The sequence below is a fragment of the Pseudofrankia coriaricola genome (genome assembly GCF_001854805.1).
Lineage (GTDB): Bacteria > Actinomycetota > Actinomycetes > Frankiales > Frankiaceae > Pseudofrankia.
On the sequence record NZ_MBLO01000259.1, the window covers coordinates 173,015 to 230,685 of the forward strand.

The 57,671-nt window shown below is 71.0% G+C and carries 45 protein-coding genes, 2 tRNA genes and 2 pseudogenes (2 of these 49 running past the window's edge); 21 read left to right on the plus strand and 28 right to left on the minus strand.

Annotated elements, in window-relative coordinates; translation table 11 throughout:
- From BCD48_RS38835 to BCD48_RS38845, 3 genes are all read left to right on the plus strand, one after another.
- Positions 1-889, plus strand: the 3' portion of a protein-coding gene (locus BCD48_RS38835) for a ParA family protein (RefSeq protein WP_071053450.1). The gene continues 239 nt to the left of window position 1, outside the view; only the last 889 of its 1,128 coding nucleotides appear in the window; the start codon falls outside the window, past its left edge; the stop codon is at positions 887-889.
- 361 nt (positions 890-1,250) lie between these two features.
- Positions 1,251-2,807 carry a hypothetical protein gene (locus tag BCD48_RS38840; RefSeq protein ID WP_131804196.1) on the plus strand — a complete coding sequence of 519 codons (1,557 nt, stop codon included), beginning with the start codon at positions 1,251-1,253 and terminating at the stop codon, positions 2,805-2,807.
- Positions 2,808-2,942: 135 nt separating this feature from the next.
- A tRNA-Ala gene (locus BCD48_RS38845) sits at positions 2,943-3,018 on the plus strand.
- A 190-nt stretch (positions 3,019-3,208) separates the two neighbouring features.
- Here the strand turns inward: BCD48_RS38845 and BCD48_RS38850 are convergent.
- Positions 3,209-4,108, minus strand: a complete 900-nt coding sequence (locus BCD48_RS38850) for an NADPH-dependent F420 reductase (protein ID WP_491677202.1) — start codon at positions 4,106-4,108, stop codon at positions 3,209-3,211.
- Between the two features lie 41 nt (positions 4,109-4,149).
- Here BCD48_RS38850 and BCD48_RS38855 point away from each other — a divergent pair, with 41 nt between their 5' ends.
- The gene (locus BCD48_RS38855) at positions 4,150-4,980 is read left to right on the plus strand and encodes a helix-turn-helix domain-containing protein (RefSeq protein WP_071053370.1); all 831 of its coding nucleotides are present in this window, start codon (positions 4,150-4,152) and stop codon (positions 4,978-4,980) included.
- A 244-nt stretch (positions 4,981-5,224) separates the two neighbouring features.
- On the opposite strand, the gene BCD48_RS38860 is transcribed toward BCD48_RS38855, so the two are convergent.
- Positions 5,225-5,770, minus strand: a complete 546-nt coding sequence (locus tag BCD48_RS38860) for a thioredoxin family protein (RefSeq protein WP_071053371.1) — start codon at positions 5,768-5,770, stop codon at positions 5,225-5,227.
- A gap of 668 nt (positions 5,771-6,438) precedes the next feature.
- On the opposite strand from BCD48_RS38860, the pseudogene BCD48_RS54500 reads away from it, so the two are divergent.
- Positions 6,439-6,594 (plus strand): annotated as a pseudogene (locus BCD48_RS54500) (ISAzo13 family transposase); the annotation flags it as partial.
- A gap of 447 nt (positions 6,595-7,041) precedes the next feature.
- Here the strand turns inward: BCD48_RS54500 and BCD48_RS38870 are convergent.
- Both BCD48_RS38870 and BCD48_RS38875 read right to left on the minus strand, forming a co-directional pair.
- Entirely contained in the window at positions 7,042-7,455 is a 414-nt protein-coding gene (locus BCD48_RS38870) for a cupin domain-containing protein (RefSeq protein ID WP_071053373.1), read from the minus strand.
- Entirely contained in the window at positions 7,448-8,140 is a 693-nt protein-coding gene (locus BCD48_RS38875; protein WP_083419858.1) for an ArsR/SmtB family transcription factor, read from the minus strand. The genes BCD48_RS38870 and BCD48_RS38875 overlap by 8 nt, the downstream gene beginning before the upstream one ends.
- A 93-nt stretch (positions 8,141-8,233) precedes the next feature.
- On the opposite strand from BCD48_RS38875, the gene BCD48_RS47900 reads away from it, so the two are divergent.
- The 3 genes and pseudogenes from BCD48_RS47900 (at position 8,234) to BCD48_RS38880 (ending at position 10,053) form a co-directional block, all read left to right on the plus strand.
- Positions 8,234-8,494, plus strand: coding sequence for a CGNR zinc finger domain-containing protein (locus BCD48_RS47900; RefSeq protein WP_083419859.1), 261 nt, complete (start codon positions 8,234-8,236; stop codon positions 8,492-8,494).
- Positions 8,495-8,671: 177 nt separating this feature from the next.
- Positions 8,672-9,081 (plus strand): annotated as a pseudogene (locus tag BCD48_RS47905) (NAD(P)/FAD-dependent oxidoreductase); the annotation flags it as partial.
- A 135-nt stretch (positions 9,082-9,216) separates the two neighbouring features.
- Positions 9,217-10,053 (plus strand): metallophosphoesterase family protein, encoded by an 837-nt coding sequence (locus BCD48_RS38880; protein ID WP_071053375.1) that lies wholly within the window; start codon positions 9,217-9,219, stop codon positions 10,051-10,053.
- A gap of 89 nt (positions 10,054-10,142) precedes the next feature.
- Here BCD48_RS38880 and BCD48_RS38885 read toward each other — a convergent pair whose 3' ends face one another.
- Both BCD48_RS38885 and BCD48_RS38890 read right to left on the minus strand, forming a co-directional pair.
- Positions 10,143-10,811 carry a class I SAM-dependent methyltransferase family protein gene (locus BCD48_RS38885; protein ID WP_071053376.1) on the minus strand — a complete coding sequence of 223 codons (669 nt, stop codon included), beginning with the start codon at positions 10,809-10,811 and terminating at the stop codon, positions 10,143-10,145.
- A gap of 119 nt (positions 10,812-10,930) precedes the next feature.
- Positions 10,931-11,794, minus strand: a complete 864-nt coding sequence (locus BCD48_RS38890; protein WP_241842328.1) for an SDR family NAD(P)-dependent oxidoreductase — start codon at positions 11,792-11,794, stop codon at positions 10,931-10,933.
- A gap of 111 nt (positions 11,795-11,905) precedes the next feature.
- Between BCD48_RS38890 and BCD48_RS38895 the strand changes: the two genes are divergently transcribed.
- A complete protein-coding gene (locus BCD48_RS38895; RefSeq protein ID WP_071053378.1) occupies positions 11,906-12,451 on the plus strand; it encodes a PadR family transcriptional regulator in 546 nt (181 codons plus the stop codon).
- A 243-nt stretch (positions 12,452-12,694) separates the two neighbouring features.
- Positions 12,695-13,312 (plus strand): class I SAM-dependent methyltransferase, encoded by a 618-nt coding sequence (locus BCD48_RS38900; RefSeq protein WP_071053451.1) that lies wholly within the window; start codon positions 12,695-12,697, stop codon positions 13,310-13,312.
- 523 nt (positions 13,313-13,835) lie between these two features.
- Here BCD48_RS38900 and BCD48_RS38905 read toward each other — a convergent pair.
- The 11 genes from BCD48_RS38905 to dnaA form a co-directional block, all read right to left on the minus strand.
- Positions 13,836-15,203 (minus strand): prenyltransferase/squalene oxidase repeat-containing protein, encoded by a 1,368-nt coding sequence (locus BCD48_RS38905; RefSeq protein ID WP_083419860.1) that lies wholly within the window; start codon positions 15,201-15,203, stop codon positions 13,836-13,838.
- Positions 15,190-15,993: a class I SAM-dependent methyltransferase gene (locus BCD48_RS38910; protein ID WP_083419861.1), complete on the minus strand. Its 804-nt coding sequence runs from the start codon at positions 15,991-15,993 to the stop codon at positions 15,190-15,192. Before BCD48_RS38910 ends, BCD48_RS38905 begins: the two co-directional genes overlap by 14 nt.
- A 3-nt stretch (positions 15,994-15,996) precedes the next feature.
- On the minus strand, positions 15,997-17,271 hold the full coding sequence (locus tag BCD48_RS38915; protein ID WP_071053379.1) for a glycosyltransferase family 4 protein: 1,275 nt from the start codon (positions 17,269-17,271) through the stop codon (positions 15,997-15,999).
- 1,088 nt (positions 17,272-18,359) lie between these two features.
- A tRNA-Ile gene (locus tag BCD48_RS38920) sits at positions 18,360-18,433 on the minus strand.
- A 111-nt stretch (positions 18,434-18,544) separates the two neighbouring features.
- Positions 18,545-19,957: a DUF3566 domain-containing protein gene (locus BCD48_RS38925; RefSeq protein WP_071053380.1), complete on the minus strand. Its 1,413-nt coding sequence runs from the start codon at positions 19,955-19,957 to the stop codon at positions 18,545-18,547.
- 34 nt (positions 19,958-19,991) lie between these two features.
- Positions 19,992-22,541, minus strand: a complete 2,550-nt coding sequence (gyrA, locus tag BCD48_RS38930) for a DNA gyrase subunit A (protein WP_071053381.1) — start codon at positions 22,539-22,541, stop codon at positions 19,992-19,994.
- Positions 22,542-22,827: 286 nt separating this feature from the next.
- Complete coding sequence (gyrB, locus tag BCD48_RS38935) at positions 22,828-24,768, minus strand: DNA topoisomerase (ATP-hydrolyzing) subunit B (protein ID WP_071053382.1); 1,941 nt, start codon at positions 24,766-24,768, stop codon at positions 22,828-22,830.
- Positions 24,769-25,080: 312 nt separating this feature from the next.
- Entirely contained in the window at positions 25,081-25,758 is a 678-nt protein-coding gene (locus tag BCD48_RS38940) for a DciA family protein (RefSeq protein ID WP_241842329.1), read from the minus strand.
- Complete coding sequence (gene recF, locus BCD48_RS38945) at positions 25,748-26,851, minus strand: DNA replication/repair protein RecF (RefSeq protein WP_071053384.1); 1,104 nt, start codon at positions 26,849-26,851, stop codon at positions 25,748-25,750. Before recF ends, BCD48_RS38940 begins: the two co-directional genes overlap by 11 nt.
- 9 nt (positions 26,852-26,860) lie before the next feature.
- The gene (gene dnaN, locus BCD48_RS38950; RefSeq protein ID WP_071053385.1) at positions 26,861-28,027 is read right to left on the minus strand and encodes a DNA polymerase III subunit beta; all 1,167 of its coding nucleotides are present in this window, start codon (positions 28,025-28,027) and stop codon (positions 26,861-26,863) included.
- 1,121 nt (positions 28,028-29,148) lie between these two features.
- Entirely contained in the window at positions 29,149-30,693 is a 1,545-nt protein-coding gene (gene dnaA / locus BCD48_RS38955) for a chromosomal replication initiator protein DnaA (protein ID WP_071053386.1), read from the minus strand.
- 776 nt (positions 30,694-31,469) lie between these two features.
- On the opposite strand from dnaA, the gene rpmH reads away from it, so the two are divergent.
- From rpmH to BCD48_RS38995, 9 genes are all read left to right on the plus strand, one after another.
- Positions 31,470-31,607, plus strand: a complete 138-nt coding sequence (gene rpmH / locus BCD48_RS47910) for a 50S ribosomal protein L34 (RefSeq protein ID WP_083419862.1) — start codon at positions 31,470-31,472, stop codon at positions 31,605-31,607.
- A 34-nt stretch (positions 31,608-31,641) separates the two neighbouring features.
- Positions 31,642-32,175: a ribonuclease P protein component gene (gene rnpA, locus BCD48_RS38960; protein ID WP_083419863.1), complete on the plus strand. Its 534-nt coding sequence runs from the start codon at positions 31,642-31,644 to the stop codon at positions 32,173-32,175.
- Positions 32,172-32,543: a membrane protein insertion efficiency factor YidD gene (gene yidD, locus BCD48_RS38965; RefSeq protein WP_083419864.1), complete on the plus strand. Its 372-nt coding sequence runs from the start codon at positions 32,172-32,174 to the stop codon at positions 32,541-32,543. Before rnpA ends, yidD begins: the two co-directional genes overlap by 4 nt.
- A 4-nt stretch (positions 32,544-32,547) precedes the next feature.
- Positions 32,548-33,852, plus strand: a complete 1,305-nt coding sequence (gene yidC / locus BCD48_RS38970; RefSeq protein WP_071053387.1) for a membrane protein insertase YidC — start codon at positions 32,548-32,550, stop codon at positions 33,850-33,852.
- 93 nt (positions 33,853-33,945) lie between these two features.
- The gene (locus tag BCD48_RS38975; protein ID WP_071053388.1) at positions 33,946-34,482 is read left to right on the plus strand and encodes a Jag family protein; all 537 of its coding nucleotides are present in this window, start codon (positions 33,946-33,948) and stop codon (positions 34,480-34,482) included.
- A gap of 69 nt (positions 34,483-34,551) precedes the next feature.
- Entirely contained in the window at positions 34,552-36,594 is a 2,043-nt protein-coding gene (locus tag BCD48_RS38980) for a hypothetical protein (RefSeq protein WP_116271812.1), read from the plus strand.
- Positions 36,595-36,746: 152 nt separating this feature from the next.
- Entirely contained in the window at positions 36,747-37,478 is a 732-nt protein-coding gene (gene rsmG / locus BCD48_RS38985; protein ID WP_071053389.1) for a 16S rRNA (guanine(527)-N(7))-methyltransferase RsmG, read from the plus strand.
- Positions 37,479-37,566: 88 nt separating this feature from the next.
- Positions 37,567-38,394, plus strand: coding sequence for a ParA family protein (locus BCD48_RS38990; protein ID WP_071053390.1), 828 nt, complete (start codon positions 37,567-37,569; stop codon positions 38,392-38,394).
- A complete protein-coding gene (locus BCD48_RS38995) occupies positions 38,391-39,329 on the plus strand; it encodes a ParB/RepB/Spo0J family partition protein (RefSeq protein WP_071053391.1) in 939 nt (312 codons plus the stop codon). The genes BCD48_RS38990 and BCD48_RS38995 overlap by 4 nt, the downstream gene beginning before the upstream one ends.
- 825 nt (positions 39,330-40,154) lie before the next feature.
- Here BCD48_RS38995 and BCD48_RS39000 read toward each other — a convergent pair.
- The 10 genes from BCD48_RS39000 to BCD48_RS39045 all read right to left on the minus strand — a co-directional run bounded on the left by BCD48_RS39000 (position 40,155) and on the right by BCD48_RS39045 (position 53,643).
- Positions 40,155-40,808 carry a GNAT family N-acetyltransferase gene (locus BCD48_RS39000; protein WP_071053392.1) on the minus strand — a complete coding sequence of 218 codons (654 nt, stop codon included), beginning with the start codon at positions 40,806-40,808 and terminating at the stop codon, positions 40,155-40,157.
- A gap of 296 nt (positions 40,809-41,104) precedes the next feature.
- A complete protein-coding gene (locus tag BCD48_RS39005) occupies positions 41,105-42,256 on the minus strand; it encodes an N-acetylmuramoyl-L-alanine amidase (protein WP_071053393.1) in 1,152 nt (383 codons plus the stop codon).
- Positions 42,257-42,546: 290 nt separating this feature from the next.
- Positions 42,547-42,873, minus strand: coding sequence for a thioredoxin (gene trxA, locus BCD48_RS39010; protein WP_071053394.1), 327 nt, complete (start codon positions 42,871-42,873; stop codon positions 42,547-42,549).
- A gap of 41 nt (positions 42,874-42,914) precedes the next feature.
- The gene (gene trxB, locus BCD48_RS39015; protein WP_071053395.1) at positions 42,915-43,886 is read right to left on the minus strand and encodes a thioredoxin-disulfide reductase; all 972 of its coding nucleotides are present in this window, start codon (positions 43,884-43,886) and stop codon (positions 42,915-42,917) included.
- 113 nt (positions 43,887-43,999) lie between these two features.
- Positions 44,000-45,118 carry an anti-sigma factor family protein gene (locus BCD48_RS39020; RefSeq protein WP_071053396.1) on the minus strand — a complete coding sequence of 373 codons (1,119 nt, stop codon included), beginning with the start codon at positions 45,116-45,118 and terminating at the stop codon, positions 44,000-44,002.
- The gene (gene sigM, locus BCD48_RS39025; protein ID WP_241842331.1) at positions 45,108-45,818 is read right to left on the minus strand and encodes an RNA polymerase sigma factor SigM; all 711 of its coding nucleotides are present in this window, start codon (positions 45,816-45,818) and stop codon (positions 45,108-45,110) included. Before sigM ends, BCD48_RS39020 begins: the two co-directional genes overlap by 11 nt.
- A gap of 90 nt (positions 45,819-45,908) precedes the next feature.
- Positions 45,909-47,759, minus strand: a complete 1,851-nt coding sequence (locus tag BCD48_RS39030; RefSeq protein WP_071053397.1) for a protein kinase family protein — start codon at positions 47,757-47,759, stop codon at positions 45,909-45,911.
- A gap of 231 nt (positions 47,760-47,990) precedes the next feature.
- Entirely contained in the window at positions 47,991-50,552 is a 2,562-nt protein-coding gene (gene murJ / locus BCD48_RS55190) for a murein biosynthesis integral membrane protein MurJ (protein ID WP_083419870.1), read from the minus strand.
- Positions 50,549-53,176: a DUF6049 family protein gene (locus BCD48_RS39040; RefSeq protein WP_349308079.1), complete on the minus strand. Its 2,628-nt coding sequence runs from the start codon at positions 53,174-53,176 to the stop codon at positions 50,549-50,551. Before BCD48_RS39040 ends, murJ begins: the two co-directional genes overlap by 4 nt.
- Entirely contained in the window at positions 53,173-53,643 is a 471-nt protein-coding gene (locus tag BCD48_RS39045; RefSeq protein WP_071053399.1) for an NUDIX hydrolase, read from the minus strand. Before BCD48_RS39045 ends, BCD48_RS39040 begins: the two co-directional genes overlap by 4 nt.
- 304 nt (positions 53,644-53,947) lie before the next feature.
- Here BCD48_RS39045 and BCD48_RS39050 point away from each other — a divergent pair, with 304 nt between their 5' ends.
- Entirely contained in the window at positions 53,948-55,453 is a 1,506-nt protein-coding gene (locus tag BCD48_RS39050) for a CCA tRNA nucleotidyltransferase (protein ID WP_071053400.1), read from the plus strand.
- A gap of 9 nt (positions 55,454-55,462) precedes the next feature.
- On the opposite strand, the gene BCD48_RS39055 is transcribed toward BCD48_RS39050, so the two are convergent.
- Positions 55,463-56,920, minus strand: coding sequence for an MFS transporter (locus tag BCD48_RS39055; protein WP_083419872.1), 1,458 nt, complete (start codon positions 56,918-56,920; stop codon positions 55,463-55,465).
- Between the two features lie 395 nt (positions 56,921-57,315).
- Between BCD48_RS39055 and BCD48_RS39060 the strand changes: the two genes are divergently transcribed.
- Positions 57,316-57,671, plus strand: the 5' portion of a protein-coding gene (locus BCD48_RS39060; protein ID WP_071053401.1) for a substrate-binding and VWA domain-containing protein. The gene runs 1,516 nt beyond the window's last position; 356 of the gene's 1,872 nt are visible here — the first part of the coding sequence; the start codon lies at positions 57,316-57,318; the stop codon falls past the right edge of the window.

A 57,671-nucleotide genomic window follows, 5' to 3' on the forward strand; every position in this document is an offset into this window, starting at 1 on the left:
GCGGCACCTCGACATCCTCGGCGGCGGGCGACGCCCGCGGATCGCTGCCGGCACGGGGACCATCGCCACGGCGATCGCGCCGATCATGGAGGGCGTCGGGGACGTCGCGCTGTTCGACCCCGTATCCGTCGACGACAACGTCTGGCTGCTGCCCGGCGACGTCGACCTTTCTGTCTTCGAGGACAAGTTGTCGGCGGCGTGGCCGAACAGCTTCCTCGGCAAGGACGTCGCCGCGCTGCGCACGACCACCGCGCTGCATCGGGTCGTCGACCATGGCGGGCGCGCGGTCCGCGCCGAGATCGTGCTCATCGACGTCGGACCCAACCTGGGCGCGATCAACCGGGCCGCGCTGCTGTCCGCGGACACTGTGCTCATGCCGCTGGGTGCCGACCTGTTCTCGCTGCGCGGCCTGCGCAACCTCGGCCCAACGCTGCGGGACTGGCGTTCCACCTGGCAGGGCATGGTGCTGCCGAAGGTGCCCGACCGCATCGCCGCGCCGCGCGCCCTGATGATGCCGATCGGGTACGTCATCATGCAGCCGGCCTCGGGCAGGGACCGGCCGGTGCGGGCGTACGACCGCTGGCTCGACAGGATCCCCGAGGTGTTCGCGACATCGGTGCTCGGCGCTCAGCGCGCCGACCCGTTCGACAAGTCGTTCGAGATCGCGAACCTGCCGCACTACCAGGCGCTGATGCCGCTGGCGCAGGACGCCCGCAAGCCGATGTTCGAACTGCGGGCCGGCGACGGCGCCCTCGCCGCGGCGCAGACCCAGGTCCGCAAGTGTTACCAGGAGTTCCGCGACCTGGCGGTGAACGTGCGCGAGCGGCTGCGCTACCTCGACCCGACGCTGCCCCGTCTGCCCGTTTCCGCCTCCGGCAACAGACAGTAGTCGCCGGCCGCACCAGCACCAGCAGACAGGGATGCCGCGCACCATGCCCGCGCACCGCCGCTCCACTGAAGGGACCTTGATAGTCCGTTGTTGGTGGACGCCGATTCGCCCGGCTGGTCGGCGGTCATCTACCGCCATGTGGAACCGTGAGAACCGGTAGTCAGCGCCCAGGCACCGCGCTCCGCCGCCGTACGGCGCGCGGACCCGCGCGAGAAGTAGGCGACAGGGGCACGTCACGATGAGCGAAGCGGCCGCGGGGAGCTGGAACAACGGCGACGCGGGAGACGTGGGATCGGATTCGGCTCACGACGCCGTGACACTCCGCCCCGGACCGACCCGCGCCTCGTCCCAGGATGAGGCCGTGCCCCAGGACGAGGTGGCCCAGGCTGGCGCCGTCTCGCCGGCCAGTCCCGTGTCCCACATCACAATCGGCCCGGCGCAGCCCACGTCGAGGCCGTCCGCGAACACCGCCGACACCCATGGCGGCGCAGACAACGGCCACCGTGAACATCAACAGATCATCCCACTACAAGCGGCGGAGCGACTCGGAACGGACAACGAAACCCGGGTCACCTTCGCGGCGCGGCGCCGCGCCGCGGGCGTCGCGGCCTTTCTCCGGTCCCGACGGACGCTCGTTCGCCCGCCCGCTCAGCACCCATTCGGGGCATCCCTCCCCGCTTCGAACGACCTCGCCCCCGGGGCAGACCCGCACTCGCCCGAGGACGACGCCGCCGACCCAGAAGCCACGCTGAAAGGGAGCGTCCCCCTCGTCCCTCTCGCCCCCGCGGACCCGCCCGCCTCCGAGGCCTCGACGCCCAGCCCAACCGAGGGCTCTCTGACCGAGTCCAAGCCTGACAGCGGCGGCCTTGAAACCCTCTCGCCACCCGAGCGACCGACCGTCGACGAGTCAGAGGCGGCCGGTGCGACCCGGCCAGGCGACGACGGCGGTGCGAGCGAGACCGGCGGCGGCCTCACCGCGGCCGACCTCGACGAGGTCGAGGACGCCTCCGCCAGCCAGGACGCTCCAGCCGATTCCGGCGCCTCGTCCGAGACCCATGCGGACAACGCCACCCCCGGATCCCTTGACGCAAGCGACGCGGCGCCGACGAGCACGGAACCCGATCCCGACGCCTCCGCCCAGGCCGGGGACACCGCGCAGGTCGAGGACACCGCGCAGGTCGGGAACGCCGCCCCGGCGGCGGAGATCGCTCAGGCCGGGAACATCACCGCTGACCAGCCCAACACCGCTGGCACCGCGGCCGACGCGGCCGGCGGAGGACCAACGGTCCACGGCCCTTCGCCAGTCGACGACTCGGTGGAGATCGACCAACGGAAATGGCCGGACGGGGCCGCCAACGGCTCCCTGCCCCTCGATGAGGACGAGATCCCTTACGGGACCGCTCGGCTCCTGATTCCTATCGAGCCCGCCGACGAACCTCGCGACCGCGGCCTCCGGGAGCGGGTGAACATGCTGCGCACGGGCACCTTCGTCCACAGCCCGATCGGCCGAACGACGATTGCCCTCGCCGCCGCGGCCGTTGTCATGATCGTAGGCGGCGTCGCACTACTCACTGTCGGTCCCGGTAGCAGCCGAGCGCCGTCCCCAAACGCGGGATTCCCCGCGGCGGATGGCACCGACCGCGTGCCCGCGACCTCGTCGAGCACCCCGACGTCGCCCGTGTTCCCAGGCCTGCCCTCGGCGACCCCGCCGCTCGGCGCCCAGGCGTCCGCGAGCTCGACGACCCTCCCGGCCCCGCCCCGCCGGCCCGTCACGGCCGTCCCAGCACCACGGCCCACCTCTACTCCGTCACCGGCACAGGCCCCGACGCCGCCCGCCGCCCCGTCGACCCGTCCCGCCTGCTACGACCAGCTGCCGCCGCTGCTCGCGTCGTGGCTGGATCAGATGGGCCGCTGCTGATCAGCGATCGCGAGCACGAGCCCCGATGCCGTAGGTACTTCGAGGCTCCTCACCTCGCGCCTGCATGTCGTACGCTTGGAGCCGCGCGCCGCTGCGCAGCCGCCGGACCGGCGGCTCCCGCCGGCCGCACGGTACGGGGGCGTAGCTCAACTGGCAGAGCACTGCCTTTGCAAGGCAGGGGTTAGGGGTTCGAGTCCCCTCGTCTCCACCACGATCTTCACATCTGAGCAGCGTCGATGTTCACATCTGGGTGTGACAGTCTGCTGGTGATCGTTTCTGGCTTGCTGGGGTGGTGGTTTCGGTCGTCTGCTGGCGCTGCCCCCTCGGCTACACCGTCCGCTTCGATCCGATCCCGGCGGCCGCCTGACCCAGAACGCTGTCACCTCACCTTATTTTTCGGGTCAGTCGTCGCTCGGGAGCCTGGCCTCGCCTGCCGGCCGGCGAACCGCGGTCTCGACGAGCTTGCGGACTCGCGCTGCGGGAACGACGACGCCGGGTGTCCGGAGAGTCCAGCGAAGGAAGGCCTCGACGTTCATGGCTGGTGTTTCGCCGAGATAGGGCTGGACGTATACCGGTGTGTTCGGTTCACTGCGCCAGCTGGCGGCAAGTATGCCGATGTCCACCGCGTCATAACCGAGGACGTCCAACAGCCGGGTGGCCTCTGCCTTGGCCTCTGCGTCGTCGCCGGCGACGGGAAGGGCGCTGCGGTCCGGCGCACCCGCGGGCCGGGCGAGAGAGAACAGCTGGTGCGGGGTGATGTTGTTGAACGCTTTGATCACCTGGGAGCCCGTGAGGTGGCGCTGTACCAGAGCGCTGGAGGTCAGTTCGCCCGCATCCAGTTCGGCGAGGTGGCCGTCCCGTTCGGGGTAGTAGTTCGCCGTGTCCAGCACCGTCTTGCCGGCCAGAGCATCGGCGGGGAGCTGTTCGTAGGCATTCAGCGGGATTGCCGCCACCACCAGGTCTGCGGCGCGTGCTGCTTCTGCCGGTGTGGCCGCTCGGGCACGCCCGCCCAGGTCAGCGACAAGACCAGCGAGTGTCTCAGGGCCTCGCGAATTACTGAGGACGACCTCGAGGCCTGCCGCGGCGGCCAAGCGGGCAACGGAAGAACCGATCATTCCGCTGCCGATGAGTCCGAGCGTTTGGGGCACGGCTTCTCTCCGTTCGTTCGTGTGAATGCCGCAACAAGAGCCGGCGGGCGGTGAACGAGCGCGGCAAGGCCGCGCCGGTCGCGTGCGGGTGGCTCGCCAGACAGCGTGGAACCGCCGCGACCGCCCGACCAGGCCCGTGTTCTGCGTACTCACGACGTGATCACCCGCTGCACGCTCAGCCGTAGGGTTGACGCGTGGACGACCGGGCCGAGCTGAGCGAGTTCCTCAAGTCACGCCGTGCCCGCCTGCGCCCGGAGGACGTCGGGCTGTGGGACTACGGCGGAGTGCGCCGGGTCGCGGGCCTGCGGCGTGAGGAGCTGGCCGGGCTGGCGGGCGTGAGCATCGCTCACTACACGCGTCTGGAACAGGGCAAGGGCGACAGCGTCTCGGACGAGGTCTTGAACGCCGTCGGCACGGCGCTGCGCCTGGACGCGGACGAGTTGGCTTACCTGCACCGAATCGCACGGCGTCCCCTGCCGTGTGCGGGGGTCGCGGCCTCGTCGGACGTACCTCCGGGCTTGCGCAACCTGCTGGAGTCGTTCGTGATGACTCCAGCGCTGGTGGTCGGTCGGCACACCCAGCTTGTCGGCTGGAATCGGCTCGCCGTGGCGGTGTTCGGCGACTTCGCCGCGCTGCCGGAGAACCGCCGCACGCTCTCGCACCTGCTGTTCGACGAGCCCCACCTGCGCGAGCTGCACCGCACCGGTTGGGAGCGGGCGGCACGCGAGCACGTGGCGCATCTGCGCGTTCTGTTCGGGCGGTACCGCGGGGACTCCGGACTCGCGGCGCACGTCGACCACATGCGGGACCTGAGCGCGGACTTCACGCGGATGTGGGCAGAGCACCCGGTCGCGCAGGTCCGGTACCGGGTGTACGAGCTGCACCACCCGGTCGTGGGCGAACTGACGCTGCACGGCGAGCTCGTCGCGCTGCCCGACGAGCCGTCGTGCTGCGGGCTGGACCTGTTCGCCGCCGAGCCGGGCTCGGCATCTGAGCAGGCGCTGCGGATACTCGGGACCCTGTAGTTCATCCCCACACAGCGGACGGACCCCGGCATCCCGGCAACAGGCCGGGAATCGGAGACATCGCCGCATCGGGTGGCCCGGCTGCGTCGTTTCTGACCGAGCGGGTGGAAGAGCCAGCGTGGTTGCCGACCGTGAGGTGCCCGGTGCCGCGCGAAGGGGTCAGCTCGTCGGGTCGTCTCTGCCGCCCTCAATCCCGTCAGCCTGGTGAGGGCGGCCCGGTGCGCACGCGGAGGCGGCGAACCGGTCAGGACCTCCATTTGATGGAGCAGCCCATGCTGGGGGTGTGCGGCTCGGGTACCGGCTCGCCGACGAGCACGTGTACGAACGCCGCCTCCAGCAGGTCCCCGCGGACCGGTCGACGGTTGCCCGGCGTGGATTCGTCGAAGGCGCCGCGGTAAGCCAGCCTGCGGTGGACGTCGTACAAGAAGAAGTCAGGCGTGCAGGCGGCCTGGTACGCCCGGCCGACCGTCTGGTCGCCGTCGACCAGGTACGGGAAGGTCCAGCCCGCCCGCCTGGCCTGTTCGGCGAGCAGCTCGGGACGGTCGTCCGGATATGCCTGGGCGTCGTTGCTGCACACGCCCACGACCGCCAGGCTGGGGTGGCGGCCGAGCACTCGGCCCAGCTCGGCCTCGATGTGCCGCACGTAGGGGCAGTGGTTGCAGAGAAATGCGACGAGCAGCGCCGGCGCGGCGGCAAGGTCGTCGCGACGCACTGTCCGGCCAGCGGTGTCGGCGAGCGCGAAGTCCGGCGCCGCCGCGCCCAGAGGCACCATCAGGGACGAGACAGCCATGCCCGCAGGTTACGAGTCGGGCTCGACGGCTGCACGCGCACCACGATGATCCTGTCGCAGGCTTCGCCGCATGCCCTGCTTGCAGGCGGTACGCCCGCCCCTGCGGACGATCACGAAATTCCTGATGCTTCACAACCCTGCCGAGCTGTCACCGAGATCGATCTCGGGAAGGCCGACGACGCTCCGCTTGCTTACGCTCAACCAAACTGGTAACACCGCCGCAAATGAGTTCTGCCTACTGAGGCGACGCGTCCAAAAGTTTAGTCGATCAATCATCCCGACGCGCGCTCATCGGCAGAGGAGGGTGTTCGTGGAGGGTGCCGTTGGCCCTGGTCCGTCTTGTTCGACGTCTCGTGCGTCGGCTACGACCTGGCCGGGCAAGGCGCTGATCCTGGCGGCCGACTCCCGCGCTTCCGCGGCTCGTCGGAGCCGTGAGTCCGTGCCGTCACCCCGGATCCCGGCTTTCTACTTCCTGGCAGTGTCCGCACAGGCATTCGCCGTACTTGGCGTACTCGTCGCTGTGAGGAGGGTAGGGCCCCTCCGCCCACAGCTTGCGCAAGGTCTCGTCCGCCCGCGCATTTGTTCGATGAGCTCGAGCTCCTCGGGGGTGTGCTTGTACGCTTCCATGCACTCATTGTGACAACAACTCGTCGTTTGCGTCATGTGGTCTGGTTGTCCCGCGATACGACCACGGACGTCGGGCGGTTCTGGCGGCCAAGTTCAAGGTGATCTTCCCGCATCTCGACGAGCGGCAGCGGCAGCCGTTGACGGCGGCGGAGGCGCGGTCGATCGGCCACGGCGGGATCAGGCTGGTCGCCCAGGCCGGGACCCGCAGCACGGCCCGGACGCCCGACCGGTCGCGGCGATCAGCGCGGTCGCCGAGCGCGTCCGGACCGGGACTTGGCCCTGGTGGGGTCGAGCCCCGTTTCCCGGTCGGGCAGCAGGTCGATCGGCCGACGGCGGTCCAGATCGATCAGGACCGTGCCGTAGACATGTCCAGCCACCCGCGGACTTTCCAGCTGGTGTGGGTGGCCAGGTGTCGGTGACGACCCGGATCGGGCCGCGGGGATTGGCTCGGGCCAGCTGGGTCAGCAGCCCGATCCAGCCGTCGCTGTTGTGCGCCGGGGCGCAGCAGATGACCTCGGTGCCGTCACGGATGTGCGGGCCGCCGAAGACCCAGATCTTCTCGCTGCCGCGGGAGTACTCCAGGGGTGCCTTGATGCGGTGGCCGTCGGGTGACCAGTCCGGTGCTGGCGGAAAGGTGCGCGGGATCACCGGGCCGAGTTCGTCGGCGCGACGGGCTTGAACGTGGTGCCCGAGCCGTAGGTGATGTGGAGGAGCTCGGCTTGATCGTCGACCTTTGCTGTATGCCAGGTTCCGCGTGGCACGACAACCGTCTGTCCGGGGGTCAGCTCGAGGGTCCGAGCTCCGCTCGGCGTCTCGAGGACAAAGGAGCACGCGCCGGTCCGACAGTGGACGACCTCGTCACCCTTGGGATGCATCTCCCAGTTCTGCCACGACTCAGTAAGCACGTAGGACGAGACAAGCCATCCGCCGTCCGCCGGAGAGAGCGCGGCATCGTTGGACGCCATGCGCCGCCAGAACGCTTCACCGCCTTCGAACCTCGTCGCCGTGTCTCCGGCGACGACGACGTAGGTGGTAGTGAGATCGAACAGGTCAGTCATCGGTAATGCCTTTCTGGTCGGGAGGAGCTGCTGGTGTCCATTGGAGGTGGGCGAGTTGCCAGGGGTCGCGTTCTTCCATCACCGCGGTGATGAAGGTGTGACGAGGGTGATCGTCGACCGCGGTCCCGACCTCGGCGTGGAGCGTGATCACCGTGGTGGCGGTCCCTAGGAGCTGCACGGTCGGTTCGGCCAGGAGCTGGTGTCGCTGGTAAGGGGGGTGGCTGCTCACGGACTGGATGCACCCGCGCTTGTCGATCGGCTCGGCGAGGCCCGGGAAGATCAGGACGGCCTCCTCGCTGAGGTGCCGTTCGAAGAACGACACGTCGCTGTCGGTGAGTGCGTCGAGGAACCCTCCGATTCGACCGACGAGCTCACGGGTGCGGGGGTGCGACACCGCGGCCGTCAGCTCCGCGCTCCATGTCGTGGAGCGAATCCAGTCGGCCAAATGCTCCAGCGCGGCCGGCCGGAGGCGGTAGGCGCGCCCGCGGCCGTCATCGGCCACATCCAGGCGCTCGACAACGTCCCCGTCGCGTAGGAGCTGAAGATGCCGGCTCACCGCCGCTGCCGACATCGACGCCGCTGCGGCGAGCTCGGAGGTCCGCAACGGTCCGGCAGTCAGGGCGTCGAGGAGTCGGACCCGGGTCGGATCCGCCAGTAGGCGAGCAGCTGCGGCTGTATCGAGCACGAAACCGACCTTACTCACTCATTAGTGAGTAATCAAGCAGATCATGAGTAATCGAGGTCGCGGACTCGGCCTTGGGCAGTCGCCAACGGGGATGTGAGGGCCTGCATCCGGCATGGATCCAGCATTGACGGTGGGGCGTTCCCTGCCTGTCTGGCACGAAGCGCGACTGGGAGGCTCGGTGGGCCGCTGGCCGGTCGGGTACGCGAGTGCGGCCGGCCCGACTGCGCGCTGCTGTTCGTCGATGAGAGCCGTGCGGGAGTACGTCGGTGGTGCTCGATGGACGACTGCGGTGCCCGGTCGAAGATGACGGCGTACCGGGCCCGCAGAGCCACAGGTACCGGCGATGGGGTGTGAACCGCGTCGCACAGTCCCCCGTGCCGCTCGCCCGAGGCCGCCTCCCACCCACCCGACCGACCGACCTGGGAGCCATTCGTACGTATCGCCCGAGCCGTCCACCTCGTGCTCACCGTCGCCGACATCGACCGGACCGTCGGCTAATACTCCCGCGTCCTGGGAATGCGGCCAGTTACTCTCGGCGACGCGGCGGCGGTACACGACGTGACCAGGGACGGGGCACCCGCCGGGCAGACCGCGCAGCACGCCGTCCGTCAGGGGGCCGCCGCCGGGCGCAACGTCGCCGCCTCGGTCGGCTACGGCACGGCGCGGCCGTACCGCCACCGTGACCTCGGGTTCGTCGTCGACCTCGGTGGCGCCGACGCGGTCGCCAACCCGCTCGGGATCCGGATTTCGGGCGTCCCGGCCGCCGCGGTCACCGTGCCTATCACCTGCTCGCCCTCGGCGCGGGCACCAACCGGGCACACGTGGCGGCCGACTGGCTGCTGGCCACGGCGGTTCCCGAACAGGTGGTCCAGCTCGGGTTTCTGCCCCCGCCCAAGGTGACGATCACCGAGATCGAGGACAGCTACCTCTACCCCGGGTGAGGCAACCTGCTGTGCCTGGACGGCCTCAGCGCGGGGGGGCGCCAGGGCCAAGGTCGATACCGCCGCCGACATGCGGTACTGGGCCAGATCGCCTAATCCGCGACTCGGTGGGCGAGCGCGGGGGACGATCGGGTCATGGTCCGAATCGCGGCAGTTGGAGATCTCCACGTCACCACCGGCTCCGCGGCCCGGCTTCGGCCTCTGTACGAGCGCGCGGCCGACGTGGCCGACATCCTCCTTCTAGCCGGGGATCTGACCGAGGACGGCAGTATCGATTCCGCCGCGGAGGCCCGCGACCTGTTCGGTGGGCTGGACCTGCCGGTGATCGCCGTTCTCGGGAACCATGATTACAACCGCGGCGAAGAGGCGGCGTTCGCAGAGATGCTGACCGGCGCCGGCGTGACCGTGCTGGAGGGGGCGTCAACGGTCGTCGACACCGCTGGAGGACAGGTCGGGATCGCCGGCGTGAAGGGATTCGCTGGAGGTTTCACCGGCCGCGCGGCCACCGCGCACGGTGAGCAGGAAATGAAGGCGTTCGCCCGGCATGCCGCGACGACCGCGCAGGCCTTGCGAGGCGCGCTGGAGCAGCTCGACGTTGACGTGCGGGTGGCGCTCACGCACTATGCGCCGACCCGGGACACCCTCGTAGGCGAGCCGTTGGAGCTGTACCCGTTCCTGGGCAGCCACCTCCTCGGCGCGGCGATCGACGGGGAACCCCCGCCCGGCGCGACGACCAGGACAGACGACGTTCATGGGACCGGGACGTCTGACCACCGGATAGGCGACGAACACCCCCGCGACCTGGTCCCAGGCGCCCGGCGCCAGGTCACGCTGGCCCTGCACGGCCACGCGCACTACGGGACCGAGGTCGGCGTGACGCCCGCCGGCACCGCGGTACGCAACGTTGCCGCGCCGGTCATCGGCGCCCCGTTCGCCGTCTACCAGCTTCCGGAGGCGGTCCGCATCGGGTGATGCGCGACGCCCCGAGCGGGCCGGCCGAAACCGCCGCCGTCGCGAACGTGGTCCGGCCCGGATCCGGACCGGACCCGGACGCCTGCTCGCTACAGGTGGGCCCCGCCGCCGTCACCGACGAAATCGAACAGCCGGATGTCGAGCCGGTACGGCAACGTCGGTCCGACCAGCCGGTGGGTTCCCACACCGATCAGGAAGCCGTCCTCGACGTCGAACCCCACCTCCTCGAACCCGGTCGCGGCGAACCAGGAGCGCACGGTGGGAGTGAGATCAGGTGAACGGCGATGACGTGTCCAGATCACGGTCGCGGCCGGCCGGCACAGCCGGGGCAGCTGCTCGACGGTGTGCCGCACGTCGGCGTCGCTGACATTGCCGAACACTCCGCAGACCAGGGCGATGTGCGCCGGCGCAATGCCCTCGTACGCACCAAGGTCCGATGCGTCCCCGACCACGACCCGTACACCATCCAGGCCGGCGGACCTCGCCGCCCGCTCCGCGTCGGTGGCAAGATCGGGGTCGAGCTCGACGAGCCTGGCCCGGACGTCGTCACGACGCTCATGGTCGACCAGTGCGCCCAGGATGTCGCGGCCCTGGCCCGCGCACATGCTCAGCACCCGGATCTGCCCCGGTGGCTGGTCGTCCAGGGCCTGCCGGATGCGCCGCTGGACGATGGCGAGGCGACGGCTCAGCGACGACCCCGTGACGTCGTACCGCCGGTGCCAGTCGACCCAATGACGCTCCGAAGCGGGACGATTCACAAGCTCCCACCGTAGCCAGGAAAGGGATCGCGCGGCTCTGGAACAGGGATCGCGCGGCTCTGGAATCCGGAGATCGCCGAGTCCGGGGATGGCCGGACAGCCGGAGGCGCGTCCAGGCGCTATGACGCCACTGGAGCCGTCTTGCGCAGGCCGAGCATGCGGGTCAGAAGGCGGTCCTTGGTCCGAGTCGGAAGGCGGGACAGCATCGCCGCGGCGCGGGCATCGGCATTGGCGAGGTAGTAGGCCTTCGGCTTCGAGGCCTCGATCGCGCGCAGAACGGTGTCGGCGACGGTCTGGGGCTTCGAGGTCCTCATCGCCGCCTGCGCGCCGGCGACGGCTTCGAGCTGACGGCTGTACAGGGCGACCTTGCCCGGGTCCGCGTCGCGCAGCGCGGCCTGCGCGGCGGCGTCGGCCTTGGTGAAGATCGGGGTCTCGATAGCTCCGGGGACGACGGTCACGACGTGAATGCCCCAGGGCGCCAGTTCGACGCGGGCGGCGTCGGAGAACGAGTCGAGTGCCGCCTTGCTCGCCGAGATCGGTCCGGCGAAGGGGATCGCGACGCTCGCGCTCGGGGCGCTGATGTTCACCAGGCGGCCGCGGCCCGCTCGCAGCAACGGAAGAAACGCCTGCGCGACCTCGACCGCGCCGAAGACGTTGACGGCGAACTGGCGTTCCAGTTCGGCGGCGGCGACCAGCTCGACCGGGCCGTGGACAATCACTCCGGCGTTGTTCACCACCGCTCGCAGACCCCTGTCCCGCCGCGCGGCGGTGACCTGCTCGGCCGCGGCGCGAACGCTGCCTCGGTCGGTGACGTCCAAGCCCACGATGTCGACGTTCGGAAGGCCCTTCAGGTGCTCACCACCGCCGCGCACGGCCGCGTAGACGTGGAGACCACGCCTGGCGAGCGTCTCGGTGATGGCCGTACCGATGCCGCCGGCGGCGCCGGTGACGAGGACCGCTGGGCGATCTGTTGGCTGCGACACGGAAGCCTCACATGAATGAAGTGACATGTTGGTTGAGACAGGTGCGAGCATCCACGTGGTGCTGCCGACGTGTCAAGGTGTACATGTGTCTACCGACGGGAGCGGGTGAGGGTGTCCCTACGACATGGGCTGCTTGGGTTGCTGGCCGAGGGACCGGCCAGCGGCTACGACCTCACCCGCCGGTTTCAGGAGACCCTCGGGCCGATCTGGCCCGCTCAGCATCCTCAGATCTATGCCGAGCTCGGCCGTCTGGCCGATGCGGGCCTGATCGAGGTGGAGAGCCGAGGACCGAGGGGGCGAAAGGCGTACGGCATCACCGGCGCCGGTCTCGACGAGGTCCGCCGCTGGCTCACCGAAGGCGAGGTCGACCACACCTTGCGCATTGAGCCCCTGCTACGTTCCGTGTTCTTCTGGCTGATGGCGCCCGACGACCTCGACGCCCATCTCGAACGGGAAGGCCGCTACTTCGCCGAGCAGGCGAACCTCTACCGCGAGCACACCACCGCCAAGGATCGCGGCGACTACGGTGACAGCCCGCAGACCCGGTCGATCCGCATCGCGGCCGAAGCCGGCGTCCGGCTCTTCCAGGCCCTGGCCGACTGGGCCGAGTGGGCCCGCGCCATGCCGCCGGTCAGCGACCCCGACCGCACAAGCTGACCGCGTCGCCTGGCAGCTGGCAGCTGGTTCCCCCGGCGGGCCCGCTCCGCGGTGACGGAGTCGTCCTCGACGGTCCGCCTGCCCCAGTTGACAATCGGCGTCGAAAATGACCAACCGATCATCTTCGGATGGTCCGCCTACGGGCCCGTTTCCGCGCTCTTTCACGGACGGCTGGCGATCATGGCCTGTGGGGGCGAGCCGGGGCGGCGGATCGACGGGCCCGTTTCTGGTAGTACCTACCTTGTGGATAAGGGGCTGCGGCGGGCGGCGTTGGCCGCGAAGGGGTTCATGCCGGAGGACGAGGGTGACGCGCTCTATGCCGCGGCGAGAACGGTGCCGGCGGGTGGGCTGATCCTCGAGGTCGGCTCCTACTGCGGGAAGTCGACGATCTACCTTGCGGCGGCCGCTCGGGAGGCGGGGGCCCAGGTCGTGACGGTCGACCACCACCGCGGCTCGGACGAGAACCAGGCCGGCTGGGAGCACCACGACCCGACGGTGGTCGACCCGCGCACCGGCCGGATGGACACGCTGCCCTTCCTGCGCCGCAACCTCGAGGACGCGGGCGTGGAGGACGTCGTCACCCTCGTCATCGGACGCACGGAGCAGGTCGGCGGCTGGTGGACGACACCCGTCTCCCTGCTGTTCATCGACGGCGGGCACGCCGAGTACCAGGCCCAGGCGGACTACGAGGCGTGGGCGCACCACGTCGCGCCGGGCGGCACGCTGCTCATCCACGACGTGTTCCCCGACCCCGCGGACGGCGGCCAGGCCCCGTACCACATCTTCTTGCGAGCGCTGGACGACGGTTTCAAGGAGCGCTCCCGCACCGGCTCCCTGCGCGTCCTCGATCGCGTCCCCTAGCGAGCCACCCGCCCGCCAATCCCCGACTGGCCCGGCTACCTGCTTTATTGCCAGTTAACTTCCATTAACTGCCACTGAACGGATACCCAAAGTAACGAGCCCATCTGGGCCGCCAGCGACCTCGCCATACCCAGCGACAGGGAACCGGCAACGCCACCACGGCCCAGTGGCAACAAATCAGCGCTGCGCCAACGCGGCCGCCCCATGGGTTTTGAGCCAGACGGGCCCGTGTCATACGCCTACGGGCCCGGATGTCCAGCCGCGATGGCCCGCGACACCGTCCCAGCGACCAGTAAACGGATCTCAGCCACACGTGGCGACAGCGCATCGGATCTCAGCCACACGTGGCGACAGCGCATCGGCGCAATGCCCGGGGTCCCTGCCGGATCGGCGAAGCCGATCTGGGAGGTCTGCCAGCCACGTCGTCAGCCCAGTCCAAGCCCTACCACCGCCATATGCCTGGGCCCGGAACCACGCGGGGAGGGCGCCCAGCGCCCGACACGGGGCGAGCGCGTCCAGCGCCTCACCCCGACAGGCGGGTGCTCTCGCGCCCGCCCTCGGTGAGGCGCTCGGCGAGCGGGCCGCTGGCCCAGGTGGCGAGCAGCGGGGCCGGCTCGCAGTCGCAGGCCAGTTCCAGCTGTTCCCCGCTACGCGGAAGCGGCGGGATCCGGCCCACCGGCAGGGCCGCGGCCCCGGGATGGGATCTGTCCCCGGGCTGGATGGGCTCCAGGATGGTCATCGGCTCGGGCAGGTCGTCGCCGCGGAAGACCGCCTCGCTGACGCCGCCGGCGAGCACGTCGACGGCGAGGATGACGGCGGCCGCCGTGTAGGAGCTGTGTTCCACCGGCCAGTGGCAGCCGGTCTCGAACTGCCAGCCGGTCCAGTAGGCGCCGTCGTCGTGGCGCAGGTGCTGCATGTCGTCGACGAGTGTGCGCGCCGCGGCCGTCTCCCCGGCCAGGTGCATCGCGATCGCGAGTTCGCACGTCTCGGCGCCGGTGACCCATGGCTCGTCGTCGACACACCGGATACCCAGGCCGTCGACGACGAAGTCGTCCCAGCGCTCGCGTAGCCGGGCCAGGCCCTCGGCGCCCTTGAGCGCGCCGCCGATCACCGGGTAGTACCAGTCCATCGACCAGCGATCGGTCGGCAGGAAGTACTCGGGGTGGGCACGCACCGCGTGCGCGAGCGCGCCGGTGGCCAGTTCCCAGCCTGGCTGCGCCTCGCCGACGAGGTTGGCGAGGCCAAGCCCACAGCGCAGGCTGTGCAGGGTGCTGGCGCATCCGGTGACCAGGGCCGCCGGGTAGTCGCTGCCGTCGGCCGACCGGGCCCACCAGATCTGGCCGCTGGGAGCCTGCATGTCGACCACGAAGTCCAGCGCGGCCCGGACCACGGGCCACATCCGGGCAACGAACGCGCGGTCGCCGGTGCGCCGCCAGTGGTGCCAGACCGCGGTGGCGACGTAGGCGCACTGGTTGCTGTCGGCGTGGTCCTGCTTGACGACGCCGCCCACCGTGCTGCCCGCCCACGAGCCGTCGGGGCGCTGGTTGCGCACCAGCCAGTCCCAGCCCCGCTGGGCCGCGTCCTGCCGGCCGCCGATCTCGAGCGCCATCACGCATTCGAGATGGTCCCAGGCCTCGGTGTGGCCGCCGGCGAACCAGGGGATCGCGCCGTCCGGCTCCTGCATGGCGACAAGCGCGTCGGCCGTCGCGACGATCTCGGCGCGGCTCAGCAACGGCGCGGGCCACGGCGCCGGCGCGGGCCGGGCCGGGCGATCGGGCCGCCTGATCTGTTCGGGCCAACCCGGCCGCTGACCGGGCCGGTCGGGCCGGTCGGGCATCGTGAGCCCGTCCGGCCGGAGCAGGTGCGGATCGGGCTGCTCAGCCGACACCACGCCTGGTCTCCTCCAGCTTCGTGAACGTGGCGACCGCCGCCTGAGCCTCCATCAGCTCCGACGCCATCCCGGCCGCGACGGGCGGTTTGCACAGGTAGAGCACCACGCTCTTCCCGAGCACCGGGTTGAGCGCCTGCTCGGTCCACCGGGTCAGCCTGGGGCGCTTCATCATGTCCCACACCAGAAGGCGGTGGTAAAGCTTCGTGGCCGGATGGTCGTCGTCGTGGACACCGACGAGACAACGTAGCCACCAGTACGGCGAGTGCAGCGCGTGGGCCTGGTGGCCGCCGACGTACTCCAGGCCGGCGGCCGTCAGCCGGCCACGCAACTCGCCCCGGCGGTAGATACGCACATGGCCGCCCTCGACGGAGTGGTAGCCGGTGGACAGGCCCCAGCACACCCGTTCCGGCAGCCAGGCCGGCACGGTCACGGCCGCGAGCCCGCCGGGTCGCAGCACCCGGACCAACTCGGCCATCGCCTTCTCATCCGCCGGCAGGTGCTCGAGGATCTCGGCCGCGATCACCCGGTCGAACGTCGCGTCCGCGAACGGCAGGCGGAACGCGTCGCCACGCACGGCGCCCGCCCTCGCTCGCTCCGGCACCTGGCCTTCGGCGGCCATCGCGGCGAGCATGCCGCCCACGGCCACCACGTCGCCGAACGAGTAGTCGAGCGCCACGACGTCGGCGCCGCGGCGATAGGCCTCGAACGCATGCCGTCCGGCCCCGCAGCCGAGGTCGAGCACACGCTCGCCGGGGCCTACCGGGAACTGGTTGAAGTCAACTGTCAGCATTGGTTACCGAAGCGCCGCGACTCGCTCGGCGTACCAGTCGGCCGTCGCGGCGCTCGCCACCTGCCAGGAGAACCGCTCCTCGACGCGACGGCGCCCGCCGGCGCCAAGGCGAGCCCGAAGCTCCGGGTCGCCGAGCAGCCGGCTGATGGCCACGGCCAGGGCGTCCGCGTCGCCCGGCGGCACGGTGAGGGCCGCCTCGCCGTCCGGGCCCGTCACCTCCGGCAGTGCTCCGGCGGTGGTCGCGACGAGCGGCAGGCCGCAGGCCATCTCCTCGACGGCCGGCAGGCTGAAACCCTCGTAGAGGGAGGGCACGGCCGCGACCTCGGCGGACCGCAGCAGGTCGACGAGTTCGGACTGTTCGAGGTTGGACCGGAAGGTGACCGCATCGGTCAGGCCCAGCTCGCTCACCTGGCGCGCGGCGGCGCCACCGGGACGGGCCTTGCCGACGCAGACGACGTGCGCGTCCTCCCGCTCGGCTCTGATCTTCGCCAGCGCCTCCAGCAGCACCAGAAGCCCCTTGAGCGGGACGTCGGCGCTGGTGACGACCGCGATCCGACCGGGAACCTTGGGAATAGACGGGTTCGGCGAGAACGCCTCGTGGTCGGTGCCGAGCGGAACGGTGTGCATCCGGTCGGACGTGAGGCCCATGTCCGCGATGATGTCGGTGCGCGAGCTCTCCGACGGGATGACAATGCCATCCAGCCGGCGGGCGACCCGGGCCTGCATGGGCAGGAACGAATACCAGCGACGGACGCCGAAGCGGGCCTTCGCCCCCTTCGTCGCCTCCAAGTGCAGCCGGCGATCGACGGTGATCGGATGGTGCACCGTCGCGACCAGCGGAACGCCGTGCGGCGCCAGTGCCTGGCGCAGCCTCAGCATCCCGTAGCCCAGGGTCTGGTTGTCGTGCACGATGTCGAACGGCGGCGGGACGCCCTTACGGGGCCGCAGCGCCTGGTACGCACGCAGACTGAACGCGAGCGGCTCGGAGAACTGTCCCGTCCGCATCATCACGAACTCCGTCAGCGAGGCCACGTCGCGCAGTTCACGCGGCGACGGCCAGCGGAAGGGGTCCGCCTCGCCCCACAGGTCCAGGCTCGGCAGCCGCTGCAGCTCGACCCCGTCATCCACGTCCGGGTACGGAGGCCCGCTGACCACCGTCACCTGATGGCCGAGCCCGATGAGCTGACGGGACAGCTGGCGGATGTACACACCCTGGCCCCCGCAGGTCGGGAGACTGCGGTACGACAGCAACGCGATCCGCAACGGTGCCCCTCCCATGGCTCAGGCTCCCTCTCGCCTACCGGTCGAGAGCAGCGCCGCTACTTGTCACATTAGGACAGATTCGCCCGATCTTCCTGCACATCGGACCTGCTCCCCGACCTCACGGACGGCTCGTAACGGTTCGGTCCACCACTGACGAACCGACCAGCCCGATTCCCTGTCCCCTCACCGACAGCGTCAAAGCACAAATACCCATAGTAGTCGCATATCACCTAAAGTAAGCAATCGGATAGTCGCTGAGCGCAGCCCCGCCTCGACTCCCCCGCTCGGCGATCGCTCCGAGCCCGAACTCTCCGACTCAGGCACCCCCTCGCGCTGGACCGACCGGCCTCGTCCCCCGTCGAGATGACCGGCGCCAGTAAGCGCCGGCACCTCGCGAACGGGCAGCCTCGCCCCCATCACGGTGGACGCGGCGACGATCACCCCACCAGCCTCACCCGCAGCCCCGTAAAGGCCAACAAACCAGCTACAGAAAAACAAGACAAGAAGAAATCCCGTCAGACGACGAAAAACTTCCACCCGAAATCCCAGAATCCCGCCCCCAACCAGGCCGTACAACCGGGCCCAGGCAGCGAACCCCTTGGCGCCCCGCTCCGCGGCTCGGCCCCAGCGCAGCATTACCGGCACCCAGAGAGCAGCCCCAACCAAAGCAAGCCAGGCGGACCCCCAAGAGGCGAAGCCCCAGGCACGGGCCCCAGCCGAAACAGCCAGCAAACAGCCCCAACCAAAGCGAAGCCGCCAGGGGGCAAGGGGCGAAGCCCCCGGCACGAGACCCAACCCTCAGCCGAACAACCAGCAAGCAGCCCCACCAAAGCGAAGCCAGGGGGCAAGGGGCGAAGCCCCAGGCACGGGCCCCAGCCGAAACAGCCAGCAAACAGCCCCAACCAAAGCGAAGCCGCCAGGGGGCAAGGGGGCGAAGCCCCCAAACGCGGGATCAGCCTCACACAGCAGCCAGGAAGCAATCCGGCCTACGCGGGGGTCCAGGGGGCGAAGCCCCCTGGCGTGGGGTCCGGGGCTCGGCCCCGGGGCAAAATAACGGCCCTCGGCGAAGCTGACCAAGTCAGCGAGCAGGAGAGGCCGGCGCGTGGACCTAGGTGGACTTGAACCACCGGCCTCTTCCTTATCAGGGAAGCGCTCTAACCGACTGAGCTATAGGTCCAGATGCCACATCTATATAGCGAGCCTACAGGCCGGCCCCAAGGGGGTACGGCCTGCCGGTGCCAAGAGTACAGGATGGCGGCGCCGCTGTGGGCGGCGCCGCCGGCCGCCACTAGCGGTCGCTGAGGGTGACCTCGATGCCGCCGATCATGTCGGAGCAGAGGTTGTAGAGAAGTGCGCCGAGGGTCGACAGCAGTGTGATCAGGATGACGTTGATCGCGCCGATGAGCAGGCTGATCTGCATGGCGCGGCCGAACGACAGCCAGGAGCCGACGTTGCTGCTCTCGTCGGTGGTCAAGGTGCCGGCCGCCTCGACGATGCTGTCGAAGACACCGATCGAGTTCAGGACGAACCAGAGCACCGCGATGGCGACCATGACGACGAGGAAGACGCAGAGCGAGAACGCGAACGCCAGCCTGGTCACGGTCAGCGGGCTGACCCGGGTGAGCCTTAGCTTGGCCCGCCGACCAGCCCGGCTGAGGTCGTCCTCGCCGCCCAGGTAGTCGTCCTGGTAGTCCTGGCGCACCGGCTCGGGCCGGTCGTACCGGCCAGGCTGAACCGGATGGGCGGGATGTCCGGGACGTCCGGGGGGACCGGGGGGACCGGCGACGCCGCCGGGCTCCTGCCGGTCGGCGCGCGGCGGCCTCGCCCACTCCTGGTCGGCGGCGGGCCGGCCCCGGTCAGGCCCCGGGCCACCGGCAGGACCGAGGGGGCGGGAGCCGGAGGTTGGTGCCGGCACGCGTTCGGCCGGGACGGCGGGCCCACGGGACGGCTTGGCCAGGTCGGGCTTCGCCGGCTCGGCGCGGGTCCGGTCCGGGTCGGGGCTGGGGGCGGCCACGGCGGCGACCTTACGGGTATCGGCGCCCGTGGCCGGACGGTCGGAGCGTTCTGGCCGTGGCGCGGAGCGCCCTGGCCGGTCCCGCTCCGCACGCTCGGGAACATCACCACCGCGGGCACGGGCATCCCGGCTGGTGTCACGCGCCTTGTCCGGGCCCCGGGCTGGGTTACGCACGATGGCCATCGTGTCGGGGTCGCGCGGAGGTTGCGCCTGCTGGTCCGCTCCGGCCGGTTTGGCCGGCGCGCCACGGCCAGTCGCGGCATAAGGCTCCGACCGGTCGGCGCGGTGCGAACCACCCTTGTCGACGAGCGGAGGGGGTGCGACCGGAGTAGCGACAGTCGTGGTGGCCGCGGAGGCCGGTGGCGCCTTCGCCGGCGCCGTGTCCAGAGTGGTCGTTTTCGCCGCGTTCTTCTTCGCCGTGGCCGGCGCCGACGACGGGGCGACGGCTCGCACCACCGCGGTCTTGTCATCCTCGGGGCTGCCCGAGCCGGCCCCTGGCGCCGTGGGTGTCTTCGTCGCCGTCCTGGCAGGAGTCGCGTCGGCGGCCGGCCGGCCGGTGTCCGCGTCCGTCTTGCTCCCCTGCCGTTCGAAGAACGGGTTGCCGGCGCTCGGATCAGGGTTCTCGCCGTCGGTGGCGGTCCCTGGGAGCGCGCCGGACCTGCCCGGCCGTTCGTCCTTGTCGCTCACGCGTCTCCCCTCAGCTCCCCGTCAGCCCCGCAGGTCAGCCGGCCGCCGGCTCGTCGCCATCGACGTCCTCGGCATCAGCATTACGCGCGACACCCACGACCTGCACACCGGGCTCAAGGTCGATCAGCTTCACGCCCATCGTCTGGCGCTGTGCCCGACGAACGTCCTTGGCCACGGTACGCAACACGCCGCCGTTCGACGCGATGGCATAGAGCTGATCGTCAGGCTCGACGACGAGCGCGCCGACCAGGTTGCCACGGCTGGGAACAATCTTCGCGGTAAGCACGCCCTTGCCCCCGCGGCCCTGGATCGGGTATTCGCCCAGCGGCGTCCGCTTGGCGTAGCCGCGACTGGTCGCCACCAGCAGGTCGGCCCGCAGGTCCGCCTTGACCACGGCGATCGAGAGCAGCTCGTCGGTGGCGTCGAACCGCATGCCGATCACTCCGGCGGTGGCGCGGCCCATCGGGCGCAGCTGCTCGTCGTCGGCGTGGAACCGGATCGACTGGGCGTTGCGGCTGACCAGCAGCAGGTCGTCCTCGGCGCCGACGAGCCTGGCACCGATCACCTCGTCGTCCTCGCGCAGGTTGATCGCGACGAGGCCGCCGGTGCGGTTCGAGTCGAAGTCGACGAGCGCGGACTTCTTGCACAGCCCGCGCTTGGTGGCGAGCACCAGGTAGGGCGCGGCCTGATAGTCCTGAATCGCCATCACCTCGGCGATGCGCTCGTCCTGGCCGAAGGCGAGAATGTTCGCCACGTGCTGGCCCTTGGCGCTGCGAGCCTGCTCGGGCAGCTCGTGCGCCTTGGCCCGGTACACCCGGCCCTTGTTCGTGAAGAACAGCAGCCAGTGGTGCGTGGTGGTGACGAAGAAGTGCTCGACGATGTCGTCCTCGCGCAGCGCGGCGCCCTGCACGCCCTTGCCGCCGCGCCGCTGCGAGCGGTACAGGTCGGTCTTGGTGCGCTTGGCGTAGCCGCCCCGGGTGACCGTGACGACGACATCTTCCTGGGCGATCAGGTCCTCGATCGACATCTCGCCTTCGAACGGCACGATCCGGGTGCGCCGCTCGTCGCCGAACTTGTCGACGACCTCCTTGAGCTCCTCGCTGATGATCTCGCGCTGCCGCTGCGGCGAGGCGAGGATGGCCTCCAGCTCGGCAATCCGAGCCTCCAGCTCGGCGGCCTCGTCGATGATCCGCTGCCGCTCCAGGGCGGCGAGCCGGCGCAGCTGCATGTCCAGGATCGCAGTCGCCTGGATCTCGGAGAGCCGATAGTCCTGGCCAGGAGCGACAGTGCCCGCCATCTGGGCGTATTGACCAGTGGCGTATTCACCGTTCATCAGCTGCTGCCGGGCGGCGTCGGCCGACTCGGCATTGCGAATCAGCGCGATCACGGCGTCCAGATGATCGAGCGCCATGAGCAGACCCTTGAGGACATGCAGACGCTCTTGGGCCTTGCGCAGCTGGTAGCGGGTCCGCCGGACGATGACGTCGACCTGGTGCTCGACGTAGTAGCGGATCATCTGGTCGAGCCGCAGGGTCCGCGGCACGCCGTCGACGATCGCCAGCATGTTGGCACCGAAGGTGTCCTGCAGCTGGGTGTGCTTGTACAGGTTGTTCAGCACGACCTTGGCGACGGCGTCGCGCTTGAGGTCGATGACCAGGCGCTGACCGATGCGGGCCGAGGTCTCGTCCCGGACGTCGGCAATGCCGGAGACCCTGTTGTCGCGGACCAGCTCGGCGATCTTCTCGGCGAGGTTGTCCGGGTTGACCTGGTAGGGCAGCTCGGTGACGACGAGCTGGGTGCGGCCCTTGTTCTCCTCGACGTTGACGATGGCGCGCATCCGGATGCTGCCGCGGCCGGTGCGGTAGGCGTCCTCGATCCCGGAGCGGCCGACGATGAGGCCGGAGGTCGGGAAGTCGGGGCCCTTGACGATGCCGATGAGCGCCTCGAGCAGTTCCTCGTCGGTGGCGTCCGGGTGGTCGAGGGCCCACTGGACGCCGCCGGCGACCTCGCGCAGGTTGTGCGGAGGGATGTTCGTCGCCATGCCGACCGCGATGCCGCCCGCGCCGTTGACGAGCAGGTTCGGGAACCGGCTGGGCAGGACCAGCGGCTCCTGGGAGCGCCCGTCGTAGTTCGGCGCGAAGTCGACGGTATCCGCGTCGATGTCGCGCAGCATCTCCATGGCCAGCGCGGCCATCCGGGCCTCGGTGTACCGCATGGCGGCCGGCGGGTCGTTGCCCGGCGAGCCGAAGTTGCCGTTCCCGTCGACGAGCGGGTAGCGCAACGACCACGGCTGCGCGAGCCGCACCAGGGTGTCGTAGATCGCCGTGTCGCCGTGGGGGTGGTAGTTACCCATGACGTCACCCACGATGCGGGAGCACTTGAAGTACCCCCGGTCCGGGCGGTAGCCACCGTCGTACATGGCATAGAGCACCCGGCGGTGCACGGGCTTGAGGCCGTCGCGGACCTCGGGCAGGGCGCGCCCGACGATGACCGACATCGCGTAGTCGAGGTACGACCGCTGCATCTCGACTTCGATGCCGATCGGCTCGATCCGGTCGCCAGGCGGCGGTAGTACGTCGACCACGATGTCCTTCCAGGGCAGTACGGAACCTGTCGGTTATTACCCCGACAGCACGGAACTAGTCGGTTAATGCGCTATGTCGCAGTTAGTGCCATCAATCGTGGCCAGCGTGCTTGCCAGCCAGCCGCCGTGGAGGTCCAACCGCCCCCGCGTCAGCGGTCCCCTGGTCGACGCCCCTCGTCGGGCGAAGCCCGACATCGGGGGTTCCAGGGGGTCGCCCCCCTGGGCAGACATGATCTGATCGGCTACGGGAAGCCGCCCGAAGGGCGGCGAACAGGGTTCGCCCCGATCAGATGTCGAGGAAGCGGACGTCCTTGGCGTTGCGCTGGATGAAGCTGCGACGGGCGTCGACGTCCTCACCCATCAGGACGCTGAACAGCTCGTCGGCCACGGCGGCGTCGTCGAGCGTGACCTGCAGCAGGATGCGCTTGTCCGGGTCCATGGTGGTGTCCCACAGCTCGGTCGCGTTCATCTCGCCGAGACCCTTGAACCGCTGGATCGCGTCCTTGGGCAGCTTGCGACCGGTCTCGACGCCGCGCTGGACCAGCCCGTCGCGCTCCCGGTCGGAGTACGCGTACTCCCAGTCCTCGCGACCCCACTTGATCTTGTAGAGCGGGGGCTGGGCGAGGAAGACGTGGCCCGCCTCGACAAGCGGGCGCATGAACCGGAACAGCAACGTCAGCAGCAGCGTCCGGATGTGCTGGCCGTCGACGTCGGCGTCGGCCATCAGCACGATCTTGTGATAGCGCAGCTTGGCGATGTCGAACTCGTCGTGAATGCCGGTACCGAGCGCCTGGATCAGCGCCTGGACCTCCGCGTTCTTGAGCACCCGGTCGATGCGGGCCTTCTCGACGTTGAGGATCTTGCCACGCAGCGGCAGGATCGCCTGGAACTTCGAGTCGCGCCCGCCCTTGGCGGAGCCGCCGGCCGAGTCGCCCTCGACGATGTAGACCTCGCAGCGCTCCGGGTCGGTGTACTGGCAGTCGGACAGCTTGCCGGGCAGGCCGGTGCCGCCGAGCAGGCCCTTGCGCCGGGTCAGGTCGCGGGCGGCGCGGGCGGCGATCCGGGCGCGCTGCGCGTCGAGCGACTTGGAGACGATGGCCCGTGCCTCGACCCGGTTCGCGTCGAACCAGTCCCGCAGCGCGGAGTAGCACATCTCCTGGACGAACTTCTTCGCCTCGGTGTTACCGAGCTTCGTCTTCGTCTGGCCCTCGAACTGCGGCTCGGCGAGCTTGACGGAGATGATCGCGGTAAGGCCCTCACGGATGTCGTCGCCGGAGAGCCGCTCGTCGGCGTTCTTCGCGCCGGCCTTGACGGGCTTGAGGAGGTTCTGCTCCTTGGCGTAGACGTTCACCGCGCTGGTGAGCGCCGCCCGGAAGCCCTCCTCGTGCGTGCCGCCCTCGTGCGTGTTGATCGTGTTCGCGAACGTGTAGACCGACTCGTTGTAGCCGGCGTTCCACTGCATCGCGAGCTCGGCCTCGATGCCCTTGCCCTTGGCGTCAAGCGCGATGATCGTCTTGTGGATCGGCTCCTTCGTCGCGTTCAGGTGGGTGACGAAATCGGCGAGGCCGTTCTCGTACATGAACGTGACCTCGACCGGCTCCTCGCCGCGCTCGTCACGCAGCGAGATCGAGATGCCCTTGTTCAGGAAGGCCATCTCCTGCAGGCGCCGGTAGAGGGTCTCGTACTTGTACTCGAGAGTCTCGAAGATCCCCGAGTCGGCCCAGAAGGTGACCGTCGTGCCGGTGCGCTCGCTCCGCTTCAGCGGCGCGCCCTTCTCCAGCGGGCCGGGACGCTGCGCGGTGTACGTCTGGGCCCAGGCGAAGCCGTCGACCTTGATCGCGACATCGAGCCTGGTCGACAGCGCGTTGACGACGCTGATGCCGACGCCGTGCAGGCCGCCCGAGACGGCGTAGGACTCGCCGTCGAACTTGCCGCCGGCGTGCAGCTTCGTGAGCACGACCTCGACAGTGGGCCTCTTCTCGGTGGGATGTATGCCGACCGGGATGCCGCGACCGTTGTCGACGACGCGCACGCCACCGTCCGCGAGCAGCGTCACCTTGATGGTGTCGCAGTACCCGGCGAGCGCCTCGTCGACGGAGTTGTCCACGACCTCGTAGACGAGGTGGTGGAGGCCACGCTCCCCGGTGGACCCGATGTACATGCCTGGCCGCTTGCGGACCGCGTCGAGACCCTCGAGAACCTTGATCGAACTAGCGTCGTACGCCACGCACTGGGTCCCCTCGTCAAGGCCCCTCGTTATGGGCCGAAGTCCTCATCAGTCTACCTGGCAACCCGCCACAACAGACGCAGGGTGACGCCTGACGTCCGCGTAGCGACCCGAGGGAGGCCTGGCCGAACCCCCCCTACGCGAGGGGTGCCCCGCGCGCTGTGGCGCCGATCCACGCCGGTTCCCGCTCTCGGAGCCTGGCCGCGGGCCAACCGCTCGCCCGTCGGCACACCGCCGGATCACACCGTCACGATGCGAGACAACCGAGGAGATCGGTGCGAGCGACGCCTCCGGTAACGGCCGGCCTGGCCGTTACCCGTAGGTGTCGCGAGGACCTCGGCCGCCGGGCATCTGGGCGGGCCCATGCCGCCACGACGGCGCCGACGGCCCGCGCACGTTGATCCGGGTGACGACGTCCGGGCCGAGCTCACGGCGCAGCTCGCCGAGGATGCGGCCGGCCAGGAAACGCAGCTGGGTCGCCCAGGCGGTCGACTCCGCGGCGAGCTCCAGCACGCCGTCGCGCAGCGAGACCGGGGTGGCGTGCGCGCTGATGTCCGGGCCGACGATGGCGTCCCACCGGGCCAGCACCGTCGAGTCGGCCGCCTTCGCGTGCCAGCCGCGCGCCGCGAGCATCCGCGCGACGGCGGTGCCGAGGGAGGCGGGCTCGCGCCACTCCCGCCCCGGCGCGGCGATTCCCGGCAGCCTCGGCCGGCGCGGTGGGTCCCGGTCGTCGTCACCGTCCGGCCCCCCGGGACCGGGGCCGGGCCGCGAGGGGTGCGCGCCGCCGGCGTCCCCGTCCGGGTTCCGGCCCGCTTGCCCGCCCGCGCGGCCACCCGGCCGGGCACGGGCCCTGGCATCCGCTTTCGCGGCGGCAAGCACCTGGCGAGCCAGATCGGCCCCCCTGGGCGCGGCCGCGCCGGTCGATTCCGCCGGCCCGGGCCGGCCGGCCGTCGCTGGATCTCCTGGCTGTTCGCCCGGCTCAGTCGGCAAGGCTGACCTCCCCCGTCCGCACGGTGAACCGTGGCCCCCCCAGCTCCGCTGGCACGTCCGCGTCGACGGCCGCGGTGATCAGCACCTGCTCGGCCGGCGCGACCAGCTCCGCGAGCCGGCGGCGGCGGTGCGTGTCGAGCTCGGCGAAGACGTCGTCGAGCAGCAGCACCGGGCCGCGGTCGTCGGCGCCCAGCAGCTCGAAGGCGGCCAGCCGCAGCGCGATGGCGAGCGACCACGACTCGCCGTGGCTCGCGTAGCCCCGGGCCGGGCGGCCGCCCACCGACAGGACCAGCTCGTCGCGGTGCGGGCCGGCCAGAGTCACGCCGCGCTCGACCTCCCGCGGCCGCAGGGTGGCCAGCTCGGCGAGCATCGCGTCCGCGATCGCCTCCCGGTCGGCGCCCTCGGGCAGCGGCACCGAGCACCGGTAGTCGACGCCGACGGGCGTCGACGTCTCGGCTCCCGCCACCGCCGCGTAGGCCGCGGCGATCTGGGGGCGCAGGTCGTCGACGAGCGCGAGCCGGGCGGCGAGCAGCTCGGCACCGTGCCGGACCAGCGACTCGTCCCAGGAGTCCAGGGTGCGCAGGTCGCCCCTGGCCCGCAGCAGCGTGGTCCGCTGACGCAGCACCCGCTCGTAGTCGGCGATCACCCCGGCCAGCCGGGGAGCGCGCGCGACCAGTAGCTCGTCGAGGAAGCGGCGCCGTTCGGCCGGGTCGCCCTTGACCATCGACAGGTCCTCCGGCGCGAACAGCACGACCGACAGCAGACCGAGCAGATCACGGGGCCGGGGGAGCTGGCGACGGTTCAGCCGGACCCGGTTTGCCCGGCCGGGGACGATCTCGATCTCGGCCAGCGCCGCCCGTTCACCGCGCACGACCCGGGAACGGATCACGGCGCGCTCGGCGCCCTCCCGGATCAGCGGCACGTCGCCTGAGACCCGGTGGCTGCCCAAAGTCGCCAGGTAGCCGACCGCCTCGAGCAGGTTCGTCTTGCCCTGGCCGTTGGATCCCACGAACGTGACCACCCCGGGCGGGAGGGTCAGCTCAAGCGACGGGTAGGACCGGAAGTCGACCAGTTGCAGGTGCGTGACATGCACGTCACCCGGTCAGCCGTTCAGCTGGATCGGCATGAGCAGGTAGCGGTAGTCGGGGGCCTCCTCGCCGCCGGCGCCCTTGCCGGTGAGGATCGCCGGCTTCTTCGCCGCGACCTCGGCGTCATCGGCGCTGGCGAAGCCGAACTCGACCTGATCGGAGTCGATCGCGTTCAGCGCGTCCTGCAGGTAGGCCGGGTTGAACGCGACCGCCAGGTCCGGGCCGGAGTAGGTCGAGGGCAGCGTCTCGGACGCCTGGGCCTCGCCGCCGTTGCTGCCGGCCTCCAGCTCCAGGTGGTCCTCGGTGAACGCGAGCTTCACCGGCGCGGTCTTCGGTGCCACCAGCGCGACCCGCTTGACCGCCTCCAGCAGCGGGGCCTTCTCCACCGAGGCGATCAGCGGGCACGAGTCGGGCAGCAGTTTGCGGTAGGGCGGGAACTGACCGTCCACCAGCCGGGTGGTGGTCTGCCGGCCGTTACCGGCGAAACCGGCCAGCGCCTCGCCGGAAGGGCCGGTGCCGAGCGCGATCGCCACCTCGACCGAGCCGCCGGACAGCGACCGGGCCGTGTCGAGCAGCGTGCGTGCCGGGATGAGCGCGACACCAGCCGCGTCGGGGCTTTCCGGGCGCCACTTGAGGGTGCGCACCGCGAGCCGGTAGCGGTCGGTGGCGGCGAGCGTCAGGACATCGCCCTCGATCTCCAGCCGCACTCCGGTGAGCACCGGCAACGTGTCGTCCCTGCCGGCGGCGACCGCCACCTGGGAGACCGCGGCGCCGAACGCGCCGCCCTCGATGTAGCCGGTGATCGGCGGCAGCGGAGGCAGCGCCGGGTACTCCTCGACGGGCATGGTCCGCAGGGTGAAGCGGGCGTTGCCGCAGGCGATCACCAGGCCGTTGCCCTCGGTCCACACCTCGACCGGCGCGGCGGGCAGCTGCTTGGTGATCTCCGCGAGCATCTTGCCGGGCGCGAGCGCCCGGCCCTCCTCGGAGATCGTCGCCTCCAGCTTCGCCTGTGCGGCCACCTCGTAGTCGAAGGCGGCAACCACCAGGCCCGGCCCGCTCGCGTCAAGGAGCAGGCCGGTAAGCACCTGCTGCTGGGCCGCGGTAGCCGTGCGACTCGGCAGGCTGCGCGCGGTCCAGGCAACCGCCTCGGTGAACTCGTCCCGTTCAACCCGGAACCTCATGCCTGCCTCCCTCTGGCGGCGACGAACCGAACCAGCATCGCAGAGCCCTCCGACAGCTCTGCGAGCGGTCCAGCCATTCATGCAAGCAGACGATCACACAGAGCAACCACTAGCGGCGGCCGGCCTGGCGGAGGGCACGGCCACCTCCGGTCCGGGCAGGAAGCGTCCGCAACCAGACGCCGCGGCCGTCAGGCCCGCCACCTCGCCACCTCGCCAGCCCGGCTCCAGTCTCACCGGGGCACGACCGGCATGGGCACCGACATGAAACACCTCAGCCAGCGGTGAAGGGCCAACGACGGACGCCCGGCCGGTACCTCCGCTGTGTCCTCGTCGAAAGGCGTGTGGGACTCGCCGTTGGGGGGTAAGCGTCCCACAGTCGGTGCTGGCAGCAGCGGCCTCGTCCGCTTCGGAACCAGAGTGGCCCCGCCGTGTGGGCATTGCCGCTGCGCCTGGGTGGCAGCCGGTGTTCGAGCGGGGCGAGGCACCGAGCGCTTCATCCCCAGGCCCTAGCTCTTCAGACTTTGATCTCTCTGAAAATTTAAATGATCGTCGTAGTAGTAGGGGCTGTGGAAACTGGGGATAACCAGCGTTTGCGCAGGTCAGAGCCCCCGGAGCCCGGTGGAGAGCATGTGGGTGGAGCTGTGGGTCAACCCGGTCGTCGTCCACAGGGCCGTCTTGTCCCCAGGCGCCATGCACCGTTCATCCACCGGTTGCCCCCACGTCGTCCCCAGGCTGCCCCCCAGTTCTCCACAGCCTCACGGCCCGGTTGTCCGCAGGTCCCCCTCAACTCGTCCACAGGCTTGTCCACAAGCTGTGGGTGAATACCACCCAAGTGGTCTCGTGGCAGCTGAGAGCGCTCGGCGGTTTGTTCCACACGGTGTGGGCCGGTTGCGGGAGAAGTGCCTCGTTCGACGGATCGCTGGGAGAAGTAATGAGTACGGCGCCCATCCGACCTGGGCGGACTAGTCAATCGGAATCAGAGCGGACTAGTCATATTCGGCCCCGCCACTGGATAGCCAGGCCAAGGCCCGTGGCCTTGGGATGCCTGTCGGGCGCTTAGGGCCCTCCACTGCTTAGGGCCCTCCACTGTGGCCCCCGAGTCGGGGTGTACGCGGTGAGGGTCAGAGGTGGCGGGTCTCGGCGCGGATGCGGTTGGTCAGCTCGGTGACCTGGTTGTAGATGGCGCGGCGCTCCGCCATCAGGCCGCGGATCTTGCGGTCGGCGTGCATGACCGTGGTGTGGTCACGTCCGCCGAACTGCTGGCCGATCTTCGGCAGCGACAGGTCCGTCAGCTCACGGCACAGGTACATCGCGATCTGGCGGGCGGTCACCAGCACCCGGCTGCGTGACGTCCCGCACAGGTCCTCCATCGAGACCCCGAAGTACGCCGCGGTCGCGTTCATGATCGAGGTCGCGGTGATCTCGCTGCTGGTCGCGTCCGGAATGAGGTCGCGCAGCACGATCTCGGCCAGCGTGCGGTCGACGTGGGACTTGTTCAGGCTGGCGAACGCGGCCACCCGTATGAGCGCGCCCTCGAGCTCGCGGATGTTGCGCTCTATGTGGGTGGCGATGTACTCGAGCACGTCCGGTGGGACCGGCAGCCGCTCGGTGGCCGCCTTCTTCGACAGGATCGCGATCCTGGTCTCGAGGTCCGGCGGTGTGACGTCGGTGATCAGCCCCCACTCGAACCGGCTGCGCAGCCGGTCCTCGAGTGCGGAGAGCTGCTTGGGCGAGCGGTCCGAGGAGATGACCAGCTGCTTCTCAGTGTCGTGCAGGACGTTGAAGGTGTGGAAGAACTCCTCCTGCGTCCGCTCCTTGTTCTCCAGGAACTGGATGTCGTCGACCAGCAGCACGTCGATGTCCCGGTAGCGCCGCTGGAAGGCCTGCTGCCGGTCGTCCCGGATCGAGTTGATGAAGTCGTTGGTGAACTCCTCGGTGCTGACGTACTTGACCTGGGAGTCCGGGTAGAGCTTCAGCGTGTAGTGGCCGATGGCGTGCAGCAGGTGGGTCTTGCCCAGCCCCGAGTCTCCGTAGATGAACAGCGGGTTGTAGGCCTTCGCCGGCGCCTCGGCGACCGCCACCGCGGCGGCGTGCGGGAACCGGTTGCTGTCCCCGATGACGAACGTCTCGAAGACGTACCGGGGGTTGAGCCGGGCCGGTTCGGACGGCCGCGGCTCCGGGTCGCGGCCGAGCCCGGCGGCGACCCGCTGGATCGGCGGCGGCGACGCGTCGAGGAACCGGTCCTGGGCTCCGCCCCCGCGGCCGGCGCCATCGTGGCTCGGGTCCTCGCGGTCGCGCGCGACCGCCACCGGCGGCGACGGCAGCACCATCGGGCCGGTCATCGGCTCGGGATCGGGCAGGTGCTCGACAGTGACGGCGACCCGGATCTCCCGGCCGTACGCGGCGGTCAGCGCGGTGGCCAGGAACGGGCGCAGCCGGGAGTCGAGCAGATCCTTGGTGAACTCGTTCGGGGCCGCGAGCAGCGCGGTGTCCTGGACCAGGCCGAGTGGCCTGGTCAGGCGCAGCCAGGCCCGCTGCTGCGCGGACAGAGTCCCGTCGGCCACCCCGGCCACCGCCTGCCGCCAGACCGCGTGCAGGTCAGGGTCGTCCCCCAGCGGCAGCTGGCGCTGAGAACCCGTGACGGAGGGCGGTTCGCGGTCGGTCACGGGTGCTCCTTGGCGGGTTGGCCAGGTCGGCGGACGCGGCGTTCGGGAGCGCGACGCGGGTCGCGCTCCCCTCGGCCAGCGCACGACGAGTGGACTCGGTGGGACTCAGGCGGGACCACGACGCGCCGCGCCGGGTTCTCCACATCGTCGTCCACAACCTGTGTACGGACATGACACCGCATCCGGCGTGCCGCCGGCACGGCAGCCCCTATCCCACCGACTGCACCTTCCCCACCGACTGGCTAGATGGGACCTTGACGCCAATCTGCGCGTTCGGCGCGGATCCCACTTGGCAGCCAGTCGGCGGGGACCCCGCGGAGGGGCTAGGGCGGAAGGCACGTCGGTGGTTGGTGGCAGTCGGATCGGCTGGTGGGGCCCCGCGCAGGGCCTGGAGCGGGGGAGGCACGTCGGTGGTGGTCGGAGTCACCGGCGATGGCGATGAGCGCTGGCGTGGAAGAGCCGAGGGCGAAGAGGAGGCGCCGGAGGCGGTGGGCGGATCGCATGCCGGGCGGATGATGACAAGGGGGACGGCAGGGGCGGTCGGCAAAGGGGATGCTGGCGGCTGTGTAAGCTGGAGCGTCGCCAGCGGTTTCGTCCCTAGCTGGGCCAGCGCGCGTCCACCGGATCGCTCGAGGGGTACCTCGAGTACGTCCATCGGGCGTGTGGCGCCCTCTACATCGATGCGTGCGTCGAACTGGGGACGCCACTGGCGTAGCCTAAGTACGGACAGCGTCTGCCTGTCGCGTCCCTGACCGCCTGTTACCCGGAGTCGTCACGTGAGCAAGCGCACCTTCCAGCCGAACAACCGTCGGCGGTCCCGCACCCACGGGTTCCGGCTGCGGATGCGTACCCGTGCCGGCCGCGCCATCATCTCCGACCGTCGCCGCAAAGGTCGCCGCGAACTGTCCGCCTGAGGCGGACCTCGCCGGCGCTCGGTTACCGGCTCCGATGCTTCCCGTCCGTTCGCGTGTGAGCTCCCGGGAGGAGCACGCCCGAATTGGGCGGGAAGGCCGCCGGCTCAGCTGTTCGCCGCTGATCGTTCACGCTCTCAGCACCCGTGACTCCGGCCCGGCCAGGGCCGGTTTTGTGGTGAGCCGCAAGGTCGGTACGGCGGTGACCCGTAACCAGGTCCGTCGTCGCCTGCGGGAACAGACCCGTTCCCGGCTCGCCTCGGTGCCGCCAGGCACCCTGCTGGTCATCCGCGCGCTGCCGGCCTCGGCCGAGGCCAGCTCGGCCGAACTGGGCAGCGCGTTGGACCGCGGCCTCGCGGCGATGCGTGCCGGCCGGACCCGGTCCGGCCAGGACCGTTCGGCCCGGGCTCGCGCGACGACGGCGAAGCCGCGCCCGGTCGCGGGCCAGTCAGGTAGTCCGGCCGAAGGCCGCGCCGCCATGGCCAAGCCTGGCGCGACCGTCGGCGTCCCGGATGACACAGCCGTGAGCCCGCCGGCGGGCTCGGACGAGCGGCGACGGAGCCGGCGATGAGTGGCCCCGCCTGCGCGCTGTGCGTGCTCGGGGTGTTCACGCTCCTCGATCTCATGCTCGCGTCCGCCGCCGTCAGCCGGCGGCTGCCGCGAGTCGCGCGTGACCGTTCCGGCGCCGTCCGCGGCCCGTTCGCGTGGCTGCTCGCCGCCCTTGTCCGCGGCTACCAGCTCGTCTGGTCGCCCCGGTCGGCCGGCGCCTGTCGATTTGAGCCGTCGTGCAGCGCCTACGCGCTGTCCGCCGTTCGTATGCATGGTGGGGTACGCGGCGGCCTGCTTGCCTGCTGGCGCCTGATGCGCTGCCAGCCGCTATCCCGCGGTGGGTACGACCCAGTACCTGTACAGTCCGCCCGAGGGGCCTGGAGGAGTTAGACCGGTGCTGGATCCGCTTTACCATCTCGCGGCGAACGCGATTGTCTTCTTCCACAAGGGCTTCGGGCCGATCTTCGGCCAGGACAGCTTCTTCGCCTGGGCGTTCTCCGTCGTCCTCCTGGTCGTCTGCGTCCGCATCCTGATCTTCCCGCTGTTCGTCAAGCAGGTGAAGTCGCAGCGGACGATGCAGCTGATGCAACCCCGGATCAAGGAGATCCGGGAGAAGTACGGGCATGACAAGCAGGTCATGCAGCAGAAGATGATGGAGCTGCAGAAGGAGCACGGGAACCCGCTGCTCGGCTGTCTGCCGATCTTCCTGCAGATCCCGCTCTTCCTCGCCCTGTTCCACGTCTTCACCCACCTGTCGCCGATGAACGAGGGCGATGGCGGCGCGCTCATCTGGCGGCCGCGCGTGGGCCTGAGCGCCGATCAGGTCGAGCAGATCGCCTCGGCCAAGGTGTTCGGCATCTCGCTCGCGACCTCGTTCACGTCGAAGCAGAGCCTGCTGGACTTCCTGCACGCGAACGGCACGAACGTCAAGATCGTCGCTGTCGTCCTCATCGTGCTGATGGGCGCGACGACGTTCTTCACCCAGCGCCAGATCATGTCCCGCACCGGGCCGGTCGACCCGCAGCAGGCGATGGTCCAGAAGGTCCTGCTCTACGGCTCGCCGGTCATGCTGGCCATCTTCGGCTTCCGGTTCCCGATCGCCGTCCTGATCTACTGGCTCACCACCAACCTGTGGAGCATGGCCCAGCAGTTCTATGTCATCAAGCGGATGCCGCCGATGACCCCGGACGCCTCCGGCCGGCAGCCCGGCGCGCGTCCGGCGACCGCCGCCGCCGCCGCGGGTGACCGCCCGGCCCCGTCGCGGCCGGCTCCGGGCGCCAAGCCGGCTCCGGGCGCCCGCGCCAAGGGCAAGGGCACCGCCGCCGGCACCCGGCAGACCTCCATGACCAAGGCGACGCCGCCGGCTACCGCGAACGGCGCGGGAACGAAGCGGAACGCGACACCCGCGAACGGCGCCACCGCCGCCAAGAGTGGCTCCGCTCCGGCTGGCACCAGGTCGCCGCGCGGTGGCGCGTCGAACCGGGCAGCGCAGCCGTCCGCCGGCGCGAAGGATGCCGGCGCGAAGGATGCCGCCGCGAAGGACGCGGGCACCACCGGCCCGGAGGCCTCGCCATCGGCGAGCGCCGCCGCCGCACCGGCCCCCGTCCCGGCTGGCGTCACCCGGCATGTCGGCGGGTCACGCCCGGCCGCGAAACGCAAGAGTGGCGGCAAGGGGAAGCGTCCCGGCGGACGGCGGTGAGCGATCGTGGTTCCTCCCCCGGCGGCCGGCCTGGTGTGTCCTGAACGAGGGACCGCCGCCGATGGCGGCCCACCTACCCATGGAGTTGCGCTGATGAGCGGTTCCGACCTCGCCGCCCACGTCGATGAGGGCCTGTCGCAGGCAGACGAGTCGACGAGCACGCAGGAGCGGCTGACTGCCCTGGAGCAGGAAGGCGAGATCGCCGCCGACTACATCGAGGGTCTGCTCGACATCGTCGACATGGATGGCGACCTGGACCTGGACGTCGAGGGCAGCCGCGCGGTCGTCGCGGTAGTCGGCGACGGCCTCGAGAAGTTGATCGGCCCGAGTGGGGAGACCCTGGAGGCCCTGCAGGAGCTGACCCGGCTCGCCGTGCTGCAGAAGACGGGCGAGCGCAGCCGGCTGATGCTCGACGTCGGCGGCCATCGCGCCCGCCGCCGCGCCGAGCTGCGCGAGCTCGCGGCGGAGGTGGCCAGGCGGGTTGCCGGCGGGACCAAGAAGGAGAAGCTCGCGCCGATGACCCCGTTCGAGCGCAAGGTCATCCACGACGTCATCGCCAGCGTCGACGGCGTGCGCAGCGAGTCCGAGGGCGAGGAGCCCGACCGCTGCGTCGTCGTCATGCCCGTCTAGGGGGCCAAAGGGTGCGCGATAATGATCTTTCTTCGTGCGCCCGGCGGCCGTTGTTCGGGGATCACTGATATGGCGCCCGCTCCCCTGGCCGACGCGGCGGGGACGCGGGCCGAGCCCGGCGACTCCGCGCGCGCCGTCCGTGCATCGGACGGCGCGCGCCGTCGTTGGACGGCCCGCGTCGCCCGTACTGGGAGAAGCGACCTCTTGTGGGCCGGCGGGGTCGGCCTGGTGCTGGTCGCTCTGGACGTCGTGCTGCGGGCCTACCTGCGGCGGCCGTTCTGGTACGACGAGATCTGGCGGGGCCATTTCGTCAGCGAGCCACTCGGGTCGTTCTGGTCGGAACTGGCGCGGGCCAACACCCCGTCGGCCGTCGGCTGGGTGGTCGTAGAGCGCCTCGGCGGTGACCTGCTCGGCTGGCATGCGTGGGTGCTGCGCCTGCCGGGGTTCGTCGCGGTGCCCCTGCTGGGCATCGGGATCGTGCTGCTCACGGCCCGGTTCGCCGGCCCGGTGCCGGCGGCGTTCGCCGCCCTGTGGATCTGCCTGAACAGCACGCTTCTCGACCTCGGCACCCAGCTCAAGCCCTACACCGTCGAGATGCTCGCCGCCGTCGTCGCGGTCCTGCTGTGGATAGGCGACGAGCGCGGGACCACCCGTGGCGCCGGGCCCGGCGGTGTCGCGGACGGGCGGGGCGGCGGTGGTCTGGACCGCGGGCGGCTGGCCCGGCGGACGGCTGCCGGCCTCGTGAGCCTGCTCTCCGTCCCAGCCGTCTTTGTCATCGCTCCGCTCGCGGCGGCCGACGTCGTGACCGCGATGGTCCGCGCTCGCCGGGCTCCTCGGACGGATGCCGGCGGCACTCTCGCGGCGGGCGGGTGGCGGGCGCTGGAGGCATTGCCCGCCTTGGCGCTCACCGGGGCGAACACGTTGTTCTTCGTCGGGCATCAGTCCAGTCAGCGGCTGGGGCACTACTGGGACGCGCAGTTTCTCGCCGGGCGGGGGCTGGGCGGCGGTCTTTCCTTCATCGGCAGGCAACTGCGTGACTTCGTGACCGGCACGCCGCCCGGGATCGACCGCTACGACCCCAGCCTGCTGCACCCGCCGACCGACGGGACCTGGGTGTCGCTCTGGCTGCTCGCCCCGGTCGTCGTCCTCTGCGGGCTGGCGGGCGTCGTGCTACTCGCCCGGCGGCACGACGGCCGGCAGGTGCTCGCCGCGCTCGGCGGCGCGCAGCTCGCGATGCTCACCGCGAGCGCGGTCCGGTTCTGGCCCTTCGGCCCCACCCGGACCAACCTCTTCCTGGTCCCACTGATCGTTCTCGTGGTCGTCGCGGGTGCCACGGACCTGATTCGCCGCCTGTTGAAGATCGTCAGGACCGGTACCCTTACCCCCAGCCGACACGTAGTTGGAAAGTCACCATCAGTGACAATCTCGGTGAGGGACGTCCATTCCCTGACACGACAGATCCCTACCCAGGTAGACCTGGCTGCCGACCGAGGCGCTCTCCCGGCGGGTGACGGGCGCGAAGCCCGGATCTCGGCGGATCCCGGCGCCGACAGGGGCGAGGCCGCGCCCGGCCGGAGGCTGCTCAGCCGCGCGGCGGGGGTCGTGGTTGTCATGGCGCTCGGCGCCGCCGGAATGGGGGCCCAGGTGTCCTCGGCGGCTCGTGACGGCCGGCTCTACGAGCAGCGTGACCGGCTGCGCGGCCTGGGCCTCACCGTCGACGCCGCGATCGCGGCCCGCCGGCTCTACCGACCAGGCGACCTCATGGTCGTGGGGGGTCGGCTGATGCGCCCCGGCTGGATCTACGCCATGGAGGCCAGCGACGACGCTCCCCGCCGCCCGGCCGCTCTCCCCGCTCGATCCACCGAGGACGAGGCCGCCCGAATACCCCGAGCGGACACGCTGTTCTTCTCCCAGCCCGGTGAGGGGGAGGTCGCCCGTGACGTCGCGGCCCGCTCGCCCGGTCCGCGACGCATCCTGCTCTTCGTCTTCGAGCCGGATGTGGCGGCCACTCGCGCGGACCTGGTCGACCTCCACCGCGCCGGCTGGTGCCCGAATGAGGCTCGGGTCTTCCCGTTGACCGGAACGCTCACGACACTCATGCGCTGCCACTGACCATTCGCGACGAGAGCCGGGCGCGTCGTGGATGCTTGGTGGGTGCGGCGTTTGCGTGGCTGCCTGGCGGCCTGTCCTCTGTCCTGGTCCCTGTCCAAGTTCTGGCTCCCCTGCGCGGCGGCCCGGTGAGCGAGGTCGTGGCCCCTCCGCCGATGGCGGCCGAAGTGTTCGGCGAGTCGCTCGATCGCGCGGTTCGGTATGTCGAGTTGCTCTCCACGGCGGGCGTCGAGCGTGGGCTGATCGGCCCGCGTGAGACCGACCGGCTGTGGGACCGGCACCTGCTCAACTGCGCGGTGCTCGCCGAGGTCGTTCCAGTGGGCGTGACCGTGGTCGATGTCGGTAGTGGCGCCGGGCTCCCCGGGGTGCCGCTGGCGCTGGTCCGGCCGGATCTCCGGGTGGTGTTCCTCGAGCCGATGGAGCGCCGGACGGTCTTCCTGCGGGAGGTGGTCGCCGCCTTGGACGGCGCGGACCGGATGTCCGTGCTACGCGGGCGCGCTCCGGATATCGGTGTCGGGAAAGACGGGCTACGGTGGGATGTAGCCGTTGCGCGAGCGGTGGCGCCATTGGAACGGTTGGGCGGCATGCTGCTTCCGGTCGTTCGGCCGGGGGGTGTCATGCTTGCCATGCGCGGTTCGCGAGTCGACGAGGAGCTTGCCGAGGCGCGAGACGGCCTGCGTTCGCAGGGATGGCGGGATCTACGGGTCCTGATGTGTGGAAAAGATCGGCTAGCTGAACCCACTCGCCTGGTCTCTGCGAAACGAGCGACCGATGGGGCGGGGCGACCCGGCGTCGGAGATCGGCACGATGGCAGGCAGCGTGAACAGCAACGGGGACAGACGACACGAGAGCAACGGCGGGCACGCGGACGGACGTGTTCCACGTGAAACAGCGTCGGCGGGGCTGGGGCTGGACCCTCTGGACCCATCGACCCCGATCGGAGCGGCGGCGGCAGCGGCGGTGGAAGCACTGACTATGGAACGGCGACGACCCTTCCCACGACCGACCCGACAGCGAATCTTCGCGGTCGCCAACCAGAAAGGCGGCGTCGGCAAGACCACGACGACCGTCAACCTGGCGGCGGCCCTGGCCATGCACGGCGTCAGCGTGCTGGTCATCGACCTCGACCCGCAGGGCAATGCCTCGACGGCGCTCGGCGTGGAACACCGCTCCGGGGTACCGYCCATCTACGAAGTGCTGCTAGGCGATCGACCACTGGACGAGGTGATCGCGAAGTCGGGCGAGGCGGAGGGCCTCTTCGTCGCCCCCGCGACGATCGACCTCGCCGGCGCCGAGATCGAGCTGGTCTCGATGGTGGCCAGGGAGGGCCGGCTGCGCCGGGCGATCGCGTCGCTGACCCTCGAGGTCGACTATGTCTTCATCGACTGCCCACCGTCGCTGGGCCTGCTGACCGTGAACGCGCTCGTCGCGGCCAAGGAACTGCTCATCCCGATCCAGTGCGAGTACTACGCGCTCGAGGGACTCGGCCAGCTGCTGCGCAATGTGGACCTGGTGCAGGCCCACCTGAACCAGGATCTGCGGCTCACCACGATCCTGCTCACCATGTACGACTCCCGGACGCGCCTGGCCGACCAGGTAGTGCAGGAGGTCAAGGAGCACTTCGGTGACCGGGTGCTGGGCACCACCATCCCTCGCAACGTCCGGCTCGCCGAGGCCCCCAGTTATGGCCAGTCGGCGCTGACATACGACCCGGTCTCCCGCGGGTCGCTCTCCTACCTCGCGGCGGCCCGCGAACTCGCCGAGCGCGGCGTCGAGGCGCCGCACGGAACGGTGAACCGGTGAGCCCGCCGGCCCGGCGGGTCGGCGGGCTCGGCAAGGGGCTCGGCGCGCTCATCCCGACCGCGCCGGAGGGCCGCTACGACAGCTACTCGGGCAACGGCGGCGCGAACGGCTCCCGGATCGGTGCCGATCCGGTGCCTGTCCACGGCGCGGTCTTCCGGGAGGTTCCGGTGGACTCGGTGACGCCGAACCCGCGCCAGCCCCGGACGAACTTCGACGAGGAGGCGCTCGAGGAGCTCTCCGCGAGCCTGCGCGAGGTCGGGCTGCTGCAGCCGATCGTGGTCCGCGAGGTGCTGCCGGACCAGTACGAGCTGGTCATGGGCGAACGCCGCTGGCGCGCGTCCAAGCTCGCGGGCCTCACCGAGATACCAGCCATCATCCGGGACACCGCCGACGAGGCGATGCTGCGCGACGCGCTCCTGGAGAACCTGCACCGCCAGCAGCTCAACGCGCTGGAGGAGGCGGCCGCCTATGAGCAGCTGCTGCGGGAGTTCGGCGCCACCCACGACCAGCTGGCCACGAAGCTTGGTCGGTCCCGGTCGCACGTCACGAACACGATCCGGCTGCTCGGCCTGCCGCCGGCGGTCCAGCGGCGGGTCGCGGCCGGCGTGCTGTCCGCGGGCCACGCCCGGGCACTGCTCGCGCTCAGCGATCCGGCCGCCCAGGACCGGCTCGCCACCCGAATCGTCGCGGAGGGGCTCTCCGTGCGGGCGGTCGAGGAGATCGTGGCCCTCGGCGACGAGGGCCCGCGCAAGCGGGCGCCCCGGGCACCGCGCCAAGCCCCCCCAGCGCTCTCGCAGGTGGCCGAGCGCCTGGCCGACCGGCTGGACACCAAGGTAAAGGTCGATATGGGCCGCAACCGGGGCAAGATCACCGTCGAGTTCGCCAGCCTCGAGGACCTGGAGCGCATCGTCGCCGCCATGGTTCCGACGGAGTAACTGTATTTCTGGTTCGCTGTGTTGCTGGTTCGCTCCGTGCGGGCGGCGCGCTCCGGCCCCGTCCCTTGCTTCGCGCTCAGGCGGGATGGGTTGGCGGGATGGTCGGGGTCGGGGTCGGGGTCGAGGTCGGACGGGGTCGGGCGGGAAGGTTGTTGCCGGTTCGCTCCGTCCGGGCGGCGCGCTCCGGCCCCTTGCTCGCCTGGCGGCTCGCAAGGGACCTCCGCGCGCCGTCCTCCTGCGCTCACGGGCGCTGCGGCGACCTCGCTGCGGCCCCCCTACATCGCTTCGCTCGTAGGAGGGCCTCCGCGAGGCGCGCCTCCGCGCCCAGCTCGGTTGTGTTCCGCCGTACGTCACGAAACCGAAGACAATCCCGGTCGCGGGGGCACTTCGCTTCGCTCGTGGCCGGGTCTCTGCGGAAGTGCGCCTCCGCGCCAGCTCGGTCGCTTGCCGCTTGAACGGCACTAGTCCAAGACCAGCCCGATCCGGGCCGGTCCCTTTGCGGGAACCACATCGCTTCGCTCGTGGAATCTGGACTGTACTGATCGCGTTTCGTACACCGATCAGGTGCGAAGGCCGCCCCAGGGCGCAGCGAAGTGAGCCCCCGCACCAGGGGCCGGACCTGGTCTCGCAACCGTCAAGCGGGTCGCAACCGCGTTGGCGCGGAGGTCCCTTGGGAGCGAAGCGAGTAAGGGGCCGTAGCGCCGTGCCCGCACGGAGCGAACCATGTCAACCTTCCCGGCCAACCCCAGGCTTGTTCCGGGCCGAACCGGCAACACCTTCCCGCCCGGCCCGGAGCTTGTTCCGGAGCGAACCAGAAATACAGGCCTACGCCGGCGCGGGGGTCGGGGAGGGCGTGCCGCCGATGGGGCGGAGGATGCCCTCCGGGGTCATCGAGCCCAGGAGGCGCTCCAGGGCGACCTCGACGTCCTCGCGCCACGTGACGGCGTTCTTCACCTCCAGCCGTAGCCGTGGCCAGCGGCGGTGCGGCCGGACGGTCTTGAACCCCACCGCCAGTAGGTAGTCGGCCGGTACGACGCAGCGGGTGCCCTCGTCCTGGCGGAGGTCGCCGAACGCCTCGATCGCCCGGTAACCGCGTCGGATGACGTCCTTCGCCATTGCCTGGATGAGAACGCGCCCAAGCCCTTGCCCGGCGAACTCGTCGACGATTTTCGCCGTCATCAGGAGAACGGCGTCGGAGCTGACGGGGCTGGTCGGGAAGGCGATCGAACGGGGCACGTAGGCAGGCGGCGCGTACATCGCGAAGCCCGCGGGTACGTTGTCGACGTAGATGACTTTCCCGCAGCTTCCCCATTCCAGCAGCGCCGAGGAGACCCAGGCTTCCTTCTCCAGATCGGTGCCGCCGGCCTCCTCGGCCCGGCTGCGGGCAACCGGGTCGAGCTCCCAGAACACACACCGGCGACACCGCTGGGGCAGGTCGTCGATGTTGTCGAGCGTTATGTTCGCGACGCGACGACTCATGGGTGGCGCTCCGCACGTCGAGGGATCCAGGTAGCTGGCTCTAGCCTAGGCGCCGTGCCAGGAATCTTCCTGACGGGGCGGCGGGTGGGCGAGGCGCTCCACGCCCTATCCGCGTTTCACGTGAAACGCGGATAGGGCGTGATGGCCGAATCGTTCAGCCGGGATGACACGCCTCGGAGCCAGGCTCCTCGGCCCAAGGGGCCTCCGGGACGCGGCGTCGTCCGGACGTCCCGATCGCGCTGGCGCCGGAGCGGTGGAAATCGCCGCCTGTTTCACGTGAAACAGGCGGTGTGAACTCAGGGGCCGGTGGCGACCCGGGGAACCCGGAGCTGACCTGTCGGCGCGTCCTGCTCTGGCGGCAGATACAGCCGCTGGATGGCGGTGAGGACGGCCTCGGCGATTGTCGCGCGGTAATCCGCCGAGCCGAGAGTGGCGGCGTCGCGGGGATTCGTGAGGTAGCCGACCTCGATCCGTACCGCCGGCATCGCGGTCCGGCGCAGCAGCTCCCAGGTCTTGGGATGCGTCCAGCAGTCGAGCATGTCGGTGCGGGAGACGAGCTCCTTCTGGATGAGCATCGCGAGGCGCTCGCCCACCGCGGACGAGCCATGGGCGTTACCGAAGTAGTAGCAGGAGACACCTTCGGCCTTGGGTGAGTCGCTGGCGTCGGCATGCAGCGAGATGAGCACGTCGGCGCCGCGCTCGTTGGCCCGCCTGGCCCGCTCGGCGTCGTCCGGCGCTTCGTCGTCGGCGTGCACCCGGAAGGTCTCCAAGCCAGACGACCGCAGCCGGGCCTCCAGCCGGCTGGCGAGGTCCGCCATTACGTCCCGCTCGTTCAGCCCGTGGACGACGGCGCCGGCGTCCTCGCCCCCATGGCCGGCATCGATGGCGACGACCGTGCCGAGCAGCGAGGGCCCCCGGACAAGCAGCCGCGTCGACTCGCGCAGCACGTCCGGGCGGCCGCCAGTGACCGTACGTTCCAACCGCTTGAGTTCGCTGAGGGTCTGGGGGCCACAGCGCCCGTCCGGCTCGAGGCCCCGGTTGCGTTGGAAGTCGCGGACGGCTGCTTCCGTGCGCGGGCCGAAGATGCCATCGCTACGGCCGATGTCGAAGCCCATGCTCGACAGCCGCGTCTGCAGCGCGGCGACGTCGTCGCCGACGAACGGCCGGCTGGCCACGTAGTAGAGCAGCCGGTCACCCAGCCGGTGACGTGCCTCGTCGAGCGCACGTGTGGTGTCCGGCCCGATGATCCCGTCGACAGACAGTCCGCGGCTCTGCTGAAACGCGCGCACAGCGCGGTCCAGGCTCTCGTCGAACAGATCTGCGCCAGGCCTCTCCGAGCCCTCATCACCGGGCTGCCGAGGGGCCGCCGGTAGGAAGGACAGATGGGTCAGGGCCGCGCGCACATCGGCCACGCCCGGACCGCGGTCACCGAGCCGGAGCAGCTTCACGGGTCACCAGCGTAGGCGATGCGGCTGGCCTGCCGGGGGTCGCGGGCGTGACCGTCCCGCTAGTTCCTCTCGCCTGCTAGCTCCCGCTCGTCCTGAGTCCACCCGACCCCACCGCCGCGGTCCGTTCTGGGCATGGATCGGCCGGCAGTTCCGCTGGGCGGCGGTTCGATCGCCGGACGGAGCGGCCGCAAACGGGCTCGGCCCGTCGGCGCCTCCACGAGGGGTGACGTCGACGGGCCGAGGGGGCCTGGTAGCCGGGACTGGCACGGAGGCCATGCAGCGGTGCGAGATCAGATGTACTCGGCGAGGTCGTTCAGAAGAGCACGCTTCGGCTTCGCGCCGACGATGCTCTTCGCGATCGCACCGTCGACGAACACGGCCATCGTCGGGATCGACATGATCTGGTACGCGCGCGCCGTCTGCGGGTTCTCGTCGATGTTGAGCTTGACGACCCGCAGCGAGTCGCCGTGGGCCGCCGCGATCTCCTCCAGGACGGGGGCGACCATCTTGCATGGCCCGCACCACTCGGCCCAGAAGTCCACCAGCACGGGCTTGTCACTCTTGAGCACCTCGGCGGCGAACGTCTTGTCCGTCACCGGGGTGGTGGCTCCTGCCATCGGTCTCTCCTCGGGGGTTGTGTGTGGGGGGTGGTGTCGTCTCAGGCGGCCGGCACGGTCGAGCTGTCGCCGGTCTCGTGGTCGGCGATCCAGCGCTCGGCGTCGAGCGCGGCGGCGCAGCCCGTGCCGGCGGCGGTGATCGCCTGCCGGTAGATGTGGTCGACCACGTCGCCGGCGGCGAAGACGCCGTCCAGGTTCGTCCTCGTCGACGGGGCGTCGACGAGGACGTAGCCGTCATCGTCGAGCGTCACCTGGCCGCGGAACAGCTCCGAGCGCGGTATGTGCCCGATCGCGACGAACATGCCCGTCACGTCCAGCTTGTCGTCCGCGCCGGTCACCGTGTCGCGCAGCCGGACGCCGGAGAGCTTGTGGTCGCCCTCCAGCCCGGTCACCACCGCGTTCCAGCGGAACTTGATCTTTGGGTTCGCGCGCGCGCGGTCGGCCATGATGGCGCTGGCGCGCAGCTTGTCCCGGCGGTGAACGACCGTCACGGAGTTCGCGAACCGGGTAAGGAAGGTGGCCTCCTCCATCGCCGAGTCGCCGCCGCCGACCACCGCGATGTCCTGGTCGCGGAAGAAGAAGCCGTCACACGTCGCGCAGGCGGAGACACCTCGGCCGAGCAGCCTGTCCTCTTCCGGGACGTCGAGCTTCCGGTAGGCCGAGCCGGTGGCGATGATGACCACCTTCGCGTAGTGGACCTCCTCACCGACCTTCACGACCTTCGGGGTGACGGTGAGGTCAACCTCCGTCACATCGTCGGGGACCAGCTCTGCCCCGAAGCGTTCCGCCTGCTTGCGCAGGTCGTCCATGAGCTCGGGGCCTTGGATGCCCTCGGGAAATCCTGGGAAGTTCTCGACCTCGGTGGTGGTCATCAGCGCGCCACCCGCTGAGACGGCGCCTTCGAACACCAGCGGTCGGAGGTTGGCGCGCGCTGTGTAGATGGCGGCCGTGTAGCCCGCCGGCCCGGAGCCGATGATGATGACGTTCCGGACTCCGCTGTCCTGCGCTGTCACGCGCTGCTCCCTTCACATCGCGGCCGAAGCCGCTGTCACGCTAACCGCGCCGGGTTACCAGAGATTCCTGCCTGTACCGCCAGATGGAGGGCGACCTCAGTGTCCGTATCGTTTCAGGCCCTGGTGGCGGTGGCGGCATACCAGGTGGAGCCGGCCAGGTGGCTGACGTCGCAGCCGAGGTCGACGACGGTCAGCTGGACCCGGTCCCGGCTGGGCGGCACCGCGCCTGGCGCCGCGGCCACCGCACCGCCCTGGGCCGCGGGCCCCATACCCGACGTCGCGGGGACGCTCGGTGTGCCCGATGTGTCCGGTACATCCTGAATGTCCAACACGACCAGCACGGCATCGCGGCCACGGTAGCTGACTCGGTCGATCGCCAGCACCGCACCGACGCTGGTGGCGAGCTTCTCGTAGCAGCCGAGCAGATCAGGGGTGACGACCGCCTGCCATGCGGCCGTGCCGCCGGTGGCCGTGCCGTCGGCCACCACGGTCATATCCAGGCTGGTGTGGCCGGCGACCGGTATGCGGCCGGCGAGCAGGTCCTTGGCGTGCTGGGCCACGGCGTCCGGACCCAGGACGGCACCGCTGTCGGCCACATCTATCAGGTTGTCGGCGAAAAGTGCCTGCGCCGTCGGCGCGAGGGCGCGCTCGCCGCTCGCCGGGGTGGCGGCGCCGGCGCCGGCCGCGCTGTCGGCAGCGGACATGTCGGCGCTCGAGGCCGCGTAGCGGTCGGAGGACGCGCTGTCGTGCCCCCAGACGACGAACAGCCCAGCTCCGGCGACCACGACCAGCAGACAGGCGGCCAGCAGCGCGAGCCGCTCGGGCCGGACGGACCGGGGAAGAACTTGCGACCGGGCAGGCGGGGCCGTGAGCTGCCTGGCAGCTGCGCTGTGGGTCGGTGGCCGCCGCACCCGGCCGGGCGCGCGTCGTCCGGCGTGGCGGTCACGGCTGTCGTCCGGACCGGCGCGGTCGGGCCGCGGGGCCGCTGGCGTCGGGGCCGCCGACAGGGTCGCCTGGATGCGGCGGGCGACGTCCGGCGGCATGGTGATGGGCGCGAGCCGGGACAGCTCGACGCGTACGTTGCGCAGCGCGACCACGGCCCGCTGGCAGTCGGCGCAGGCCCGGACATGACGGTCGACGGAGGCCGGCGTGCGCTCGCCGTCCGCGTACGCGTCCAGCAGCTCGCCGTCGGGATGGCGCGGCATCGGCTCGCCGCGCGCGTCAGGCCCCACCGCCCATCACCTCCCCCCTCTCCAAGACGGAGCGGACGGCCTGGTGGTTCCCCGGACGGAGATAGCCCAGCTGTTCCGCGAGCCGCGCCCGGCCGCGCGCGGCCCGGCTCTTGACCGTCCCGAGCGGTACGCCTAGCGCCGCCGCGGCCTGCGCCACGGGCATTCCCTCGATGTCGACGAGCACGACGGCGGCCCGCAGCGTCGCTGGCAGCCTGGCCAGAGCGCTCTCGATGTCGCGGCGAAGCTCACCCTCGGCGTGCGCGTCGCGCGGGTCGGCGGGCTCGTGCTCGACCCCGTCCGGGCTGGTGGGCATCGGCACGGTCATCGGGCGGGCGGCCCTGCGCCGCAGGCGGTCCAGCGCGGCGTTCACCGTGATCCGGTGCAGCCAGGTGCGCACCGTCGACTCGCCGCGGAACCCGGCCGCGCGGCGGTGGGCGGAGAGCATCGCCTCCTGGACCGCGTCGGCCGCGTCCTCGGCGTCGTGCAGCAGCCGGTAGGCGACCGTCCACAAACGGTCGGCGTTGGCTCGGAACAGTTCGGCGAACGCCGCCGGGTCGCCGTCGACATGCCTGCGCAGCAGCTCCGCGTCCGGGTCGGACAACCACGCCGAGTCGGCCAGTTCAGCCGGTTCGGCGTGGTCGGCCCGTTCGTCCGGGGGCGGCTCCGACGCGGCCGCCGTGCTCTGAGCCCCGCCGGACACGCTGGATCTGTCGGGAGAGCTGCCTGGTACGGATTCGCCGGTCTGGTCAGGCATCGCATGTGGCCGGGACGGTGCTCGCCGACACCCAGGTCAGGACAGGAACTTGATGTCGGCGATCGAGGCCTTGAACCCGTCCGGGGGCAGCTGGGTGATCCAGAGCACCCAGTACTTGGCCGACGTGCCGGCCGGGATCTGGACGGGCACGTCCTCGTTGGCCTGCCCGGTGACCTGCTGACCGACCACCGGGTACGCGTTGTTGACGTCCAGGCTCTCCGTGTCGCCGGCGCGCAGTTCGAACGTGACCGGCCCCAGCGAGCCGACGGTCACCACAACCGAACTCGGATGCACAGGCTCCGCGAACGAGACCCTGAAACCGACCCCGGACTTGAGACCACCGAAGGCGGCGGACTTATAACTCTGGGTCGTCCACTGGGTCGATGGGTTGCCGTCGATGGCGTTGCCGACCGTGTCCTCATTCTCTTTCTTGTCCGGATCACCGGTCAGCGGGTCGTAGGAAATGACTCCCGCCGGCGTGAGGGCAGACCCTGCCGTCGCCGTCGGGGACGAGATCGGGCCGTCGGCCGTGTTGTCGCCATCGCCGCCGCCGAGCTGGAGGGCGAGCACGATCCCGGCGGTAAGAATCGCGACCACCACGATCGCGATGATGATCGGTAGCGCGCGTCGTCGGGGCTGCTGTCGGTTGACCGGGGCCTGGCCCGAACGTGGCCGCTGGCCGCCGGTTCCAGCCGGCGGGTAGCCGCGCTGCTGCGGCGGATAGCCGTTGTCGTCGTAGCCGCCGCCGCGCCGACCGCGGTCGTAGCCGTCGTCGTAGTCGTCCTGGTAACGCCCGCCTCGGTAGCCACCGTCGTCATAGCCACCGCGGCCGTAGTCGTCCCGGCCCGGCGTCGCGAATCCCGCCGTCGACGGCAGGCTCGCGGTGTCGGGACCGTAGCCGTCCGGGCCGCCGTAGCCCGGCATCATCGCCTCGGTGCCCGGCGGCTCGTCGCCGAACGTCATCAGGCCGGTGTCGTGCAGCGCCTCGACCGGGGTGACCGCCTCCAGCTCGGCGATCAGGTCGGTGGCCGTGGTGATCGGCTCGCCGGCTGACTCGTCGCCGCTGAGCGCGGCCATGGTGATCGCGTCCAGGTCGCGCGGGACCGCGTGGTTGAGCTGGCGTGGGCTCTGAAGGCGGCCGTACGTGCCGTAGGAGGCCGGCGGCAGGCCGGTGTCCCCGGACAGCGGCCAGGAGCCCGTCAGGGCGGCGTAGAGCAGCCCTCCGAGCGCGCGCACGTCGGCGGCCTCGGTGCCGGCGCGGTCCTCGCTCTCGGTCGGCCCCGTTCCGTCGATGGTCGCCAGCACGGCACCGACCTCGAGGTCGATGACCTTGACCGTGCCATGGCTGGAGACGATCACATCGCCGGGACGCAGCCCACCGTGGCGCAGCCCGCGCTCGTGCGCGGCGGCGATCACGCGCGCGGCGCCGAGGACGACGGCCGAGGCCTGCTCCGGCCGCAGCGGGCCTTCCTGGGCAAGCTGCCGCAACGTGCGGCCGTCGACCCATTCGGTGATGACGTAGGAGACCTGGCCGTTGTCGGTGGTCGTCACGGTCGCGTCGTAGGTGGACGCGGCACCCGGATGGACCAGTCGACCGGAGTTCACCGCGGCCGACAGCAGCGACTGGGCGGCCTCGTGGCGCGCGGGGTCGTCGTCCACGTGCTCGACGACGCGGACCGCGACCGGCCGGGTCAGCACCGTGTCGTCGCCACGCCAAAGCGTGACCGGACCGCGGGAGCTCAGTACACCGATGAGGCGGTAGCGGCGGTCGAGGACGGACTCCGCGAGCAGGGTGCCGCCGTCGGCCGCGCCCGCGCCGGATGAGGCGTTGACTGTCACGTCGTTGTCGACGTCCGCGGACTGCGGCCGGTTGCCTGCCTCGACCACAACGCCTCCGTCGTCCCCGGATCCGTGGCACCGTCGCCACTGTGCTCGCCCGGCCAGCGGCGGCCGGCGCCCGCGGGCAGCGCCTCCTGATGGCGCACCCGATGGCCTCGTCCTCCCGCGCCGCTCGCCTTGGCGCCACTCGACCTGAGTCTGGCGCACCCGCGATGGCTCTTGCTGGCCGTTTGGCGATGTTCCTAGATTAGTTTACGGGGATCGCCCCGATGGTTTCTCTCAGCCCCGGCGGAAACGTCGGGAGACCATGCGGGTCAGCGCCCTGACCTCGGGGATGCCCATCCGCGTGACCGTCCCGACGAACAGGGGCAGACCGACCAGCGCGCCGGCGAACACCGCCGTGAAGGAGCCGAGGAGCCCGTCGCCAAGAACGTCGCGCACCCCGTGGGCGACGGCGCTGGCCACCGCCGCCCCGATGCCGGCGGCGACGCTGATCCGGGCCAGCGTCGCGATCACTCGATCGCCGTCCATCCCGCCGAGCCGGCGGCGCAGCAGCGCGACCGTCACGCACAGCCCGGCCAGGTAGCCAACGTTGAAGGCGAGCGCCAGCGCGATCGCCCGGTGCTCCGGCGGCAGGAGATGGCTCAGCGCCACCGCCGCCAGCACGTTCACCGCCACCACACCGATGTTCACCAGCGATGGCGTTCGGCTGTCCTGATGGGCGTAGAAGACCCGCAGGTGCAGCTGGAACACCGAGAACGGCACCAATGCCACGGCGAAGGCCGAGAGTGTGTCGCCAATGGCGACCGCCGAGTCGTGCTCGACGGCGCCGTGGTTGAACACGGCCACGGCGATGGGGCGGCCCAGCGCCAGCAGGAACAGCGCCGCCGGCACGATCGCGGTGAGGCTCAGCCGGGTCGCCGTCGACAGGTCGTCAAGCACCAGGGCGCGCTTCCCGTCGGCGGCGTGCGCGCTCATCCGCGGCAGCAGCGCGGTGATCACAGACACGCCGATGATCGCGTACGGGAGCTGGAAGAGCTGGTAGCCGTAGGCGTAGATGACGTTGGCGGTGACGGCGGTCGACAGCCGGGTGATGACCACGTAGCCGAGCTGGCTGACGATCACCCACAGGACCGTCCAGCCGGCGAGCCGCAGCGCGTTGCGCAGTCCGGGGTGGGACAGGTCCAGCCGCGGGCGGTAGCGGAAACCGACCTTGCGCAGGGATGGCAGCAGCGCGATCGTCATCAGTACGACGCCGAGCGTCGTGCCGCCCGCGAGCACCGCGGTCTGTGTGCCGGTGATCGTCTTCGGGCCGTCGATCTGTGGCGGGCGCGGCCCGGAGATCACATAGGTGAAGGCCACGCACGTGGCGATGACGGCCAGGTTGTTCAGGACGGGCGTGAACATCGGCGCCGCGAACGAGCCGCGCACGTTGAGGATCGCGCCGATCGTCGCGCCGATGCCGTAACAGACGATCTGTGGCATGAACCAGCGCAGCATCTCCACGCCGAGGTCACGCTCCGGACCCGGATGGCCGATGTAGGGGGCGACGATCTGGGGCGCCAGGATCATGCCGATGACGGCGGCCCCGCCGAGCAGCAGGATCATCAGCGTCAGCAGCGACGAGGCGAACCGGTCGCCGCCGTCCGGGTCCTCCTTGGACGCCCGGACCAGCACCGGCACGACGACGCTGGTCAGGATGCCGCCGATCAGCAGGTCGTAGACGATGTTCGGAATCGTGTTCGCGACGTTGTAGGCCTCACCGACCGCGCCGGTACCGAGCGCGACCGCGACCGCGACGGTGCGCAGGAAGCCGGTCGCGCGCGAGGCGATCGTGCCGAGCGCCATCACCCCGCTGGCCCGGCCGAGCCCGCCCTTCCTCGGACCGCCCGCCGGCCCGGCGGACCCCGCCTGCCCGGCCTGCCGCGCGGGGCGCGGGCCCGTGCGCCCGGTTCGGGGGACCACCATCGTCTGGTCGGCCATCCGGCCGGCGGCGCGGTCGGTCCGCGCTACCGGCCGGTCCGGCGGCACCGGCCTGGGAGGTCGGGCCGGTCGGACCGGTTCGTCTCCGCGCTGGCGCGGCTGGCGCGGCGGCTCGGGCGGCGGGGTGCCGCGGCGGCCACCGGAGCGGTGCGCGCCGAGCGGCCGCCCGTCGCGGCGCGAGACCGGGGTGGTCGGGCGTGCCTCGGCCGGACGCGGCGTGCCCGGCGGCGGCGTGCCCAGTGGCCCCGGCAGCCGGCTCGTCGGGCCCTGCGGTGACGCCGGGGGCGCCACGGGGGGTGGCACGGGTGGCCTGGACGGCGCCGGCGGCGGTACCGGGGGTACAGAGGGCCGGCGTGGCCGCATCGACGGCGCGGGAGACGGGGGAGGCGCCGAGGGCCGTCGCGGCTGCACAGCCGGCGGGGGTGGCGGGGGTGGCGGTACAGACGGCGGCGGTACAGACGGTGGAGGCGTCCGCGGCGCGGCCGGCAGCCGGCGAGTGGGACCCGCCGGGACGTCGCCCGGATACCGGTCGTCCTGGTACGGGTCTTCGCGGTACCGCTCGTCGGCGCGACGAGGCCCGCGGTAGCCATCGTCCGGGTGGCGCTCGTCCCGGTACCGGCCTTGGTGCTGGCCCTCGCGGTAGCGCCCGTCCCCGTACTGGTCGTCCCGGTATTGGTCGTCCCGGTACCGCGCGCCGGGGCGGCGGGCGTCTCCGTAACCGGCATCCGGGTGCTCGGCGTCGGGGTACTGGTCGTCCCGGTAGGGCTCCTCGCGGTACAGGTCATCCCGGCGGGTCGGGCCGGTCCCCCGGCGGTGCCGCGGCCCGGAGGGGCCGTCGGGACCGTCGGCCGGGCTCACGGCTCGCTCGGGTTGGCTGGCACCCCGCCAGCGTAGGCGCGTTCGGACTGGGTCCGTTGTGTTCCTGCCGCGTTCGCCTGGATCCGGCGCACAGGTGTTGTCACACGGTCGGTGACCTGCGCCGCGTCCGGGTCCGTTCGGGTGCCGTCGGCCATCGTCGGCGGCTCACCGATCGGCGGACCGCCGGCCAGCGGCTCGCCAGGTCCATCGCCGCCGTGGGGCCCCGCGCCGCGGCGGCGACGCCGACGGACCAGGCGCAGCAGGACCGCGGCGGCGAACAGCCCGACGGCGACGTAGGTGATCGCGGTGGCGATCGTGCCGTAGGCGGTGGAGCGCACCAGGATCCGCGCCGGTTGGGTCGTCAGCCGCTTGCCATCCGGCGTCAGTACCTGGATGTAGACCGGGAACGTGCCGGCCGCGTCGGAGCTGACGGAGATCAGTACCTGCGCGACGCCGCCCGGCTGGACGATGACGGGAATCGTGGAAGCCGAACGCAGCCGGGTCTTGTCGTTGGACGACACGGAGAGCAGGACGGTCATCGGGAACGCGTTGCCCGGGAGAGTGTCGCTGATGTTGTTCACGGTCAGCGGCACCGTGCCCTCGCGGCTGGTCAGGGTGACCTTCTCCGAGGCCTGGACGCGGACGCCGTTGCGGATCAGGTTGGTCCGGCCGTCGACCTCCTGGCTCAGATGGACGGCTCCGGGACGGTTCGCCCGCCATTGCACCGACAGCGCCGTCAGCAGGGTGTTCTTCATGGGGTCGATGACGTCGTGGCGCAGCTTGCACGTCGCGGGGTTGGCCGCCACTGGCGGGTTGACCCGGTAGTCGATCCGCGCGCACAGAACCGGGTCGAGCAGCGCCGCCTCGTCACGCAGGTGCTCCACCGCGTCGACGTAGGACGTCGGGATCTCGCGGTCGGCCGCCCACTGCGGGTAGGTGAGCGCGAGACGGGCCGTGCCCGCGGTCACTGTGGCGGCGGATGGCGCCGTACTCCCGGTCGAGTCGTCCCCGGCTCCGCTAGCGGCCCCGGCTGTGCTCACGGGGGCAACCGGCAGCGCCGTCGGCTGGAAGAAGGGCTGGTAGCCGGAGTTCGCCGGAGAGCCAAGGGCGTGCAGCACCTGCTGAGCCACCTGAGCCGACGGGTTCCAGTCGCGGGGGAGCGCCAGCACGGCGAGCCGGTTCTGGTTCGACTTCTCCGAAGTGATCATGGCCAGCTCGGCGAGCATGTCGCCCAGGGCCTTCGGCTCGTTCGACTCGGCCTCCGGCGCCGTGACCAGTTGGGCGAGCCTCGAGTCGGCCGCGAGGGCGCGGATCGGGCCCGCCGAGGTCTGCTGGACGGTGAGCGCGGTGGGGGTCGCACTCCTGCTCGCCGCCGGCAGCAGCCGGTCGTCCATGATGACGGTCGTCACGTCTACGCCCTTGGCGGCGAGGAATGCCAGCGTCGCGGGGTCGGCGAGTCCGTCCACCGGGTAGGCGGCTTTCACGGCGTCCTTGGCGTCGCGGTGGCCGAGTGCCTCGGCCACGACCTGGCGGCCGGTGTTCACCGCCCAGAGGACGTCGTTGAGCTCGCCCGCGCGGACGAGCGCGGCGAGGTCGACATCGCCCCAGGGCAGCGCGAACACGGTGTTGCCCCGGGTGTTGGCGAACGCGCTCAGGCGGTCCAGGAAGGTGGCCGCGTCCCTGCTCAAGGGCTGTTCCCGCGGGCCGCTAGGGCTCGCGAAGCGGTAGCAGTTGGGGACCGTCGTGCACACCGCCGCGGCGCCGTACGTGTCCCTGCCGGCCATCACTCGCAAGGTCTTCAACAGCGTCGGGTCGAGGGCGAGCGCGACCGCGGACTTCTGCTCGCTGGTCGGGTCGAGCGCGTCCAGCAGCCTGGACAGCCGGCCGCCTGGCTTGATGTCCTTGGCGAGCCCGTCGTCGGTCAGCATCCCGTCCGAGCGCAGCTTCGGCGGGGCCGAGATCGGCAGCACGGTCGAGACCGCGATCGGCTTCAGTGACGGCTGTGGTGGCGCCCAGACGAGGAACGTGTAGGCGGCCGCGATCAGGGTCCCCGACCGCAGGACGGAGACCCGCATCGGGTAGATCGTCAGCTGGGGCTTGCTGACCTTCTGATCCAGTGGCGCGTCGAGCGTGAACTTGTGATCGGGCCCGACGGGCACGGGGTCGCTAAGCGGCGCGGAGTAGGTGACGCTCGTCGGCTTGGCTCGCGCCTGTTCGAGCCGGGCGCGGCCGCCTGCGGCAGGGATGCCGCCAGGCATCACCCGCACCTCGACCTTGAGGTCCTGCCCGGAGTCCGAGGGCGCGAGGTCCACGTGCCCGCTCAGCGAGAGCGGCACCCCCGGAGAGGCGACCGGCATGTAGCTGTCCAGGACGACGCTGGTCCGCGGCGCCGCCGCCGACGCCGAGCCCGCTGCCGCGCCTGCCCCCGATGTACCGGGAGAACTCGAGGCACCGGAGGCCGGCGCGGCTGTCCTACCTGTGGATGAGGCTGTGGACAACCCTGTGGATGCTGTGGATGAAGCAAACGACGGAACCGACGGCAGTCCGGTCAGCGCCGCCGTCAGCGCTACCGCGACCGCCAGATATGCGGGCCTTCTCACCCGCCGCGGGCTGGAGTGGGTCACGCGCCTGCCGCCAGGAGCGCGGGGACGTCCTGCAGGAGCCGCCGTTCGTCGGCATAGGCGAGCCTTCCGGCCACCTGGTCGAGGGGGACCCAGGCGACGGCGCTGACCTCGACGTCCGCGTCGGAGAGCTCGCCGGCGGTGCGCAGCAGCAGGTAGTGGTGCACGGTTTTGTGGACACGCGAGCGGCCGGTGACGAACCAGAAGTCGATGGTGCCCAGCGCCGCCACGATCTCCCCGGTCACGCCGGTCTCCTCGGCGACCTCACGGACCGCGGCCTGTTCGTTGGTCTCGCCGCCCTCGACATGCCCCTTCGGCAGGGACCACAGCAGCCGGCCACGTCGGTCCCGCCGGGCGATCAGAGCCGCCTTCGCGTAGTTGGAGCGGGCGTCAAGCACGAGACCACCGGCCGACGTCTCCTCGACCCGACGCAGCCGGCGACGGCCACGGGGGGACGACGACGCCGGCATAAAACGATCGTACGAGCATCGGATGAGCCGTCCCCGGCGACTGTCCGGCTTGTCCGGATGGGGCGTGGGGTGGGCACTGCCTGGTCGCGGGGTTGGTGCATATGGCGGGCGTTGGTGCCGGTTCGGGGTCGGTGGGGGGTTGGGTTGGCGCCGGAGGGCAGGCGTGGGGCGCCCGGGCTGGCCCTGGTGAAAGCCCCGGCCGGGCCCGTGAGAACAGCGCGATCCGCGTGATGCACCGGTCCTGGCCATGATCGGAAAACTGTTGGGGGGTGCCGGTAGTGGCCGCTACCCTGGTCAGGTGTCTGTGATCAGTCTCGACAACCCGCGCGACTCGGCTGAGCGCGTGGTCGCCGGAATGCTGAAGGTACCGCCGCTCGCCGACGAGCTCGGGCGGATCTTCGCGGCGCACGGGCACGCGCTGCACCTCGTAGGCGGTACCGTCCGCGACGCCCTGCTCGGCCGCCTGACCGCGGGTGGCAGCACCGGTGGCGCCCCGGACCTGGACTTCACCACCGACGCGCGGCCCGAGCGGGTCCTGGAGATGACCCGGGGCTGGGCGGAGGCGACCTGGGAGGCCGGGATCGCCTTCGGCACCGTGGGCCTCGCCCGCCGCGGCGCCCGCCTCGAGGTGACCACCTACCGCGCCGAGAACTACGACCGCGACTCGCGCAACCCGACCGTCTCCTACGGCGACAGCCTCGAGGGCGACCTGGTCCGGCGCGACTTCACCGTCAACGCGATGGCCGTGTCGGTCCCCGACCACCAGTTCGTCGACCTGTTCGGCGGCATGGCCGACCTCTCCCGCGCGGTGCTGCGCACCCCCGGTCCGCCTGAGGTCTCCCTCGACGACGACCCGCTGCGGATCCTGCGGGCGATCCGGTTCGAGGCGCAGCTCGGCCTGGCCCCCACCCCCGAGCTGGTCGACGCGATGACGGCGCGCGCCGAGCGGTTGAAGATCGTCTCGCCGGAGCGGATCCGGGACGAGCTGCGCAAGCTGGTCATCTCCGCCGACCCGGTCGGCGGCCTGCGGCGGCTGGTCGACGTCGGTGCAGCCGCCGTCACGCTGCCCGAGCTGCCGGCGCTGCGGATGGAGATCGACGAGCATCACCAGCACAAGGACGTCTACGCGCACACCATGACCGTGCTGCGCCAGGCGATGGACCTGGAGGACGACGGCCCGGACGAGGTGCTGCGCTGGGCCGCGCTGCTGCACGACATCGGCAAGCCGCGTACCCGCCGGCACGCGCCCGGTGGCGGCGTCTCGTTCCACCACCACGAGGTGGTCGGCCGGGACATGACCCGCAAGCGGCTGGTCGCGCTGCGCTTCCCCAAGGACGTCACCGACGCGATCACGCTGCTGGTGTTCCTGCATCTGCGTTTCCACGGCTACGGCACGGGCGAGTGGACCGACTCGGCGGTCCGCCGGTACGTGCACGACGCGGGGCCACAGCTGCGCCGGTTGCACAAGCTGGTGCGCTCGGACTGCACGACCCGCAACAAGCGCAAGGCGGCGATGCTCGCCCGCCACTACGACTCGCTGGAGGAGCGGGTCGCGGCGCTGGCCGCCCAGGAGGAGATCTCCGCGATCCGCCCGGAGCTCTCCGGCGACGACATCATGGAGATCCTCGGCATCAGGCCGTCCCGGCTCGTCGGCGAGGCGCGCCAGCACATGCTCGACTTCCGCTTCGACATGGGCATGGTCGGCCGCGACGCGGCCGTCGCCGAACTGCTGCGCTGGGCCAGCGTGCGCGGCCTGGAGATTCCGGGCCGGGCCGCCGCCGACGCGCCGGCCGCGGGCGAGGGCCAGTAGCCGGGCGGGTTACTGCTGACGGCCGGAGAGCGGCCCGTCGAGAACGTCGGTGGCGGGACGGGCGGCGGGCGGTCTCGCTGCCGTCTGCCCCACCGTCGTCTGCTCTACCGCGGCCTGTCCGACCGGCACCGAGGCGGCCGGGGACGCGTCCAGGGACAGGTCGGCCGGCGTGCCGACGGCTCGGATCCGCATGTCGACCGAATGGCGGCGAGCGGCGTGGTAGTAGACGACGCCGGCGAGCAGGTAACCGAGGCCGGCGGCGATGATCGTCGGCGACGAGCGGCCGTTCGCCGGGACCACGACGGCGGCCAGGGCGGCCGCGGCCACGAAGGCGACGTTGAACAGAAGATCGTAGAGAGAGAACGCGCGGCCGCGGTAGGCGTCCGCGACCTCCTCCTGGACGATCGTGTCGACGCAGATCTTGCTCGCCTGCGCGGAGAAGCCGAGCAGCAGGCCGGCGGCGACAAACAGCGGTGACGAGAAGGGCAGACCGAGCACGATCTCCACCACGCCGCCGCAGACGAGCACGGTCATGATCCAGCGGGCCTTGGGCATCCGGCGGGTGACCCTCGGGGTGACCACGGCGGCGGTCACCGTTCCGACGCCGCTGGCCGCGACGGTGACGGCGAGCCCGCCAAGGCCGCCGCCAGGGCCGGTGAAGTAGTTGCGGTACAGCAGGATCGTCATGACGAGCACCAGCCCGTAGGCCGCACGGGAAGCGGTCAGCGCGGCCAGTGCCCGCCGGACGGGCCCGGTGCGCCAGAGCACCCGCGCCCCGTCGGCGAGGTCGAGGGCCACCTGGCGGAACTGTGTGGTGATGCCGGCCCAGCCGATGATCTTTTCCGGCCCGAACATGTGCCGGTTCGCGAGCCGCGCGGCCGTTGTCGCGGCGCCCAGATAGGCGAGGCCCGCGAGGCCGGCTACCAGCGCGACGGATGAGTCCCGGCCGCCCGTGAGGCTGCGCAGCCCGCTTCCGGCGCCCGCGCCGAGCAGCGTCACCACGGTGCCCGACGTGACCGACAGCGCGTTCGCGCCCATCAGCCGGTCGACATCGATCACCATCGGCAGGCCGGCGGAGAGCGCGGCGAGTACGAACCGGTTGACGCTGACGACGGCCAGCGCCGCGACATAGAAGTCCGCGCCGGTGTGGCCCGCGGCGATCAGCACGACCAGGATCGCCAGCAGCGCGGCCCTGGTCAGGGAGCACACGACCAGCACCCGTTGGCGCGACACCCTGTCGAGCACGATTCCGGCGAACGGCCCGATGACGCTGAACGGCAGCACCACGATCGCCAGCGAGGCGGCCAAGGCCCCCGGAGACGCCGCCCGCTCCGGCGAGAACAGGACGTAGCTCACGAGGCAGGCCTGGAAGATTCCGTCCGCGGTCTGCGACGTCAGCCGGGCGGCGTACAGCGCCCGGAACCCGGGCACGCCCAGCAGCTCCCGCAGTTTTCCGGCCCACGCCATAGCCCAGCAGCCTAGAAGCCATCCGGGTCGGAAACGTGCGGGAGGTGCTGGTTGGGCACCTGTTCAGCGCCCCGGGCCGCCGTTGGTCGGCGGGATCCGAGCCGCTGAGATCGCTGGCCGCGCGCTCGTTGTGGACAGATCGGGCGACGGCGCCACCCTGCGTCGTCATGAGCCGGCTAGCGGTCGTTCTACGTCAGGAAACTGTCACGAAACGTGGCCCACGGGCGGGAACGATGGCCCAACTATGTCACAACGTGTGGCGAGGTTCGCGATGATCCTTCACTATGCGTTATGTTCGGCCTCTCGTCCCCGGTGGGCCGCGGTCACGCCACACAGTGGCGGAGCCTGGGTGACCGTGGACCCTCAGCCGATGTAGCCCGCGGAGGTCCGACCCGATGACCGACGCACGTCATCGTCCCCGTCATCGTGGCGCGGGCGAGCGCTCCACCGGGCGGGCAAAGATCCTGATTCCGGCGCTCGTGGTGCTGCTGTTGGCGGGCGGGGGCTACGTCGCCAGCACCCGGCTGTTGGGCGGCAACGGGTCGGACGCCGGCTGCCAGCAGACGATGTTGCTCACGGTGCGTACCGGGTCGAGCCTGACCACGGCGCTGACCCAGGCCGCCACCGGCTACAACGGCCAGCGGCACCAGGTGCTCGGCAAGTGTGTCCGGGTGAAGGTGGAGACCGTCGACAGCGGCCAGACGGCGAGCGCCATCGCCGCCGGCTGGACGGACGCCGCCTACGGCTCGGC

Excerpts from the sequence above, each read along its gene's own strand:
- rsmG (WP_071053389.1), top strand. The coding sequence starts at position 36,747 with ATGGCGGCCGAAGTGTTCGGCGAGTCGCTCGATCGCGCGGTTCGGTAT.
- BCD48_RS39000 (WP_071053392.1), bottom strand. The coding sequence starts at position 40,808 with ATGAGTCGTCGCGTCGCGAACATAACGCTCGACAACATCGACGACCTG.
- dnaN (WP_071053385.1), bottom strand. The coding sequence starts at position 28,027 with ATGAGGTTCCGGGTTGAACGGGACGAGTTCACCGAGGCGGTTGCCTGG.
- BCD48_RS38910 (WP_083419861.1), bottom strand. The coding sequence starts at position 15,993 with ATGCTGACAGTTGACTTCAACCAGTTCCCGGTAGGCCCCGGCGAGCGT.
- BCD48_RS38870 (WP_071053373.1), bottom strand. The coding sequence starts at position 7,455 with ATGACTGACCTGTTCGATCTCACTACCACCTACGTCGTCGTCGCCGGA.
- BCD48_RS39045 (WP_071053399.1), bottom strand. The coding sequence starts at position 53,643 with ATGCCGGCGTCGTCGTCCCCCCGTGGCCGTCGCCGGCTGCGTCGGGTC.
- rnpA (WP_083419863.1), top strand. The coding sequence starts at position 31,642 with ATGCTTCCCGTCCGTTCGCGTGTGAGCTCCCGGGAGGAGCACGCCCGA.
- trxA (WP_071053394.1), bottom strand. The coding sequence starts at position 42,873 with ATGGCAGGAGCCACCACCCCGGTGACGGACAAGACGTTCGCCGCCGAG.
- BCD48_RS39055 (WP_083419872.1), bottom strand. The coding sequence starts at position 56,920 with ATGGCGTGGGCCGGAAAACTGCGGGAGCTGCTGGGCGTGCCCGGGTTC.
- BCD48_RS38975 (WP_071053388.1), top strand. The coding sequence starts at position 33,946 with ATGAGCGGTTCCGACCTCGCCGCCCACGTCGATGAGGGCCTGTCGCAG.
- BCD48_RS38980 (WP_116271812.1), top strand. The coding sequence starts at position 34,552 with ATGGCGCCCGCTCCCCTGGCCGACGCGGCGGGGACGCGGGCCGAGCCC.
- BCD48_RS38880 (WP_071053375.1), top strand. The coding sequence starts at position 9,217 with ATGGTCCGAATCGCGGCAGTTGGAGATCTCCACGTCACCACCGGCTCC.
- BCD48_RS38915 (WP_071053379.1), bottom strand. The coding sequence starts at position 17,271 with ATGGGAGGGGCACCGTTGCGGATCGCGTTGCTGTCGTACCGCAGTCTC.
- yidD (WP_083419864.1), top strand. The coding sequence starts at position 32,172 with ATGAGTGGCCCCGCCTGCGCGCTGTGCGTGCTCGGGGTGTTCACGCTC.
- BCD48_RS38860 (WP_071053371.1), bottom strand. The coding sequence starts at position 5,770 with ATGGCTGTCTCGTCCCTGATGGTGCCTCTGGGCGCGGCGGCGCCGGAC.